The 57671-nt window shown below is 64.1% G+C and carries 49 protein-coding genes (1 of these 49 running past the window's edge); 23 read left to right on the forward strand and 26 right to left on the reverse strand.

Annotated elements, in window-relative coordinates; all coding sequences use genetic code 11:
• Positions 1-396, reverse strand: partial view of a formate dehydrogenase subunit alpha gene (gene fdhF / locus ACFQS4_RS08760; protein WP_497901141.1) — the start only. 1683 nt of this gene lie to the left of the window's left edge; the window shows 396 of its 2079 coding nt (coding positions 1-396); its start codon is at positions 394-396; its stop codon lies beyond the left edge, outside the window.
• Positions 397-540: 144 nt separating this feature from the next.
• Between fdhF and ACFQS4_RS08765 the strand changes: the two genes are divergently transcribed.
• Positions 541-1107, forward strand: coding sequence for an 8-oxoguanine DNA glycosylase OGG fold protein (locus tag ACFQS4_RS08765; RefSeq protein ID WP_497901142.1), 567 nt, complete (start codon positions 541-543; stop codon positions 1105-1107).
• A 74-nt stretch (positions 1108-1181) separates the two neighbouring features.
• Positions 1182-1565, forward strand: a complete 384-nt coding sequence (locus tag ACFQS4_RS08770) for a CBS domain-containing protein (RefSeq protein ID WP_254155716.1) — start codon at positions 1182-1184, stop codon at positions 1563-1565.
• Positions 1566-1604: 39 nt separating this feature from the next.
• On the opposite strand, the gene yqeC is transcribed toward ACFQS4_RS08770, so the two are convergent.
• The 12 genes from yqeC to ACFQS4_RS08830 all read right to left on the reverse strand — a co-directional run bounded on the left by yqeC (position 1605) and on the right by ACFQS4_RS08830 (position 14532).
• A complete protein-coding gene (gene yqeC, locus ACFQS4_RS08775; protein ID WP_497901143.1) occupies positions 1605-2375 on the reverse strand; it encodes a selenium cofactor biosynthesis protein YqeC in 771 nt (256 codons plus the stop codon).
• A gap of 85 nt (positions 2376-2460) precedes the next feature.
• Positions 2461-3483, reverse strand: coding sequence for a 3-oxoacyl-ACP synthase (locus ACFQS4_RS08780; RefSeq protein ID WP_497901144.1), 1023 nt, complete (start codon positions 3481-3483; stop codon positions 2461-2463).
• A 97-nt stretch (positions 3484-3580) separates the two neighbouring features.
• A complete protein-coding gene (locus ACFQS4_RS08785) occupies positions 3581-4912 on the reverse strand; it encodes a branched-chain amino acid ABC transporter permease (RefSeq protein ID WP_497903172.1) in 1332 nt (443 codons plus the stop codon).
• Positions 4913-4940: 28 nt separating this feature from the next.
• Positions 4941-6059 (reverse strand): branched-chain amino acid ABC transporter permease, encoded by a 1119-nt coding sequence (locus ACFQS4_RS08790; RefSeq protein ID WP_497903173.1) that lies wholly within the window; start codon positions 6057-6059, stop codon positions 4941-4943.
• A 77-nt stretch (positions 6060-6136) separates the two neighbouring features.
• Complete coding sequence (locus tag ACFQS4_RS08795) at positions 6137-6835, reverse strand: ABC transporter ATP-binding protein (protein ID WP_497901145.1); 699 nt, start codon at positions 6833-6835, stop codon at positions 6137-6139.
• Complete coding sequence (locus tag ACFQS4_RS08800; RefSeq protein WP_497901146.1) at positions 6832-7767, reverse strand: ABC transporter ATP-binding protein; 936 nt, start codon at positions 7765-7767, stop codon at positions 6832-6834. The genes ACFQS4_RS08795 and ACFQS4_RS08800 overlap by 4 nt, the downstream gene beginning before the upstream one ends.
• A gap of 5 nt (positions 7768-7772) precedes the next feature.
• Positions 7773-9224 carry an ABC transporter substrate-binding protein gene (locus tag ACFQS4_RS08805; protein ID WP_497901147.1) on the reverse strand — a complete coding sequence of 484 codons (1452 nt, stop codon included), beginning with the start codon at positions 9222-9224 and terminating at the stop codon, positions 7773-7775.
• 338 nt (positions 9225-9562) lie between these two features.
• Complete coding sequence (locus ACFQS4_RS08810) at positions 9563-9940, reverse strand: Zn-ribbon domain-containing OB-fold protein (protein WP_497901148.1); 378 nt, start codon at positions 9938-9940, stop codon at positions 9563-9565.
• Entirely contained in the window at positions 9937-11106 is a 1170-nt protein-coding gene (locus tag ACFQS4_RS08815) for a thiolase domain-containing protein (protein WP_497901149.1), read from the reverse strand. Before ACFQS4_RS08815 ends, ACFQS4_RS08810 begins: the two co-directional genes overlap by 4 nt.
• 72 nt (positions 11107-11178) lie before the next feature.
• A complete protein-coding gene (locus ACFQS4_RS08820; protein ID WP_497901150.1) occupies positions 11179-11880 on the reverse strand; it encodes a helix-turn-helix domain-containing protein in 702 nt (233 codons plus the stop codon).
• A gap of 76 nt (positions 11881-11956) precedes the next feature.
• Positions 11957-13660 (reverse strand): AMP-binding protein, encoded by a 1704-nt coding sequence (locus ACFQS4_RS08825; protein WP_497901151.1) that lies wholly within the window; start codon positions 13658-13660, stop codon positions 11957-11959.
• Positions 13657-14532 (reverse strand): alpha/beta fold hydrolase, encoded by an 876-nt coding sequence (locus ACFQS4_RS08830; protein ID WP_497901152.1) that lies wholly within the window; start codon positions 14530-14532, stop codon positions 13657-13659. The genes ACFQS4_RS08825 and ACFQS4_RS08830 overlap by 4 nt, the downstream gene beginning before the upstream one ends.
• 87 nt (positions 14533-14619) lie before the next feature.
• Between ACFQS4_RS08830 and ACFQS4_RS08835 the strand changes: the two genes are divergently transcribed.
• Positions 14620-15018, forward strand: a complete 399-nt coding sequence (locus tag ACFQS4_RS08835) for a MaoC family dehydratase (protein ID WP_497901153.1) — start codon at positions 14620-14622, stop codon at positions 15016-15018.
• A gap of 48 nt (positions 15019-15066) precedes the next feature.
• On the opposite strand, the gene ACFQS4_RS08840 is transcribed toward ACFQS4_RS08835, so the two are convergent.
• The 3 genes from ACFQS4_RS08840 to ACFQS4_RS08850 all read right to left on the reverse strand — a co-directional run bounded on the left by ACFQS4_RS08840 (position 15067) and on the right by ACFQS4_RS08850 (position 17630).
• A complete protein-coding gene (locus tag ACFQS4_RS08840) occupies positions 15067-15993 on the reverse strand; it encodes an RNA-guided pseudouridylation complex pseudouridine synthase subunit Cbf5 (protein WP_497901154.1) in 927 nt (308 codons plus the stop codon).
• On the reverse strand, positions 15993-16568 hold the full coding sequence (gene cmk / locus ACFQS4_RS08845) for a (d)CMP kinase (RefSeq protein WP_497901155.1): 576 nt from the start codon (positions 16566-16568) through the stop codon (positions 15993-15995). Before cmk ends, ACFQS4_RS08840 begins: the two co-directional genes overlap by 1 nt.
• 105 nt (positions 16569-16673) lie before the next feature.
• The gene (locus tag ACFQS4_RS08850) at positions 16674-17630 is read right to left on the reverse strand and encodes a DUF106 domain-containing protein (protein ID WP_497901156.1); all 957 of its coding nucleotides are present in this window, start codon (positions 17628-17630) and stop codon (positions 16674-16676) included.
• A gap of 338 nt (positions 17631-17968) precedes the next feature.
• Between ACFQS4_RS08850 and ACFQS4_RS08855 the strand changes: the two genes are divergently transcribed.
• Positions 17969-20536 (forward strand): vWA domain-containing protein, encoded by a 2568-nt coding sequence (locus tag ACFQS4_RS08855; RefSeq protein ID WP_497901157.1) that lies wholly within the window; start codon positions 17969-17971, stop codon positions 20534-20536.
• Positions 20537-20562: 26 nt separating this feature from the next.
• On the opposite strand, the gene ACFQS4_RS08860 is transcribed toward ACFQS4_RS08855, so the two are convergent.
• On the reverse strand, positions 20563-21198 hold the full coding sequence (locus ACFQS4_RS08860) for an adenylate kinase (protein WP_497901158.1): 636 nt from the start codon (positions 21196-21198) through the stop codon (positions 20563-20565).
• A 59-nt stretch (positions 21199-21257) separates the two neighbouring features.
• Here ACFQS4_RS08860 and ACFQS4_RS08865 point away from each other — a divergent pair, with 59 nt between their 5' ends.
• Positions 21258-21668 (forward strand): DUF7975 family protein, encoded by a 411-nt coding sequence (locus ACFQS4_RS08865; RefSeq protein WP_497901159.1) that lies wholly within the window; start codon positions 21258-21260, stop codon positions 21666-21668.
• A 59-nt stretch (positions 21669-21727) separates the two neighbouring features.
• Here ACFQS4_RS08865 and ACFQS4_RS08870 read toward each other — a convergent pair whose 3' ends face one another.
• Positions 21728-22018 carry an amphi-Trp domain-containing protein gene (locus ACFQS4_RS08870; protein ID WP_497901160.1) on the reverse strand — a complete coding sequence of 97 codons (291 nt, stop codon included), beginning with the start codon at positions 22016-22018 and terminating at the stop codon, positions 21728-21730.
• A 369-nt stretch (positions 22019-22387) separates the two neighbouring features.
• Between ACFQS4_RS08870 and coxB the strand changes: the two genes are divergently transcribed.
• Positions 22388-23383 (forward strand): cytochrome c oxidase subunit II, encoded by a 996-nt coding sequence (gene coxB / locus ACFQS4_RS08875; RefSeq protein WP_497901161.1) that lies wholly within the window; start codon positions 22388-22390, stop codon positions 23381-23383.
• Entirely contained in the window at positions 23383-25869 is a 2487-nt protein-coding gene (locus ACFQS4_RS08880; RefSeq protein ID WP_497901162.1) for a cbb3-type cytochrome c oxidase subunit I, read from the forward strand. The genes coxB and ACFQS4_RS08880 overlap by 1 nt, the downstream gene beginning before the upstream one ends.
• A gap of 196 nt (positions 25870-26065) precedes the next feature.
• On the opposite strand, the gene ACFQS4_RS08885 is transcribed toward ACFQS4_RS08880, so the two are convergent.
• A complete protein-coding gene (locus ACFQS4_RS08885) occupies positions 26066-27355 on the reverse strand; it encodes a DUF7405 family protein (RefSeq protein WP_497901163.1) in 1290 nt (429 codons plus the stop codon).
• An 89-nt stretch (positions 27356-27444) separates the two neighbouring features.
• Here ACFQS4_RS08885 and ACFQS4_RS08890 point away from each other — a divergent pair, with 89 nt between their 5' ends.
• Positions 27445-27891, forward strand: coding sequence for an SRPBCC family protein (locus ACFQS4_RS08890; RefSeq protein WP_497901164.1), 447 nt, complete (start codon positions 27445-27447; stop codon positions 27889-27891).
• Between the two features lie 49 nt (positions 27892-27940).
• On the opposite strand, the gene ACFQS4_RS08895 is transcribed toward ACFQS4_RS08890, so the two are convergent.
• Positions 27941-28612: an HAD family hydrolase gene (locus ACFQS4_RS08895; protein WP_497901165.1), complete on the reverse strand. Its 672-nt coding sequence runs from the start codon at positions 28610-28612 to the stop codon at positions 27941-27943.
• 311 nt (positions 28613-28923) lie between these two features.
• On the opposite strand from ACFQS4_RS08895, the gene ACFQS4_RS08900 reads away from it, so the two are divergent.
• A complete protein-coding gene (locus ACFQS4_RS08900; RefSeq protein WP_497901166.1) occupies positions 28924-29478 on the forward strand; it encodes a DUF6735 family protein in 555 nt (184 codons plus the stop codon).
• A 60-nt stretch (positions 29479-29538) separates the two neighbouring features.
• Here the strand turns inward: ACFQS4_RS08900 and ACFQS4_RS08905 are convergent, their stop codons facing one another.
• Positions 29539-30474: a branched-chain amino acid transaminase gene (locus tag ACFQS4_RS08905; protein ID WP_497901167.1), complete on the reverse strand. Its 936-nt coding sequence runs from the start codon at positions 30472-30474 to the stop codon at positions 29539-29541.
• A 164-nt stretch (positions 30475-30638) separates the two neighbouring features.
• Here ACFQS4_RS08905 and ACFQS4_RS08910 point away from each other — a divergent pair, with 164 nt between their 5' ends.
• The 3 genes from ACFQS4_RS08910 to ACFQS4_RS08920 all read left to right on the forward strand — a co-directional run bounded on the left by ACFQS4_RS08910 (position 30639) and on the right by ACFQS4_RS08920 (position 35264).
• Positions 30639-31628, forward strand: coding sequence for an NAD-dependent epimerase/dehydratase family protein (locus ACFQS4_RS08910; RefSeq protein ID WP_497901168.1), 990 nt, complete (start codon positions 30639-30641; stop codon positions 31626-31628).
• A gap of 87 nt (positions 31629-31715) precedes the next feature.
• On the forward strand, positions 31716-34070 hold the full coding sequence (locus tag ACFQS4_RS08915; protein WP_497901169.1) for a heavy metal translocating P-type ATPase: 2355 nt from the start codon (positions 31716-31718) through the stop codon (positions 34068-34070).
• Between the two features lie 132 nt (positions 34071-34202).
• A complete protein-coding gene (locus ACFQS4_RS08920) occupies positions 34203-35264 on the forward strand; it encodes an NAD(P)-dependent glycerol-1-phosphate dehydrogenase (RefSeq protein WP_254155791.1) in 1062 nt (353 codons plus the stop codon).
• Positions 35265-35289: 25 nt separating this feature from the next.
• Here the strand turns inward: ACFQS4_RS08920 and ACFQS4_RS08925 are convergent, their stop codons facing one another.
• Together ACFQS4_RS08925 and ACFQS4_RS08930 are read right to left on the reverse strand one after the other, a co-directional pair.
• Positions 35290-36342 (reverse strand): lysylphosphatidylglycerol synthase transmembrane domain-containing protein, encoded by a 1053-nt coding sequence (locus tag ACFQS4_RS08925; RefSeq protein ID WP_497901170.1) that lies wholly within the window; start codon positions 36340-36342, stop codon positions 35290-35292.
• A gap of 101 nt (positions 36343-36443) precedes the next feature.
• A complete protein-coding gene (locus ACFQS4_RS08930) occupies positions 36444-38294 on the reverse strand; it encodes a S9 family peptidase (RefSeq protein ID WP_497901171.1) in 1851 nt (616 codons plus the stop codon).
• Between the two features lie 523 nt (positions 38295-38817).
• Here ACFQS4_RS08930 and ACFQS4_RS08935 point away from each other — a divergent pair.
• From ACFQS4_RS08935 to ACFQS4_RS08970, 8 genes are read left to right on the forward strand one after another with little or no spacing between them, the layout of a single operon-like run.
• The gene (locus ACFQS4_RS08935; protein ID WP_497901172.1) at positions 38818-39393 is read left to right on the forward strand and encodes an acyltransferase; all 576 of its coding nucleotides are present in this window, start codon (positions 38818-38820) and stop codon (positions 39391-39393) included.
• Between the two features lie 39 nt (positions 39394-39432).
• Entirely contained in the window at positions 39433-40422 is a 990-nt protein-coding gene (locus tag ACFQS4_RS08940; RefSeq protein WP_497901173.1) for a Gfo/Idh/MocA family oxidoreductase, read from the forward strand.
• Positions 40415-42010 carry a nucleotide sugar dehydrogenase gene (locus tag ACFQS4_RS08945; RefSeq protein ID WP_497901174.1) on the forward strand — a complete coding sequence of 532 codons (1596 nt, stop codon included), beginning with the start codon at positions 40415-40417 and terminating at the stop codon, positions 42008-42010. Before ACFQS4_RS08940 ends, ACFQS4_RS08945 begins: the two co-directional genes overlap by 8 nt.
• A complete protein-coding gene (locus ACFQS4_RS08950; protein WP_497901175.1) occupies positions 42007-43323 on the forward strand; it encodes a nucleotide sugar dehydrogenase in 1317 nt (438 codons plus the stop codon). Before ACFQS4_RS08945 ends, ACFQS4_RS08950 begins: the two co-directional genes overlap by 4 nt.
• Positions 43323-44396 carry a glycosyltransferase family 2 protein gene (locus ACFQS4_RS08955; RefSeq protein ID WP_497901176.1) on the forward strand — a complete coding sequence of 358 codons (1074 nt, stop codon included), beginning with the start codon at positions 43323-43325 and terminating at the stop codon, positions 44394-44396. The genes ACFQS4_RS08950 and ACFQS4_RS08955 overlap by 1 nt, the downstream gene beginning before the upstream one ends.
• Positions 44393-45478, forward strand: a complete 1086-nt coding sequence (locus ACFQS4_RS08960; protein ID WP_497901177.1) for a DUF354 domain-containing protein — start codon at positions 44393-44395, stop codon at positions 45476-45478. The genes ACFQS4_RS08955 and ACFQS4_RS08960 overlap by 4 nt, the downstream gene beginning before the upstream one ends.
• Positions 45475-46539, forward strand: a complete 1065-nt coding sequence (wecB, locus tag ACFQS4_RS08965; protein WP_497901178.1) for a non-hydrolyzing UDP-N-acetylglucosamine 2-epimerase — start codon at positions 45475-45477, stop codon at positions 46537-46539. The genes ACFQS4_RS08960 and wecB overlap by 4 nt, the downstream gene beginning before the upstream one ends.
• Positions 46529-47428, forward strand: coding sequence for a polysaccharide deacetylase family protein (locus ACFQS4_RS08970; RefSeq protein ID WP_497901179.1), 900 nt, complete (start codon positions 46529-46531; stop codon positions 47426-47428). The genes wecB and ACFQS4_RS08970 overlap by 11 nt, the downstream gene beginning before the upstream one ends.
• A gap of 283 nt (positions 47429-47711) precedes the next feature.
• Here ACFQS4_RS08970 and ACFQS4_RS08975 read toward each other — a convergent pair whose 3' ends face one another.
• Complete coding sequence (locus tag ACFQS4_RS08975) at positions 47712-49754, reverse strand: hypothetical protein (RefSeq protein WP_497901180.1); 2043 nt, start codon at positions 49752-49754, stop codon at positions 47712-47714.
• Between the two features lie 304 nt (positions 49755-50058).
• The gene (locus ACFQS4_RS08980; RefSeq protein ID WP_497901181.1) at positions 50059-51024 is read right to left on the reverse strand and encodes a hypothetical protein; all 966 of its coding nucleotides are present in this window, start codon (positions 51022-51024) and stop codon (positions 50059-50061) included.
• A 339-nt stretch (positions 51025-51363) separates the two neighbouring features.
• On the opposite strand from ACFQS4_RS08980, the gene ACFQS4_RS08985 reads away from it, so the two are divergent.
• Both ACFQS4_RS08985 and ACFQS4_RS08990 read left to right on the forward strand, forming a co-directional pair.
• Positions 51364-52599 (forward strand): carboxylate--amine ligase, encoded by a 1236-nt coding sequence (locus ACFQS4_RS08985; protein ID WP_497901182.1) that lies wholly within the window; start codon positions 51364-51366, stop codon positions 52597-52599.
• Positions 52600-52819: 220 nt separating this feature from the next.
• A complete protein-coding gene (locus tag ACFQS4_RS08990; protein WP_497901183.1) occupies positions 52820-54649 on the forward strand; it encodes a putative glycosyltransferase family protein in 1830 nt (609 codons plus the stop codon).
• 70 nt (positions 54650-54719) lie between these two features.
• On the opposite strand, the gene ACFQS4_RS08995 is transcribed toward ACFQS4_RS08990, so the two are convergent.
• A complete protein-coding gene (locus ACFQS4_RS08995) occupies positions 54720-56279 on the reverse strand; it encodes a right-handed parallel beta-helix repeat-containing protein (protein ID WP_497901184.1) in 1560 nt (519 codons plus the stop codon).
• Positions 56280-56587: 308 nt separating this feature from the next.
• On the opposite strand from ACFQS4_RS08995, the gene ACFQS4_RS09000 reads away from it, so the two are divergent.
• Positions 56588-57628, forward strand: a complete 1041-nt coding sequence (locus ACFQS4_RS09000) for a GNAT family N-acetyltransferase (RefSeq protein ID WP_497901185.1) — start codon at positions 56588-56590, stop codon at positions 57626-57628.
• Positions 57629-57671 lie beyond the last annotated feature (43 nt).

The following is a 57671-nucleotide window of genomic DNA, read 5'->3' on the forward strand; positions in this document are numbered from 1 at the left end:
GTCGACGTTGTTCGTCCCGTAGCGTCGGGCGAGTTTCTGGAGCAGGTAGTTCTCCTCGTTCATCACCTTCGAGGAGCCGAAAAAGCCCACCGCGTCGGGGTCGTGTTCCTCGCTGATTCGCTCGAGTTCCGAGACGACCAGGTCCAGGGCCTCCTCCCAGGTCGCTTCGCGGAACTCGCCGTCTTCGCGAATTAGCGGCGTCTTCAATCGATCCTCGTGGTTGACCACCTGCGGCGAGGCCCCGCCCTTGATGCACAGTGCACCCTCGTTCACGGGCGCGTCGAACCACGGCTTCAGAGTGACGTCGCCCGCCTCCTCACCCTCCTGTAAGGTGAGCCCGCAGCCGACGCCGCAGTACGGACAGATCGTCTCGACGCCCTCGTTCTCGGAGCTCATACTGTCGATTGCTACCATTACACGTATCAGTCTTTGGGAGTCTCGAGCGGACAGTCACCGGACGGGATGGATCGCCGAGAATCGCCAAAACCGTTCGCTCGCTCCGGCAACGGTTTTTGTCGGTTCGGACCGTCGGTCGACTCGATGGACGGATCTGAAACTGGGGAACTCGAGCGAGCGGCCGCCGCCTACGAGGAATACGAGCCGTTCGCGACCGTCGAGGACGAGCGTCTCGAGACACTGCCCGCGGCGTTCGCCGACGGCTCGTTCCTCTGGAAAGACGTCGAGTGGGTCGTTCGCTGGTACTCCCGACGCACCCGCTCGAGCGAGCCACACCCGGCGGAGTCGGCGTTTCAAGAGAACGGGTGGGACGACCTCCAGACGGCTGTCGAGACGGCCGTCGATGCCGCGAGAGCGGACGGCGCGAAAGCGGCGCTCGAGTCGTTGACCGCGCTCGAGGGCGTCGACGTGCCCGCCGCCTCGGCGTTTCTGCACTACGCTGACCCCGAACGCTACCTCGTCGTCGACCGGCAGTTGTGGACCACGGTGGCCGAACGCGGCTCGCTCGAGACGCCGCCACCCGACCCGATCGACGTCGAGGATTACCGGCGCTACCTCGAGTGCTGTCGAAACCTCGCTCGCGACCACGATCTCGGACTGGTGTCGCTGTACCGGGCACTCTGGCGACTCGGAAGCGACGGACTGGCGTAACGAGTGCACCGTTCGAGCGGGGAGCCCGAGGCCTCGAGGGAAAACACCATACGTTTCGTGCCCGTCGTACGGGTATGTCGAACGACAGAACGACGGTCGGAGACGTCATGTCCAGTCCACTGGAAACGATTTCGAAGGACGCGACGGTGATGGACGCTGCCCAGCGAATGCGCGACGGGGACATCAGCGCCCTGGTCGTCCCGACCACGCCGCGAGCGATCATTAGCAGTACGGACGTACTCGAGGCAGTCGCGCAGGGACGGAACGTTGCGGAACTGACGGTGGCCGACGTGATGACGACCGACGTCGAGACGGCCACCCCGGATCTCTACATGGAGGAAGTCGCCGCGATGATGACGACGTACGGAATCAAGCACCTCCCGGTCGTCGACGGCGACTACGTCGGGATGGTCTCCTCGACCGACGTGACCGCTCACCTCTCCGAGTCTCCGCGTTGAAACTGGGCTGGATACCCTGCGTGAAACCGGAGCCAGAACTCATTCGAGGACGGTCACCAGCGGCTCCTCGCGGATCATGCTCGTGAGAACGACCGTAGAGACCCGACCCTCGCTCGCCTCGTCGTCCTCGATAATCGCCTCCCCGATGGCTCGAGCGGTCTCGAGGTTGCCGTCGTCGTCGACCATGTTCACGACCGGAACGAAGGCCGCACCCTCGGGAACCCGTTTCAGCCCGCCGTCGGGATGGGTGAGGACGGTCGCGACGTCCGTCGGCGTGATCGGTTCGCCAGCGCTACGGCCGGTTAGTTCGGCCACGCGCTCCGGTCGATGAACGGTCTCGGCGTCGAGGGGTCGCCCGACGGTGTGGCAGCTAGCGATGGCGAGAACGGTGTCTGCGACGGACGGGATCTGGGGTTCGCGTTCGTTCGGCGCCTTGAACAGCCGCGTCCGGGCGCCGTCGGCCTTGACGAGCACGTGGTCGACGCCGTCGACGTCGGCCATCGCGTCGATTTCATCCGGTTCGTAACCTCGATAGCGGTCGCTCCGGTCTCGCTCGGGGACCAGTCCGAGGGGCCAGACTGCTGATTCAGCTTCTTCTCGCAAGTGGTCCTCGAGTTCGCCCACGGGGTCGGGCGTGAGCACCACGTCGGCCACCCGCTCGTCGAAGATTGGAATGCGTACCGTCGCCGTCAGTACGGCGCGCCCGAGGCGGTCGGCGAGCGTGTAGAGCGTCGATTTCTTTCCGCCGGCGCCGACGACGGCCGTGACGCCGGTGTCGGCCTGGAGTGCCCGGACGAGCGCGTCTGTCATAACTGGAGAGTGGACGGATGCGGGCAAAAACCTAGGTAAATGCCGATCATCCGAGCCGCGTAGCGATCACCGGCCCGTGTACCAGTCACCCGAGCCAGGTCAACGCCGTCGCCGCCCAGGTGTAGCCCGTGCCGGCGGCGAGGAAGCAGACCAGGTCGCCTTCCTCGAGCAGCCCCGCCCGACGACCGTCCTCGAGGGCGAGCACCTGGTCGACGCTCTGGACGTGGCCGTAGGCGTCGAGGTAGACGCCGTCGGTCGCCGGATCGAGCCCCAGTTCCTCGAACAGCAGGTCGTGGAACGACCGCTTCATGTGGGTGACGGCGACGAAGTCGAGGTCGTCACGAGCGAACCCGGAACGTTCGAGCGCCGCGTCCGCCACCTCGAGGTAGTTCGGGAGCGAGACGGGTGCCAGCCGTTCTTTCATCCCGTCCGGGTCGGGTACGTCGAGGGTGTGTCGCCCCGCGGCGATGCTCTCCTCGCTGGCGGGCTCGAGCGAGCCGCCCGCGGGCATGATCACGTCCTTCGAGAACGAGCCGTCCGTGAGGGCGGCGCTCTCGTGGACCAGTGCCCGTGCTCGGGACCCGGGATCGGCCTCCAGGACCATCGCGCTGGCCCCGGAGCCGAAGTTGAACATGAACGAGGACTGTTCGTTCTCGTAGTCGACCAGGTCCTCCTCGCGGCTGCCGGCGACGAGCAGGGCGGTCTCGAGGTGGTCGACCTGCAGCTGGGCTCGTACCTGCCGGATCGCGATGGGCGCCCCGGCACAGAGGGTGTAGCTCTCGGTGGCGAACGCGTTCTCCGCGCCCAGCCGTTCGGCGACGTTGGCCGCGGCCGACCAGACGACGTGGTCCTTGAACTCGCTCCCGTGGTAGAGCACGAGGTCGACATCCTCGGGGTCGCGGTCGGCCATCTCGAGGGCGTCCTCCGCGGCAGCCACGCACATGTCCGTGACGTGGTCGTCGTCGGGCGGGCAGACGCGCTTCTCGCGGACGCCCATCTTCTCGACGACGACCGATTCTGGGATCCCGCTCTGGGCAGCGATCTCCTCGCCGGTGACGACCTCGTCGGGGAGGTAGCGGCCGTATCCGGTGAGGCCGACGGTCGTCATCGCGGGTCACCTCGCGTGGGGGAACGGTCGACTCTAGCGCGAGGTCGATCGGAAATCGGGTGGTCGCGATACCGTCGTGGCCTGGTGAAACGTGGAGTCATCGTCGGTAGCGCTCGAGGTGGGCCGGCAGTCGGTTCGCGACGGTCCCACCGAGTCGGTCGCGGATCGACCCGAGCAAGCCGTTGGGGACGAACAGCACGAACAGGACGAAGACGATTCCCAGGTACAGCGGCGCGCGTCCGTCGATCACCGTGTTGATCACGTCGAGGAACGTCACGCCGGCGACGTCCGCGTTCAGGACGCTCTCGGGAAGCCCGCCCCGGAGGTACGGTGCGAGTCCGCTCTGCTGGGAGGAGAGCACGTCCTCGAGCCACTCGAAGGTAAACGCGCCGAAGAGCGGCCCGGCGAGCGTCCCGATGCCGCCGATGATCGTCACGATGAGCGCGTCGGCCGTGACGAGGAAGTAGAACGTCGTGTCGGGGGCGGCGCTGCTCCGGTAGGCCGCGAACAGCGCGCCCGCGATGGCAGCGAAGAAGGCGCTCATGCCGAAGGCGGCCATCTTGTACCAGAAGACGTTGTAGCCGACGGCGCGGGCGCGTTCCTCGTTCTCCCGGATAGCGATCATCACGCGACCGAACGGGGAGTGGACGATCCGCTGCATCGCGAAGTACGAGAGGACGACGATGATCCCGATGGCGTAGTAGGAGGTCATCGTCGCCGAGACGTCGATGCCGGTTCCGAGGACGTTCTCGAAGCTGTCACCAGCGAGCCGTCCGAGCGCGATCGACAGGGAGTCGACGTAGGGGACGCCCACCTCCGGGGTCGGCCCGGCGAGGTTCGGTCCCTGCTGTGGGTTCGAGCCGACGTAGTCCCAGTTGCGCACAAGCTGGTAGAGCACCTGGGCGAACCCGAGGGTGAGCATGGCGAAGTACACCCCCGACAGTCGGAACGAGACCGCGCCGATCAGCAGCGCGAGGACAACGGCGAGCAGGGCGCCCAGCAGCATCGTCACCATGAACGGCGTGCTGTCGGGGAGCCCCGGCACTTTCCCGTTGGCCACGAGGACGATGAAGTACGCCCCGATGCCGTAGAACGCGGCGTGGCCGAACGAGAGGTAACCCGTGTAGCCGCTGACGAAGTCGAAACTCATCGCGAACAACCCCAGGAACAGCATCGCGATCAGGAACGTCGTCGCCGGGAGGAACGCGTCGAAGAACGCGCCCGGATCGATGATCCCGACGCCGACGTCAAGCGCCGGAAATCCGGTCAACGGTCCGTAGACGATGGGGTACACCGCGAAGAACGCGATAACGGCGACGTGGGCCAGGTGATCGCGAAGGTACTGGCGGGGCCAGTCGCTACCGGCGCGACTGTCACCTCGAGGCGGTGTATCGCGCTTTCGATCTGCTCCCTCGTCGTGCTCCTCGATGGCCTCGGTCTCGAGGTCGGACGAGGAGCTAATGGCCGCCCACCTCCTCGACGCCGTACAGTCCCTGCGGGCGGATCACGAGCGCGATCACGAGTAACGTGAACAGCGTGACTTCGGAGAGGCCCGGGAAGGGCACGGTTCCGGAGGTGAATAACCACGTCGTCAGCGAGTCGGCCAGCCCGACGATCAGCGCGGCGACGACCGTCCCCTTGAACGACCCCAGTCCGCCGATGACGACGACGACGAACGCGTATAGCAGGACCTCGAGGTTGAGCAACACGCTCGGGCCGGCGGTCGGGTCCCACATGAGGAAGACGCCGCCGACGGCCGCGAGGCCGGTCCCGAGGCCGAAGACGATAGTGAACGCCCGGCGGACGTCGATCCCGAGGGCCTCGACCATCTCCGAGTCCTCGCTGCCGGCCCGGATGTAGAGGCCGTACAGCGTCCGGGTCAGGAACGCCCAGACGACGACGGCCAGGATCGCGCCGGCGACGATGGCGAACAGGTAGAATCCGCGGATACGGGCGCCAAAGAGCGTCAGTAGGATCTCCGACGGCGCGTCGAGGGCCGACGGAATCGTCGCCTGCGCCCCGGACCACTTCGGCTCGGGCTGGATACCGCGAGCGGTGGCGACGATTCTGGCTACCTCCTCGAGGATGAGCCCCACGCCGAAGGTCAGTAGGATCTGGTACATCGGCGTGCGGTCGTAGATCGGGCGAACGAGGCCAACCTCGAGGGCGGCGCCGACGGCTGTCAACAGCGCGAAGACGATGGCCACGACGACGACGAAGAAGAAGATCCGAGTCGCCGCGCCCGCGCTCGAGGCGACGAGCAGGACCATCAGAACGCCGCCGACGTAGGAGCCGACCATCGCGAACGCGCCGTGGGCGAAGTTGAGCACGCCCATCAGTCCGAACACGAGGGTGAGGCCGATAGCGATGATGAAGTAGATCGACGCCTTGCCGAGACCCTCGATGAGGATGCGAGCGACGGTGTCGAGCCCCTCGAGCGGGGCGACAGCGGCAACAGAGGCGACCGTTCCGAGCCACTCGAGCGCGAACGAGGGCTCGAGGAGTCCGAGGACGCTGGGGCCGGTTCCGGTCTCGAGCAGTCCGACGACACCGGGACCGAACCCGACCTCGAGCATCGCCAGGAGCGAGACGAACAGCGCGTTCGTGCCGAGCGGGAGGGACGAGAACGAACCAATCGTGCCGAACGTACTGATCATGCCGAGAGATACCTCCGTATCTGTTCGTCGTCGGCGGTGACGCCCTCCGTCGAACCCGACTCGACGACCGTACCGTGATCGAGCAGGTAGAAGCGATCGGCGAGGTCCATCGCCAGCGGGAAGTTCTGCTCGACCAGCACCATCGTGGTGTCCGCGGAGACGTCGCGCAGGGCCTCGACGACCTGGTCGACGATCAGCGGGGCTAACCCCTCACTCGGCTCGTCGACCAGGAGGAGATCGTTTCCGCCGACGATGCCCCTGGCGATGGCCAGCATCTGCTGTTGCCCGCCGCTCAGGTTCCGGGCTTCCTTCTCGCGGAAGCGCTCGAGGTCCGGGAACAGGTCGAACATCTCGTCTCGCAGCACGTCGAAGTCGCCCTCCGGGCCGACAGCGACCCGCAGGTTCTCCTCGACGCTGAGGTAGCCGAACATCCGTCGCTCCTCGGGTACCCAGCCGATGCCGCGGGAGGCGACCTCGTGCGTCGGGAGGTCGGTGACGTCCTCGCCCGCGTAGCGAACCGTTCCCTCTCGCGGCGGCGTCAACTGGAGGATCGTCCGCAGAGTCGTCGTCTTCCCGACGCCGTTGCGGCCGATCAGAGCGACGACCTCGCCCTCTTCGACGTGGAGGTCCACGCCCTGGAGGATGTGGCTCTCGCCGTAGTACGTGTGGACGCCTTCGAGCTCGAGCAGGCTCACGACGCCACCCCCGTCGACGACCCGGTCCCGTCGTCGGTTCGGGAGGATCCGGCGTCGCTACCACTGTCACTGCCGCCGTCACCGTCGCCGTCGCCGTCGTAGCCCCCCAGATACGCCCGCTGGACGGCCTCGCTCTCGCGAACCGTCTCGGGCTCGCCGTCGGCGATCAACTCGCCGCGGTTGAGCACTGCGATGCGATCGCTGATCCCCATGACGACGTCCATGTTGTGCTCGATTAGCATGACCGCGTGATCGGCGGCGACGTCCTCGATAATCGCCGTGACCTGGTCGACATCTTCGCTCGAGACGCCCGCGGTCGGTTCGTCGAGCAACAGCACGTCCGGGTCGCCGGCCAGTGCGATGCCAATCTCGAGGTTGCGCTTCTCGCCGTGGCTCAGGTTCTGGGCGGTCCGGTCGGCTTCCGCAGCGAGGCCAACCCGCTCGAGGATGGCCTCGGCTTCGGCGTAGTGGTCGTCGAAGGCGCCGACGTTGCGCCAGAACCGCCAGGAGTCGTTGCCGCGGTGGGCCTGGACGGCCACGCGGACGTTCTCGAGGACCGAAACGGTCGGGAAGACGTTCGTGATCTGGTAGGACCGGTGCAGGCCGAGTAGCGCCGTCTCGTGGGGCGGGGCGTCGGTGATGTCGACCCACTGTCTGGACTCGTCACTGGTTGTTGCGGTCGACCCGGTGTCGATTGCAGTCGATTCAGCGGCGGCGGCGCGACGAGCGCCGTCGCTACCGCTCGGGGCGAACTCGACCGTCCCCTGCGTCGGCTCGAGCACGCCCGTCAGCAGGTTGAAAAACGTCGTCTTCCCGGCCCCGTTCGGACCGATCACCGAGCAGAGTTCGCCGGCCTCGAGGCTGAAGTCAACGCCGTCGACGGCGGTGATGCCGCCGAACTCCTTCGTCAAATTGGTCGTCCGGAGCACCATGACGATCAGTTCAGCGAACAGCTAGCCTCGTCGGCCGGGATCATGACCTCGTCGGCCGGGATGGTCTCGACCGGCTCGCCCGGCATCACGGCGGCGTCCCAGTACTCGGAGACGTCGTCGCTGGTCGGGACCGGCCAGGCGACAGTCATCGCCGAGGCGGCCTGGTTGTTGTGCTCCTGGAAGGTGTACGCGCCCTCGCCCTTCGGCGTGTCCGTCACCGTCATGCCGCGCATCGCGTCGGCGATGTCGCCGCTGTCGACCGATCCGGTCTCGTCGATAGCCTGGACGAGCGCCGAGCCGCTGACGAAGGTGCCCGCGCTGAACAGGTCGGGCATGAGGCCGTACGCCTCGGTGTGCATATCGATGAAAGCGTCGTTGATCTCGTTGTCGTACTGGTTCCAGTGGTAGCGGGTCGTGAACGGTCCGAGCCCGGACGCCTGGATGTCCTCGGCCGTGAAGTCCTCGCCGAGGGTCGCCTCGACGGCTTGACCCGTGATCTGGGTCGTTACGAGCTCCGCAAACCCGCCGAAGGCCTGGATCTCGTCGTACGCCATCGCCGTTGGGAGAAACTCTGGCAGCGTGATAAAGGTGAACCCGCCGACGACGCCGTCTGCGCCCTGGTCGAGGGCTTCGTCGAACAGTCCCTCGAACTCGCTGTACCCCGGCTCGACGAACCGCGGCTCGAGTACCTCGACGCCCTCGCTCTCGAGCACTTCGGTGTAGTTGTTCGCGACGCCTTCGCCGAAGGCACCCTCTGCGGCGAAGATGGCGACCGTCGAGACGTCACCCTGTTGGGCGACGTATCGACCGCCCGCGCGGGCGTCCATCCCCGTGTGTTCGCTCGCCCGGAAGAGCAACTCGTGACAGTGCTCGCTCGAGGCGGTGATGTCCGCGTCCGCGGACGGTCCCGCGATGTACGGAATCCCGGCCTCGTCGAGGATGTTCGCCGAGAGCCGGCGCGCGGAGTCGGAACTCGAGGCGCCAAAGAGGAGGTCGACCTCCTCGTCTAGCACGAGGCTTTCGGCGGCCTCCTGTGCCGTGTCCGGGACGAATCCGGTGTCCTCGACGATGAACTCGAAGGTTGGGCCGTCGTCGGGGTCGAGGGTGTGAGTTCCCGTCGTCATTTCGGTGACGGGGTCGATGTCGTACTTGTAGGCGATGCCCGAGTAGAAGCCCATGAGGCTGATCTGGCCGTAGTACTCGAGGTCGCCGGAGACAGGTTGTAAGGCGCCGATGCGGATCGTCTCGTCGGAGACCTGCTGGCTGCCGTTCCCGTCGCCGTTGCCATTGCCGTTCCCGTCGCTATCGCCGTTTCCACCATTACCGCCGTTGCCACCGTTCCCGCCGTTGCCGTTTCCGTTCTCGTCCGCGATACACCCTGCCAGTCCGGCCGATCCGAGCGCGGCGAGCGCACCCGTTCGCCGGAGCACGTCCCGCCGGTTGGTACCTCGTGCCATACTAGCTCACTAGATGGATTCCCCCTCCTAAGCAGGGACGGTTGATATACGAACCTCGAGGCGTCGACGGTCGTCTCGAACGTGTGTATTCGCTATAGAATGTGTACTAAAACAATATAATAGATATAGTGGTATCGGCTGTTTACCCGTGGCCAGCACCCCCACGTCACACAGCTTTTCGAGGTTGACGGCCTCGGAGTGGTCCGCAAAGTCGAAAGTGCCGAACGGTTGGCCGCCTCGAGCGGCGGCGCGTCTCGCCAATTCGGTCTCCAGGCCTCGGTCCCAATCCCTGGCGACTCGAGCACGTTCGGAACTCGAGGCAGGCCCTCGGAGGCAGTTCAGCCGAAAACAGGTACCGGCTCGTCGACCTCGAGCACGTCCGAGAACACGACGGTGTCGCCGATCTCGGCGTCACAGTCGCCCTCGAGACGGGCGGTCACGCGGGCGGTGCCCTCGGTGCCGAGGTCGATTACCGCGACGCGGTAGCTGCCCTCGAAGGCTGCCGGGGCGACGGCGATGGTCGTTACGGTATACACCGTTCCCTCCGTCGGCAGTTCGACCGTCTCGATCTCGCGGGAGCCACACTCGTTGCAGGCGGCCTTCGGCGCCGCCGTCTCGTTGCCGCAGGCGCCACAGCGCTGGCCCAGGAGCCGACCGTCGCGGAGCGCCTCGGTCCACTCGGCGTGGGTCAGGGGGTTGGGGAGTGCGTCGCTCATGCGTCCACCTCCAGGATGGAGACAATCGTGGTTCCGGCGTCGCCACCCAGGTTGTGTGCGAGCCCGCGACGGGCGCCCTCGACCTGGCGCTCGCCGGCCTCCCCGCGGAGGTGTTCGGTGAGTTCGACCAGCTGTGCGACCCCGGTGGCGCCGATGGGGTGGCCTTTCGCTTTGAGGCCGCCGCTCGGGTTGACTGGGATGCGACCGCCGAGCGCGGTTTCCCCGTCCGCGGCGGCCGGGCCGCCCTCGCCGTCCTCGAAGAAGCCGAGCGCCTCGATGGCCAGCACCTCCGCGCCGGTAAAGCAGTCGTGGAGTTCGACCACGTCGACGTCGTCGGGGCCGACGCCGGCCTGTTCGTAGGCCTGGCTCGCGGCATCTCGAGCCGACTGCGTCGCCGTGAAGTCGGCTTTGTCCGCGAGCGGAATCGTGTCCGTGGCGTGGCCGACACCGGAGACGGCGACGGACTCGCTCGAGAGGTCGGCCGCTGCCTCCTCGTTGGCGACGACGACCGCCGCTGCGCCGTCGGAGAACGGACAGCAGTCGAACAGGTGGAACGGCGAGGCGACGATCGGGCTCTCGAGGACCTCCTCAACCGTCGTCTCCGAGCCGAACTGCGCGCGCGGGTTGTAGGTTCCATGGTGGTGGTTCTTGACCGCGACGGCGGCGAGGTCCTCCTCGGTTGTCCCGTACTCGTGCATGTGCCGCGTCGTCAGCAGGCCGAAGACGCCGGGGAAGGAGAGTCCGGTCGGCTGTTCGTACTGGCGGTGAGAGGCGGAGGCGAAGACGGACGTCATTTCGGGCGTGTCGAGGCCCGTCGTCGGGGTGCAGCGTTCGACGCCGCCGACGAGGACGACGTCGTGCTGGCCGGCCTCGACCGCGCGGACGGCGTGTTTGAACGCGTTCGAGGAGGTCGCACAGGCGTCCTCGTAGCGCTGGCAGGGGATGCCCGCCAGGCCGATGTGACTCGCCAGCGTCGGCGCGAGGTGGGTGTCCCGCTCGGTTTGCCCGCCCATGGCGTTCCCGAGGTAGAACGACTCGATGGCGGGCGCGTCGACACCCGCGTCGTCCATCGCGTCGAACGCCGCGCTCGAGAAGAGTTCCGGAAGCGGCCGGTCGTGGACGCCGAAGTTGGTCATGCCAACCCCGACGATACGTGCCTGGTGCATACGCGAACGGAAGTGGTCCGTGTTCAAAAACAATGTGGAATTCCCGTCTCGTCGTCGGATCCGCGAGCGCCGCTACTCGAGGTCCTCGAGGGCGTCGACGACCCGTCGGAGGACCTTTCGCTCCGCGCGGCGGACGTTCTTCGAGACGGCCGTGTCGGAGACGTCGAACTCGTTGGCGAGCATCTGCAGAGTCGCTCCCCGGGGCTGGTCGAAGTAGCCCTTCTCTGCCGCGACCGTGAGCGTCTGGCGCTCGACGTCCGAGAGCGACCGACAGCCCTCGATCAGGTTACTCGCCGCGTCGGCGTTGTCGAGCACGTCGAAGAGGTCGGGCAGGTCGAGGGCGTCCTCGGTGAGGACGTCGAACTCGTTGTTGCGCTCGAGGTCGGCGAGGGCGTCGTCGGCCGTCCGGGACTCGTCGAAGCCGACCTCCCAGCGCTCGCTACCGTCCTCGATGTGGAACGGGCCGGTGATGTAGCCGCCGTTGTCTCGGATGACGCGCATCGCGTTCGTCTCGTCGATGACGGTTCGCAGGAGCGCCGTCCCCTCGTGTTTCTTGAAGAGCGTGCACTCGTACATGTTGTCGTGGGCCTGCAGCGTCGACAGGCCGGACTCGAGCGTCGACCGGTCCTCACCTTCGACCATCATCCGCGTCTCGAGTTCGCGTCGCTGGCCGTCGAACTCCCACTGAACGGCGGTGAACGACACGTCGTGATCGTCGGTCGTGTCGATGAACGGGCAGTCGTACTGCTCCATGTCCAGGGTGAGGTCGATCATTGACACGTATTGTTAGTTGAACGCCATAACCTTACCCGTCGATTTCGGGACGGAGAGCGGGTGAACAAAGCGCGAGTCACGGTTCGACCTCCGCTCCGTCGTCGGTCTCGTTGCGATTCTCGTCGCCTCTCGTTCCCTCGCTTCGATCCCCGGCGCCCTCGGCGCCCTCGTTCCGCCTCCCCTCGTCCTCGTCGCCCCCGAATCGATCCTCGAGCGCCGTCCGATCGATCTTCGACGGGCCGCTCATCGGCATCTCGTCGACGAACGCGAGGTACTTGGGAATCTTGAACCGCGCGAGTTTCCCCGAGAGGAACACCTCGAGGTCCTCCAGCGCCAGCGCGTCCCCGGGGGTGGCCGCGTTTGTCCGAGCTTCGTCGGTCAGTTCGACAACGGCCTTCCCGACCGTCCCCCACTGATCGTCGGGGACGCCGACGACGATCGCTTCCGCTACCGCGTCGTGATCGGCGATTACGTCCTCGACCTCGGGCGGGTAGACGTTCTCGCCCCCGCTGATGAACATGTTCTTCTTCCGGCCCTCGATGTGGTAGAATCCATCTTCGTCGACTCGGGCGAGGTCGCCGGTGGATACCCACCGGTCCCGGTCGGCCTCGTTCCCGAACGTCTCCCTGGTCGCCTCGGGGTTGCGCCAGTAGCCCGCCGACCCGTGCGGACCGCGCAACTCGAGTTCGCTGATCTCTCCGGTCTCGACCTCGCGTCCGTTTTCGTCGACGATCCGGGCGTCGGCGTGGAGGACCGGTTTGCCCACGCTCGCGACCTTCCCGGGGTCGTACTCGTCGGGCATCGCGAAGTTATTCGGGCCGATTTCGGTGAGGCCGTATCCCTGAGACATGTCGACGCCGCGGTCGCGCCATGCCTGCACGATGGCGTCTCTGCAGGGGCCACCGCCGCTCTTGACGAACCGCAGGCTCGAGAGGTCAGTCTGCCCCCAGTCGTCGTGGGTCGCCATCGACCGCAACACGGCGGGGACGGCCACGAGAACCGTCGCCTCGTGGGTTTCGACCTGCTCGAGGACGCGCCGGGGATCGACCTCGCGGTCGATGACCAGCGTGCCGCCCATGTGCATCAGCGGCAGAGTGATGACGTTCCAGCCACCAGTGTGGAAGTTCGGGAACACCATCGGCGTCACGTCGTCTGGCCGGAGCCCCCACGCAGTGATCGTGTTCGTGGAGTTCCAGTACAGCGAGCCGTGCGTGACCGTCGTCTCCTTCGGCGTCCCCGTCGATCCGCCGGTGTGGAGCAGGAGGTGCGGATCCGAGAGGGCTCGGTCGCGGCTCTCAACGGGGCCGTCGTCCGTCGGTAGCCTGTCGCGATAGACGTCCCACCCGCCGGCCGGTTCGTCGGTCTCGATCTCGAGCACCGCTGGATCCACGCTCGAGCGAGCCATCGCGTGCTCGAGGCGCTCGACGAACGGCGACTCGATGACGAGCAGGTTCGGGTCGACGAGTTCCAGCAGTTCGGCCAGTTCCGGCGGTGCGAGTCGGTAGGACAGCGGTGCGAGTACGCCACCGGTTTTGCCAGTCCCGAAGAACAGGTCGAAGACCTCGAGGCGATTTCGAGAGACGAGGGCGACCCGGGATCCCTCGCACACGTCGTAATCCTCGAGCAGCCGAGCCGTGCGATTCGCCCGCGATTCGAGGTCCGCGTACGTTGCTCGCGTGTCGTCGGTAGCGTCGACGATCGCCGTCCGGTCGGGCGAGAGCGACGCCCGCCTGGCGGTCCAGTCGCCGACCCAGCCGTAGTCGTCGTCGCTCCAGTTCACTCGCGATCACCGGCTTCGAGTGCGGTTTCTCCTTCAAGCTTGCCTCCCGTTTTGAGACTTGTCCTGATCGGGTTCGCCTCGAGGAAGTCGACCACCCGGTCGTTCACCCAGTCGGACCGCTCAACGAAGAAGAGGTGATGACCGCCGTCACAGACCTCGAGTCGGGCCTGCGGGATCAGGTTCTCGAGCAGACGGCCGTTCTCGACGGGGACGACCCGGTCGTCACTCCCGTGGAGGATCACTACTGGGACCTCGAGCGCCGACACCTCGTCCGCCGCGTCGAACTCGGCCACGCCCGCCGCCTGGGCCTTCCTGGCCGCGTCGCTCGCGTCGCTCTCGAGGCGCCAGTCGATAATGTCCTCGACTACGTTGGGATTTTCCTCGAAGAACGTCTCCGAAACTGCGGGGGCCATTCGATGACGAATCCGCTCGCGCTCGTCGACATCGTCGGGAACGGCGAACATCGCCGCCTGCGTCTCCTCGGGCACCGGAACTGCCTCCGGGCCGCCGGGGGTGGTACAGAGCAAAGAGAGGGTTACCGCGCGGTCGTACTCGAGGGCGTAGCGCTGGGCGATCATCCCGCCCATGCTCGCCCCGACCAGGTGGGCGCGGTCGACGCCCGCGTCCGCGAGCACGGCCTCAAGGTCGTCCGCCATCTCTTCGATCGTGTACGGTCCCTCGGGGGCGTCGGAGTCGCCCGTTCCCCGGTTATCCCACAGGATCGTCCGATACTCGTCGGCCAGTGCGTCGCGCTGCCAGCGCCACATCCACCGGCCGTAGCCGAGTCCCTCGACGAAGACGACGGGTTCCCCGTCCGGGTCGCCGCCAACCTCGTAGGCGAGTTCCACGTCGCCGTTGGTCGCTCGAGTCATGCTAGCCTAGTTTCCCTCCGCGCTCAAGTACACCGACGTTCGAGTATCAACCCGCGACTACACGCGGGTCGCGACGAAAGAACAGGTATGTCGACTGCCAGTCCCGGTGACCGAAGCGAGGTCAGCCAGCGAATCACGACCGACCACATCGAGCGCTTCGCCGATCTCACCGGCGACGAGAACCCGCTTCACCTCGACCCCGAGTACGCCGCAGAGGGCCTCTTCGACGGCCCCGTCGCCCACGGCATGCTCGTGGCGGGTCTCATTTCGAGTGCCCTCGCCTCCCTCCCTGGCGAAGTCGTCTACCTCTCCCAGGACCTCTCGTTCGAGGCGCCAGTCTATCCCGGCCAGACCGTCACCGCGACGGCCGAAGTGCTCGAGGACCTGGGCGACGATCGCTACCGCGTCGAGACGATCGCCCGCGTCGAGGACGACGTGGTCGTCTCGGGCGAAGCCACGGTACTCTCACTCGCTCACGAGGGGTGACTGGCGTTCATAGCCCGTTCGCGGTTTGATAGGGAGACGCTTTGAGGACTACACGAGCACGCGCTCGAGCGAGACCACGGTTCCCGAGTCGGCCCCGTGATCGCCGACGAGCCGACCTAGACAGACTGCCGCACCATTGGGTGTATAACAGGCCACGAGCGGGGCACCACCGCCTCGGTTCGCGGCATCTGCGGCGCCGTCGTCGACCTCGAGTACTCCGGGCGCGTACACCGGCGCCCCGGTGGCGACCGACTCGGCGGCACTGGGGGCAATGGTGACTCGAGGGACGTCCGCGAGAATACGCTCGGCCGGTTCGACCACGTCCAGGAGCGGGTCGGGATCGTCGTCCTCGAGCCAGAACGCGAGCGCGTCGAGGAAGTCCCGGGCCGAGTGAAGCGTTCGGTCGTCGAACGGCGTCGTCGCCGTCCGACGAAGGTGGCCCATGTGCCCGCCCGTCCCTAGCGCGAGACCGAGGTCGTGACAGAGTTTGCGGACGTAGGTGCCGCTCTCACAACGGATTCGCAGGAGGACCTGCCGGTCGCTCGTTTCGAGCACCTCGAGATCGTAAATCTCGCGCACGCGAACCCGCCGCGAGACGGCGCTCTTTCGCGGCGGCTTTTGGTAGATCGGCCCCTCGAACTCTTCGACGACGGACTCGGCGTCGTGGGGGACCGGGGCGTGACACTCGAGGACGGCCACGTACTCCTTGTGGCCCTCGAGGAACACCGGCGCCAGCCGGGTCGCGTGGCCGAGCATGATCGGCAGACAGCCCGTGACCTTCGGGTCGAGCGTGCCAGCGTGGGATGCCCGATCGATTGGCTCTGCGTCGGCCGCTTCGAGGGTCTCGGCGACGGCGTCGCGCAGCCAGCCGCTGACCTGGTGGGAGGACGGCCCCGGCGGCTTGTCGAGATTGACGACGCCGAACTGAAGGAGCGCCGCTGGCGACCGTTCCTCGGGGGGACCGCGACGGATCATCAGAACTCGTAGTCGACGTCGACGGGCGTTTTCCCCTCGTCGGCGGCCGGATCGTACGCCTCGACGGCCGTCACGAGCGTGTCGGCGACGGCCTCGGGGCTCCAGCGCGCGGTGCTTATCGAGAGGTCGTAGATGCTCAGGTCGCCGAACTCGATCCCGTAGTACTTGCGGTATCGTCCAACCTCGCTGGCTTCCCGTGCGCGCGTCTCTTCCGTCGCCCGTTCCGGGGATTTGTCCTCGCGGTCGGCGATCCGCTCTCCCCTGATCGCCAGCGGCGCGTCGAGCCAGAACTTGAGGTCGGCCTGTTCGGCTGCCAGCCAGCCGGCTAGTCGCGACTCGAGGACGACGTCGTCGCGCTCGACGGCGATCTCGCGCAGTCGTCGGTCGAGGTCGCGGTCGATTTCGTCGTTCTCCTCGGCGAGTTTGTTGAACTCGAGGGGGGTGTAGCCGCGTTCGTCCGCGAGTTGACGGAAGATATCGCCACCGCTGACGTGCTCGAGGCCGAACTCTTCGGCCAGTAACGCCGCATTCGTCGTCTTTCCTCCGCCCGGCGGTCCGGAGACGGTCAGCAACATACTCGAAGTGCGCGGGGCCACCTCAAAGGGGTTTTGAATCGCTCGAGGCGGGCCGAGGCAAACCGGGAGCCTGTGACCGGTGTCGAACCGTGAAAACCGACTCGCTCAACTCGTGTCGGGGGACATGTCGATGTTGAGCGCCTTGCGCAACAGCTGGACGAAACCCATCGAGCACAGGAAGTACCAGACGATCCACGCGCGCATGGGGCCGATGACGCCCTCCTGCCACTCGACTTCGCCGACCATCGGCATGACCACGGTTTGCTCGATGGTCTGGGGGCCGGTGCCGTGGATCCGGTAGTACATCCACAGGAACAGCGGAATCGTAAAGAGCATGATCCAGACCATCGGTCGGAACTGCTCTTTGAACATCCCGAGGTTGTCGGCCATCGCTTCCATCTGCTCTTCTTGTACCTGCTGGAGCTCGTTGTCGAGTTTCTCGATCTCGGCTTCGCTCGCGCCCCGCTTCTCGGCTTCTTTCTTGCGATCCTGGACCTCGGAGCGCTTGTCCTGCATGGCCTTCATGCGCTCTTGGTACTTCCCCATCCGCTCCATGTTCATCAGGTTCGCCTGCAGGAGCGTCGAGTACAGACCCGTCATGATCGCGATGGCGAGGATCACGGTGTAAAAGGGCATGCTCGTCGCCAGGGGCCCGAGGGCGACGTCGAGTACGCTGCCGACGGTGTCCCTGACGGAGGTGATCCAGTAGCCGAACATGAACAACAGCGCGGTCACCCCCGCAATCTTGTCCCACTGCGACCACTTCGATTCTTCGGCGTCGATCTCGGGCAGGTCCTCGGAGAGGCCGCCGTCCTCGCCGTCGCCGTCGAGGGCGTCGTCGAACGCCGACCGATCGGCGATCTCGAACCCGTCCTGGCCGTCGACGAGGATCCCCTTCTCGATGAGTCGGCCCCACTGGCCACTCGACAGGTCGTCGCGGACGTCCGCCCACTCGACCTCGCCGCCGTTCTCGTCGGCCTTCCGGCGGATCGCCTCGAGGGCCTCCTCGAACGACGAGTCCTCGCGGACGAGGGCGCCTATTTTCTCCGCTGTGCGCGTCATCTGTTTTGGGCTAGGTCACCTTCGGTATACAAGTGTTTATCTTCGGTGGCGAGGCGGTCGTGGACGATAGGTCTCGGTTCGCTCGAGCGCTGCCGACCCACGGGCGATGAGACGTTTGTCGATGTATCGATGAGCAGCGCCTGCACCGCTTCAACGTCTCCTATCCACCCACGGGGGAGTTTCAAGCCGTCCTATCCGATCCGAAGGCAGTGGTCGAGACAACGGCCTGTCTGCCGATTTCGGGAACCTGGACTCTCGGGAGGGGGTATCCACCGGCAATATCTGGTGGTTTTTTATAATGTGTCTTTCTTGAATACAGAAATATGATTGGTGCATATATGGCTGGTGGGACAGCCGACCGGGGAGACGCCCCACTCGTTGGCATCGTTTTGCTATTTGGGATGGTATTCGTCGGGGCCGCGTTGGTTGCGGTGACCGGAATGGTCGCTATAGACACGCTTGAGGGGGATCTCGACGACGAGCGAACCGAACAGACGTTCGCCACGTTCGACCACGAACTGACGACGTTGCTGCACTCGAGTTCGGATTCGGCGGCGGTCACGATTCCCGGTGGGGAGGACGGGACCTACCGGCTGACCGATTCCGGAACAGCGTCGCTGACGGCGGCCAATCGATTCCAACAGTCGTGCACGGTGCTCGACGACGTCACGCTCGGCACGCTCGAGTACGAATCCGATGGGAAGCGACTCGCCAAACAGGCGGGAGGAACCTGGAGACACACCGACGACGGAACCGTGATACAGTCGAAACCAGACCTTCGGTACGTCGCCGACAGTCGCGGGACGCAGTACCTCGAGTTCTCCGTCTCGGATCTTCAGGGGGACGTCGGAGTCGGTGAGCACTCGATGACGGCGACGCGGAGCAAAACGGGGACGAGCGACTGTGTATCTGATCTGGGATTCGTCAGGTACGTCCACCTCGAGATCACGGACGAGACCTACCACGACGGCTGGTACGACTTCCTGAGCGAGGAGTTCGAAGCGACCGACGTGGAAGATGCCGCAGTCGAGGACTGCTCGCTCGAGAACGCGGGCGACGAGAACGTCATCTGTCACGACGAATCGACGGGGACGGTGTCAGTTCTCGCCACGGTCGACGTCGATCGGCCCATCGACGACTATCTCGGCGTCGATCCCACGATTTACGGCGGCCTCTACGTGTCGGACGAGACGGTCCAGTTAGGGACCCACGAATCTCTCACCGTCGACTCCTACGATGGACGCGTAGCATCGTACGCCGATTCGGGTAACGTAACTGACGACCTCTTCGTTGCGAATGTCGATAAGCTCTGGGTACAACAGGCCGAAATTACCGGGTTTCCGGTGGTGAACGGCGACATCCAGATCCAGCCCGAGGCGGACGTCTCACCGGCCGCGTTGTACGTCGGGGAGGATCGCTCACCGGCGAGCGTCGACGTTCCGACCGCGAAGTTGGCGGACGGGTTCGATTCCATCGAACCGATCGACGACGAGATTACGCGCACGACGACGCTGCTCGAAAACGAGACGAAACTCGAGGGGGACACAGACGATGATATCGACGCCGGAGCGTACTCCGTCGATGGCGATTTCACTCGTGAAGGCATCGAATTCGACACGACCAGTGGCGACGTCTACGTCGCTGTCGACGGCGATGTCTCTCTCGAGGACGTCACCGTTGTCGGCCCGGGACAGGTCAGTATCTATGCCGGCGGTTCTGCAATCAATCTCGAGTCCGTGACGGTCCCGGACGACCGGGCGTCACAGCTCTGGGTGTACGGGACGAGTGAAACCGACGTCGCTGTCGCAGGCACGGTCCAGGGCGTCGTCTACGCGCCAGGTGCGGGTTCCCTCGAGGTTGAACACGGGACCGACATCTACGGCGCCATCGTGACCGGGACGTTCGAAGGGATCGGCGAACCGGGGAACGCCGACGGCGGTTCCGACCTCGAGGTACACTTCGATCGATCACTTCGTACCGACGTCCCGATTCCAGAGGAGAACCGGACGCTCGAGTTCGAAAACGTGACGACTAGGAACCCGATCGACGTCGGGTTCGTCCTGGATCGATCGGGCTCGATGGGGCCGCATACGGTGTGGGAGGTGTACGGTGGAGGATCATGGCAGGAGCCGGTTCACACTGGCGAAATCGTCGTCGGGAGTCCGGTGAAGGTCAAACGGGCGGATGGAGGAGTTGAGCAGTTCTCTTGGTACGAACGGACGACAGTCGAGGAGGGAGACACGATCCGGTCCGTCGAGTCCCCCAACCAGGCGTGGGTTGGACACGATCATCCAGGATACGACCCCGACGGCCTTCGTGTCGACGCTACGCAATCGTTCATCGGTGAACTGAATGCATCAGACGCGCTGGAACCCCACCGACGTGATCGAGCAGCCGTAATCGAGTTCAACAGCGGTTCCCACCAAGTTCACGGCCTGTCAACTGACCTCGAGGCAGTCAACGACAGCGTCGAAAACAACATCGGTGGCGGCACCAATATGGCTGCCGGACTCGAGGCCGGCGTCAACGAACTCGAGGCTAACCCGCGAGATGCCGACCGCATCCTCGTCTTGTTGAGTGATGGTTTTAATGACCCTTCCGAACACGACGACGATACGCTCGAGGCGGCCGAAAACGCCGCCAATACGGGCATTTCGATTTACTCAATCGGGCTTGGAGATGGGGCAGACGAAGAATTATTGAAAGAGGTTGCCCAGACGACTGGCGGAGAGTATAGACACGCCAACAATGCGGACGACCTCGAAGACGTCTTCGATGGGATCGCGGAGGAAGTCGTCCAGGCCGATACGAGATTCGAGGTCCACGCCGACTACTCCGCCGTCGGCGGATCGAACGACTACGCCATCGCCGTCGATCACTGGAACGTTGAGATTGCAGAAGACTAGCAACTGACCGCTCGAGTCGACCGCCGTTATGCGTTCGCTTCGATCGTCGCCTTCACGCCCTCCCACACCTCGTCGGGCGCCTGCTCGCCGTCGACGCGCTCGAGCGACCCCTCTTTTTCATAATACTCGAGCACGGGCTCGGTGTTCTCTTGATACACCCGAAGCCGCTCGCGAACCGTCTCCTCGGTGTCGTCCTCGCGCTGCTCGAGTCGCTCCTCGACCTCCGGATCCTCCGGCGGGTTGTACTCCACGTGGTAGATGTCGCCCGTCTCAGGATCCATCCGGCGGCCCGTCAGCCGGTGAACGAGTTCCTCCTCGCTCACGTCGAGCGCCAGAACGACGTCCAGGTCGGTCATGTCCTCGAGTGCTTCGACCTGCTCGAGGTTGCGTGGGTAGCCGTCGAGGATGAATCCGTCGGCCGACGAGAGCGCCTCGTCGACGATGGCGTTGACGACCTCGTCGGGAACGAGTTCGCCCTGGTCCATGTACTCGGCCGGGGTATCGTACTCGAGGTCGAGGTGGGAGATGTCCATCTGCTTGTTCGACCGAAGGGCGTCGCCCGTGGTGATGTGTTCGACGTCGAAGTGCTCCACGATCTTTGCGCTCTGGGTCCCTTTCCCCGCCCCGGGGGCACCGAGGATGAGAATCCGTGGCTGTGCCATACCCCGTCCTTCTGCCCCAGCGCATAAAGGCTTAAAGAATGGCGCACAATCGTCCGGGTATGACGCGATTTTCGGCTGCCGACCCGCAGGAACGGCGACGCCTGATCGTCGACGCCATCGTCGCCCACCGCGAGCGGGCAAGTCCGTTCCTGACGATCGAAGTGGACGAAGCCGTCCTCGAGCGCGAGGACGCCCCGGATCCCGACCTGGGCGTGCCCTGGATCCAGTTCGCCGATGGAGTCGTGAGCCTCGACTGCACGGACGGCGAACTCGAGCGGTTGAAAACCCTCCTCTCTGAGTACCCGGCGTTCAAAATCGACGATTTGACGCGGCCGGACGACGCCGACGGAACGAATGTACGCGTGAGCGCGAAGGCCGACCCCAACCGGATCGCCCAGTTCTGCGAGCACGTTTTGCGTGCGGTCTTCGAGTGTCCAGAGGATGCGACGATCTGGATCGCCGCCGTGTGACGAACGCGGCGCTCGAGGGCGAGTGATCGGGTGCTGAGGCAACTCCGAGCGTCCTGGAATTAGGAAATCGTCAGGGAGCCGTCACCGTCTCCGTTCTCGTCGGCTCCTTCCTCCCACTCGAGTTCGAACTCGACGCTGAACTCGGCTGGACCGCCCGACTGCGAGGTTTCCCGCTCGGCCTTGACCTCGAACGTCGGCCGTCCCGGTGGTTGCATCGTGACCGAGTTGCCCCCGCTCTCGAGGACGAGGTCGTCACCGCTTTCCAGGCGATCGGCGACAGCTCGGAGGTAATCGGCGATTTCGTCCCTCGTCAGCGATTGCTCGAACGAAAAGAGCACTTCTTCTGGCATACACTTCCTTGGGTGCCTGGGGGTATAAATCGCACGTAGCAACTGGGTGTGCCTTCGTCTCTATTGGCCGACGTCCGATAATCGGGCATTGCTCGAGCACACCCGAACATGTTTCCGCCAACGATCATCTACGGCGACAGTGTCCGTCCGCAAGAACGATAGACAGAAGGTACCCGAGTCAATCGGTCTACGCAAGGGCACATGGGGGTTCCCAGGAGACTCTGCAGGCGGCCACAACGTGTCCCGCTGTCGTCGGACTACGGTCGCTGTCGGGCGTTTCCAAATAGATAAGTGCACGCGGCAATGAGCCCCCACTAAGAGACCCGTATAATTGAGGTGAACACAATCTCCACTCCACTCCAGACGCAGATGACGCGTGTCGACATCTTCCAGGAGCTCTTCCTCGTGTTCCTGGGATTAGGGACGATCGTCGGCATCATCGTCGTAGCGTACGTCCTGTACAATGCGTACAAATACCGTGACGACGGAGAGCGCCACCCGGACGAGGACCTGCCGACGCTCGGAGAACTTCCGACTGGCGGAGCCGGCGGGAAGAAACTCTTCGTGTCGTTCTTCCTGAGCGCGCTCATCGTCATCTCGCTCACGCTCTGGTCGTACGGCATGCTGATCGACGTCGAAAGCGGACCTGAGAGCCCCGGCGAGGACGCCCTCGAGGTCGACGTAGAGGGCCAGACCTTTAGCTGGTCGTTCTACTACGAGAACGGCGTCGAATCGAACGGCGAACTCGTCGTTCCCGCGGATACACCAGTCTGGGTCGATGTGACGTCAGTAGACGTGTGGCACTCGTTCGGCATCTCTTCACAACGGGTGAAGGCCGACGCAATTCCGGGCGAGATCGACCAGACGTGGTTCCAGGCCGACGAAGAGGGTGAGTACCTGATCGAGTGCTTCGAACTCTGCGGACCCGGCCACTCCAATATGAAGGGGACCCTCAACGTCACGAGCCAGGAAACGTACGACCAGTGGGTCCAGGATCAACTCACGCTCACGCTGACGCTCGAGGACGGCGAGGGTGAGACGGTAAACGACACCGAAAACGTCGAGGTCACGGTGCAGGACCCCGACGGCGAAACGGTCGGAACCTACACTGGCGAGGACTTCGACGACGAGGGCGCCCTCGAAATCGGCGTCGAACAGGGTGACACCTACACCGTGATCGTCGAGTCGACCGACGGCTCCTTCGAGACCACGGAGGACGACTTCGAAATCGTCGACGGGCCCGAAGAATCGCTCCAGCTCGGCGGGTCCGACGGTGGCAACGGCGGGGACGAATCCAGCAGTGACGGAGATGAAAATGGAAACGGAAATGGAAACGAAACCGACGACAGCGGAGGTGAGAACTGATGTCCGATGACTTCCCCCCGATGACGTCCGTCAAGCGGTGGCTGGTCACGACGAACCACAAAGACGTCGGGATTCTCTACATGGCGACGGCCCTGTTCTTCTTGCTCTTCGGAGGGTTGATGGCGCTCCTGTTCCGAGCCCACCTCTGGCAGAGCGGCGGTGCCGGTCTCCTCTCCGACAGTTCCTACAACCAGGCGGTGACCGCACACGGACTGTTGATGGTGTTCTGGTTCCTCTCGCCCATCGCCTCGGGCTTTGCGAACTACTTCGTCCCGCTTCAGATCGGGGCAAAAGACCTCGCGTTCCCCCGTTTGAACGCCCTGAGCTATTGGTTCTACCTGTTCTCGGGTGCGATGTTCATGATCTCGTTCTTCCAGGGCGGGACGTTCGAGGGCGGCTGGACGATGTACGCGCCGCTGAACGTGCCGACGTACACCCCCGCCGTGGAGGCAACCACCGGCGGAACGGCGACGATTCTCGCGCTGATGCTGTTCGTGATGTCGATCACGCTGGGGACGGTCAACTTCCTCACGACGATCCACCGCTCGCGCGCGGAAGGCCTCGGCCTGTGGAACATGCCGTTGTTCACCTGGTCGTGGCTCCTGACCGTCTGGATGATGCTGTTCGCGTTCGCGGCCCTGCTCGCCGCGTTGCTGTTGCTCGGGATCGATCGCATCTTCCTGACCCAGTACTTCGCGACGGACCAGGGCTCGAGTCTACTCTGGGCCCACGTCTTCTGGTTCTTCGGCCACCCCGAGGTGTACATCGTCTTCTTCCCCGCACTGGGGATCATGTTCGAGACCTTCCAGACCTTCTGTGGTCGGCGTCTCGTGGGCCGGAAGTGGGTCATCATCGCGATGGTCCTCGTCGCGGTGCAGTCCTTCCTGGTCTGGATGCACCACATGTTCCTGACGACGATCAACCTCGAGATCAAGACGCTGTTCATGGCCACGACCATCGGGATCTCGCTGCCGTTCGACCTGATGGTCTTCGCGCTCATCTACACGATGGTCAAGGGCCGGGTGCGGTTCACCACGCCGTTCCTGTTTAGCCTGGGTGCGCTCTTGCTGTTCATCCTCGGCGGCATTACCGGGGTGTTCCTCGGGGCCGTCGTACTCGACTACGAGTTCCGTGGCACCTACTGGGTCGTCGCTCACTTCCACTACGTGATGGTCTCGGGCGTGACCGCGCTGGTCGCCGGTATCTACTACTGGTGGCCGAAGATCAGCGGGAAGATGTACAACGAGACCCTCGGAAAGATCCACTTCGCGATCTACTTCTTCGGGTTCAACCTGCTCTACTTCCCGATGTTCCTCGCCTGGGAGACCCCACGACGCGTCTTCCACTTCGGTGAGGGGCTGGAGATCTACCACCAGCTCGCGACGATCGGCGCGTTCATCTTCGGCGCGTCGTTCCTGCTCATGTTCTACATCCTGGGAAAGAGCCTGGTCTCCGGTCCGGACGCGCCGGACAACCCGTGGGAGTTCTCCCGCACGGCCGAGTGGGCGATTCCGTCCCCGCCGCCGCTCGAGAACTGGTCCGGCCGACCGAGTTACGCGAGCGGACGGCTTGAGTTCGTCGACGACTCGAGCGCCGCGACTGACGGCGGGACCGTCGCCGTCCCCGAGTCGGGTCAGGGTCACGCGACGCCGGCAACGACCCAGCACGCTCACGAGGAAGAACACGCCGACCACGCCAGCATCTGGCCGTTCGGCGTCGGACTCTCGCTGGCCGTCTTCTTCCTCGGACTGGCGGGGTTGACGCCGTACGTCGCCGAATTCGCTGCAGCGAACGGGGCCGACGTCTCCGCTCAGGAGCCAAGCATGCTCTCTCCGGCGCTGATCGTACTCGGCGTGGGGATGCTCGGCTACACACTCTGGAACTTCGGCATTGAGCAGTTCAACGCCCCGGTGATGAACGTCGCCGAGCGCTGGCCGTTCGAGGGCGTCAACAACACGAAACTCGGCGTCTGGTTCTTCCTGGCGTCGGACGTGGTCGTCTTCGGAGCGGCCATCAGCGCGTTCGTGTTCATGCGCATCCACATGGGGTGGTCTGCCTGGGAGTTCGACTCGATCCCCATGGCCGGACTCGTCAACACCTACATCCTACTGACCTCGAGTTTCACGGTCATCCTGGCGCTGGTGATGGCCGAACGCGGGAACAAAAAGGGGCTGCTCGCGACGATGAGCGCGACGGTCCTGCTCGGGTTGACGTTCATGGGTGTCAAGGGCTGGGAGTGGGCCCACAAGTTCGCGGAGGACCACTACTGGTTCAGCAGCCTCGAGTACTCGATCTACTACGTCACGACGGGCCTGCACGCCCTGCACGTGATCCTGGGGCTGCTCGTCGCCGGCTTTATGATCTACCGCGTGGCCACGGTCGACGCCTATCTCGAGGATCACCGGCCAGTCGAGTACTTCGGGCTCTACTGGCACTTCGTCGACATCGTCTGGGTGTTCCTGTTCCCGCTGTTCTACCTGATGTAGGCGGCGGGCGGGAGCCCCGACTGTTCTGTTTTCGCGTTCCAGACTGTTTTCGAGAGTCCGCTTCAGTTTCGTCTCTAGTTATTCTCGAGCGGAGCGTTCCACAGTCGGCCCGAGCGAAGCCGTCTCGAGAGACTCTGTGACGTGACTCGAGAGGTTGGACCGTCTGGTCTTTGCTACCGTCGTCGATCGTGAGTCCCTACTCGGGTCGCGGCGTGGGTAACGCCCGGTGCCGGCGCGGCGGAACCAGGTAGTTCGCTCGCCGCCGAACGGTCATGTACTGGAGGATGCCATTGTTCGTCCGCGCGCCGATCGCCGACTGCTCGGCGACGTCGGTCCCGTTCATCGCTTCGCGCGTCTTCACGAAGTCCTCGATGCGACGCTGGTGGGAGAGAAAGTGCAGGCTCGCCTCGTCGTCGTCCGTCGAGTTGAAGTCCCGGCGAAGGATGATCGGCTCGTCGTTCTCGCGGGCGCGGGCGGACTTCTGAGAGTGGCCCACGGTCCCGTACTCGCGGGCGTCCTCGAGTGTGTGCGCCGGGCACTCGCCCAGCTGGCTCGAGTCCCCGAGGTTGTCGCCCGTGCCCTCGATTTTCCCCTTCTCAGCGTGGGCCGGGCAGAACATCTTTCGTTCGCGGATCGTTCGGCTGTCCTGTTCGTACCACTGGTCGAGCGAGAGGCGAATGCGAGAGAGGTGCGTCGTGGTGCCCTCGGCGAACGGCCCCTCCTGGATCGTCACGCGGTCCTCGGAGGCCTGGTTCTTCTTGAACCCGGATTTGAAGCCCATGAACATTGGAGCGTCCTCGGACACGGGTTCGCTGCCGGGAATCCCGCGAACGCCGTCCTGGTTTTCGGCGGGTAATCCGGCGCCCGTGAACCCGGTTCGTCGTTCCTCGACCTCGAGAATGCCCTCGAGCGTGGCCTCGACGTCGACGCCGTTGATCGACTCGAGTTCGCCGGTGAGCGCTTCCTCGGCGCTCAACACGACCGACCCGCGGTCACTGGCGAGGTGGACCATGGCGTCGTAGCTGTCGAACTCGGGCGTCTCGATGGGTGCGAGCGCCCTCGGCTCGGGGAGGTCGACGTGCTCTGGCAGGGCCTCGTCGAACCGGTCGAAGTAGGCGGGGCCGTAGCCGACGGTGAACAGCAAGCCCTCGTTGCTCCGGGCGTACGCTCGCTCGAGGGTTTCGAACGCCGTCTCGACCTGCTCGCGCTCTTCGTCGGTCGGGCCGTCGCCGACGTACGAGAAGTGGAGGGCGACGTGGTGTTCGGGGACGAGCGGGTTGCCGTGCTCGTCGGTCCGCTGGGCGGCCGTCCAGGCGTGCTGGCGCTCGGGGAGGTCCTCGAGGCCGCCGGCATCGACGCCTCGAGGCGGAGCGTCCGCATCCCCACTCTCTCGATCCAGGCAGGCGGAGAGGGCGCTCGCGCCGCCGATGGCGACGGCGCTGCGGACGAAGGATCGGCGCGAAATGGTGCGCGACGAACGCGTCATATTCGGCTCTCGGGACTGCGCGGTAATGGGGGTTGTGGTGGGTCGCGTGACCGACAGGTGCTTTGCCATTCGCCACGTTCGCTGTTACCATGGAACAACTCGAGGTGTTCGAGACGATCGACGCCCCACCGGAGACCGTCTGGCAGGTCCTCCTCGAGTTCGACGCCTATCCCGAGTGGAACCCGTTTCTCCGCTCCGTCGAGGGACTCCCCGTCGAAGGGGAGCGGCTGACGATCCGCGTCCGGTTGCCGGGTGGCCGGACCAGAACGATTCGAACGACGGTGCTCATCGTCGAGACGAACCGTCGGATCGTCTGGCTCGGCCGGCTGGGAGTCCCGTTCGCCTTCGATGGCTACCACGAGTTCCACCTCGAACCGATCGATGGCGGGCGACGAACGCGGCTGCTCCAGCGGGAGACGTTTCGAGGAGCGCTGGTACCGGTACTATTCCACCGACGTCGAATCGAACGGGGCTTTCGCGCGATGAACCGGGCGCTCAGGAATCGAGCGGAGCGCCGGGTTCGGGCGACCGCCTGAAGGTTGCTTCGAGGGGATCGACGCGCCGAAATCGAAACCTGGTGACGGGTCAGGACGACGGCTCGAGCCCCGACAGTGCCTTCAGGGACGTGATCTCGTGGGTAGGCTCGCCGTCGTAGCCGAACTCGGTGAACGCGTAGTCCTCGCGGTGGGATCGGCGGATGAACGCCGAGTCGATCTCGAGGGCCTCTGCGACCGCGACGTCGACCCAGCTGTCACCGACGTACAGTGGGTTCGCACACGCCAGGTCGTCGATCGCTCGCTCGAGGTAGTACGGCGTGGGCTTCTTCCGTCTGATGCCGTCGACGGTCGGCTCGCGACCGTAGTACGGGTCGAACGCCTTGAGTTCGAAGTGATCGACGATGTTCTCGATGGTCTCGTGCTGGTTGTTGCTCACGATGGCCATCGGGGCGTCGAGCGTCTCGAGCGTCGACACGTCGTCGTAGAGCGTTTTGTTCCCATTCAGGAGTTCCTCGTGCTGGACCTCGATCGCCGCCCGTTCGCGGGCTGCCCAGAGTGACTCCGGCTCGAGGTCGTACCGATCGGTGACGGCTTCGAGTTCGTCGATCGTCGGGGAGATCAGGGTCTCGAGGTCGTCCTGGGCGGGGTCGTCGATGCCGTGGCGTTTGAACGCGATGGTCATCGCTCGCGTGAGCGCTTCGTAGCTGGTCGGGGTCGTCAACACGCCGTCGTTGTCGAAGACGACTGCGTCGTATGCCATTCAGCGGAGATAGGGGGCGAGAGGGTTTTGGCCTTACGCCCGGTGGGCTGTGGGATCGGCAAATCGTCGGCTCGTGAGATCGCTGGACCGTCGATTGGCTGGGTCGTTGGGTCGTCGGGTCGGCGGGCTGTTGGATCGGCGGGCCGTCCACTCTTCGAGTCGTCGATCACCCGCTGACGACCCGCGAGTTCAAGTACCAGTCCGCGGCCAGAAGGGGGTGATGCACTCCCGTTCGCGTATCCGAGTCGTCCGTCGGGTCGCTGCTCGTTCCTGTCGACGGCCGATCCAGCGGCACCGACCGAGGTGGCACGATGGGGCATAGAGCGCTCGTCGCCTACCGTCGCCCCGACCGACTCTACGACCTCCGGTACAGTCACTGGGGCGGCGACGAACTCAGCGTCCTCGAGTCCCTCTCCGTCGACGCGCCGTTCGCAGGCGGGCGAATCGACTCCGACCTCCTCGCCGACTCCGTCGCCCTGGACAGCGTCCTCACCGACTACCTCGATCCCTGCGGGTACGAGGCACTGATTCTGGTCTCACCCGAGTACGAGATTCGCGCCTACCGCGTCTGCTGGCTCGAGTGGGGCGACGGCCGCGAGCAGGGACGGGGCGCGCTCGTCGCCGTCGAACCGGGCGAGCGCGACCTCGCCGTCCGGACCTGGTTTCGCGCCACGAAGACCGTCCTCGCCGACGTCATCGAGATGGGTGTCCTCTCGCGGCGGGCCGCCCAGTCGTACCTCGAGGCCAGGATTGCCGAGGACGAGAACGGCTACTTCTATACGTACGGAGACGCCGCCGATGTCGATGTGGACGACGGACCGCCGGATGCGTTCGACGCGTTTCTCGGGAGCGAGGGGCTCGAGTGAGTGTCTCGAGCGAACGACTCGGGACGTGCGAACCGCACAACTCGAAAAACTGAGTGCGATTTACGCCTCGACGTAGTCGAACCACTCCTCGTACTCGTCGGTCCGGCGCTCGACGACGTCGAAGAACGTCTGCTGGATCTCCTCGGTGATCGGCCCGCGGGTCCCCTCGCCAATCGTGACGTTGTCGACGCGCTTGATCGGGGTCACTTCCGCGGCGGAGCCAGTGAAGAAGAGTTCGTCGGCCGTGTTGAGTTCGCCTCGCGAGATGGAGACGGTGTCGTGGACGGTGTAGCCCAGGTCGCGGGCGATCTGGATGACCGCGTTGCGGGTGATGCCGTCGAGGATCGACTCGGAGAGGCCGGGCGTGAAGATCTCGCCGTCGCGCACGAGGAAGATGTTCTCGCCGGGGCCCTCCGCGACGTTGCCCTCCTTGTTGAGGACGATGGCCTCGGCGAACCCGTTTCGGCGGGCCTCCTCGCCGGCCAGCAGGCTGTTGACGTACAATCCCGTCGTCTTGGCGTTCGTCGGAATCTGGCTCGAGGCGTGCTTTCGCCAGGAGGAGACTTTCACATCGATGCCGTTCTCGATGGCGTCCTCGCCGAGGTAGGCGCCCCAGGGCCAGGCGGCGATGGTCGTCTTCGTCGGACAGTCCCCAGGGCTGACGCCGAGACTCTCGTAGCCGTAGTAGACGAGCGGACGGATGTAACACGACGAGAGGTCCTGGCGGCGGATGAGTTCCTTCGTGGCTTCCGTCAGTTCCTCGTGGGAGTGACCGATTTCCATCTCGTAGGGCTTGCAGGACTGGAAGAGGCGGTCGACGTGTTCCTCCCAGCGAAAGAGTGCGGGCCCGTTCTCGGTGTCGTAACAGCGCGCCCCCTCGAAGACGCCGGTCCCATAGTGGAGTCCGTGCGTGAGGACGTGGGTCTGTGCGTCCTCCCAGTCGACGAACTCGCCGTCCATCCAGATCGTGTCGACGTCCATCTCGTCAAATCCCATACCCAGGGGGACGAAGCCCTTCGTAATGAACGTTGGCGATTGCTCCTGCGTCGGCCTCGAGCGTGAGTCGATTGCACTCGAGTAACTCACACGTGTGACGGCCAGCCGAGCGTCTCCCTCGCCGCCTCCGCCACCGTTTTGACCCTCTCGAGCGAGCGTCCGGTATGGACACCGCACTCGTCATCGGCGGCACCCGATTTATTGGCCGCCACCTCGTCACCAACCTCCTCGCACACGACTACGACGTCACCCTCTTCAACCGCGGGAATCACGACGACCCCTTCGCCGAGGACGACTGGGTCGACCACGTCCAGGGCGACCGGACGAACGATTCGGCACTTGAGGCCGCCGCGGCCGACGTCGAACCGGACGCCGTCTTCGACTGTGTGGCCTACTACCCGCGGGACGTACGCGCGGCGACCGAAATCTTCGCCGACGTCGACGCCTACGTCTACATCTCGAGCGGGGACGCCTACGGCCGCGAGGAAATTCCCAAGCGGGAGGACGAGACGCCGATGCGACCCTGCAGCCCCGACCAGGCGACCGACGAGTCGGACGACACGTATGGCAACCGGAAGGCCGAGGGTGACCGCGCGGTCGTCGCCGCGGCCGACCGCGGGGTCAATGCCATGTCCGTCCGGCCTTGCATCGTGTACGGCCCCCACGACTACACCGAGCGGATGGACTTCTGGCTCGACCGCGTCCTGGAGTGCGACCGCGTGATCGTCCCCGGCGACGGCACCAACGTCTGGCACCGCGCCTACGTCGAGGACGTCGCTAGCGCCCTCCGGACCGTCGCCGAGCGTGGTGAGCTGGGCGAGTTCTACAACGTCGGCGACCGCCGGATCGTCACGCTCGAGGAGATGGTCGACTTGATCGCCGACACCGCAGGCAGGGACGTCGAGGTCGTCCACGCCGGCCCGCGCGAACTCGAGGCCGGCGGCCTCTCGACGGACGACTACGTCCTCTACCGCGACTACCCACACGTCCTCTCGACCGCGAAACTCGCCGAGCTCGGCTGGGAGTCGACCCCGCTCGAGGAGGCGATGGCGAAGACGCTCGAGGAACACGAGGCGAGCGACCGGGACGGGAGCGAGTACGATCCGGGGAGGGACGCCGAAGAACGGGTTCTTGGGATTCTCGATACGCTCTGAGACGTTCGGTTCGGATTCAGCTCTGTATGCGCCGCCTCGAGCGAGACGTACCTTCTTCACTCGTGGTACCGTGTAACGAGGTGCCAGATGGACGATCACAGAGACGCCGACGGTGAGGGAACCGACGGCAGCCACGACCACGGTCACGGCCACGACCACGACCACGACGTGGCCGAGGATCGGGAAACCAACGCCGACGGTCGGTCGGAGCCCCGCGTGGAACAGTCCGTGCTCGAGGAGACGGCCGAAGACGTCGCCGAGGCGAGACGGGAGGTTGACGAGCGGCATGAACGCGGGGCAGGACACGGCGGCCACGACGGCCACGGAGGCGACGGCCACGACCACGGTGATATGCACGAGGGCCACGAGCAGATGTTCCGCCGCCGATTCTTCGTCTCGACAATCCTCTCGATCCCCGTTCTCCTGTACAGCGAGATGCTACAGGAGTGGCTCGGATTTTCGGTCCCGGCGTTCCCCGGCAGCGAGTGGATCAGCCCGGTCTTCGCGGTGATCGTCTTCGCCTACGGTGGCGTTCCCTTCCTGCGAATGGCCGTCCCCGAACTCGAGGACCGATCGCCAGGGATGATGACGCTCATCTCGATGGCGATCACCGTCGCGTTCGTCTACAGCCTGGCGAGCGTCGTCTTCCCCACCCAGTCGGCGTTCTTCTGGGAGCTGGTGACGCTGATCGACATCATGTTGCTCGGTCACTGGATCGAGATGCGGTCGGTCCGACGGGCCTCGAGCGCGCTCGACGAGTTGGCGAAACTCCTCCCGGATACCGCAGAACGCATAACCGGGGGCGGTGAAACTGAAGAGGTCCCCGTCAGCGACCTGTCGGAGGGCGACCTCGTACTCGTCCGCCCCGGGGCGAACGTTCCCGCCGACGGCGTCGTCGAGGAGGGCGACTCGGACGTGAACGAGTCGATGATCACTGGCGAGTCGAAACCCGTTTCGAAGGACCCGAGCGACGAGGTGATCGGCGGCACAATCAACGGCGACGGGAGCCTCCGCGTTCGGATCAGCGCGACGGGCGAGGAGACGACGCTGGCGGGGATCATGCGTCTCGTGGAGGAAGCCCAGCAGAGCGAGTCCCGAACGCAGATGCTCGCCGACAGGGCAGCGGGCTGGTTGTTCTACGTCGCTCTCGCTTCAGCCGCAGTGACCGCCGTCGCCTGGACCGCTGCCATCCAGTTCAACGCCACGGTCATCGAGCGCGTGGTGACCGTCCTGGTGATCGCCTGTCCGCACGCTCTCGGGCTCGCCATTCCACTCGTCGTCGCGATCAACACGTCCCTCGCTGCGCGCAACGGGATGTTAATCCGGGACCGGATCGCCATGGAACGGGCGCGGGATCTGGATACGATCGTCTTCGACAAAACCGGGACGCTCACAGCGGGCGAACAGGGCGTCGTCGACGTCGCGACAGTCGACCGCGTGGACGAGGATGAGGCGTTCGCGCTGGCCGCCGCCGTCGAGAGCGATTCAGAGCACATGATCGCCCAGGCGATGCGCGAGGCCGCGGCCGACCGCGGTCTGAAGCCGCCGAACGTCTCGGACTTCGAGGCGCTCAAGGGCCGTGGGGTGCGGGCGACCGTCGACGGCGACGTGATCTCCGTCGGCGGTCCAAACCTCCTCTCTCATCTCGAGGCCGAGGTTCCTCCGGAACTGGCGGCGTTCGCAGAACGGTCCGGAGAAAACGCACGAACGGTCGTCTACCTCGTTCGCGAGGGCGAGCGTGACGGCGACTCGAGCGCCCAGGCGAACACAGAGGCAGGTGCCGATCAGGAGGCAGGTATCGACCAGGCGAGGCCGATCGCTGCCTTCGCCCTCGCGGACGTGATCCGCGAGGAGAGTTACCGGGTCGTCGACGCGCTCCACGACCTCGGCATCGAGGTGGCGATGCTGACCGGCGACAGCGAAGACGTCGCCGCGGCCGTCGCAGACGAACTCGGCATCGAGACGGTCTTCGCCGAGGTGCTGCCCGAGGACAAAGACGAGAAGGTGACCGAACTGCAGGACCAAGACAACCTGGTGGCGATGGTCGGCGACGGCGTCAACGACGCCCCAGCACTGACCCGCGCCGACGTCGGGATCGCGATCGGATCGGGAACCGACGTCGCCGTCCAGTCGGCGGACATCGTTCTCGTGCAGAACAACCCGATGGACGTGGCCCGGCTCGTCAAACTGAGCCGCGCGAGTTACCGGAAGATGCAGGAGAACCTCGTCTGGGCGGCGGGCTACAACGTCTTCGCGATTCCGCTCGCGGCCGGCGTTCTCGCGCCGATTGGGATCCTTCTCTCCCCTGCCATCGGCGCCCTGCTCATGTCACTCAGCACCGTGATCGTCGCGATTAACGCACAATTACTTCGACGAGTGGATCTTTCGATTCCGCAGTTATCCGGTTTGTCCCCGCCGCAAAAAGCACAACCCGCGAGATGAGTCTAGCCGGTCTCGTCCGACGTACCATCGAGAGACGATTCGAACGCTCTCCTCGAGGTCCCTCGCCTCGAGAGGCTAGCACCGCTCGATCGACGGGAACGCCTTTATATCGTTCCCCGCCTCCTCTCACCTATGTTCGAGAAGTCGACGTGGATCCGCCTCCCGCGGAACGTCGTCGTCGGCCACGACGTCCTCGCCGAGACCGTGAGCGTCGTCGACGACCTTCACCTCGAGGGGCGGCCGCTGCTCGTCACGAGCCCAACGCCGCGGAAACTCGCGGCCGAACCGATCGCCGCCGACTTCGAGGAGCGCGGTATCGAACCCGCCATCGTCACCGTCGAGGAGGCGAGTTTCGAGGCCGTAGAGTCGGTCATCGACGCTGCCGAGGAGGTGGATGCCTCGTACCTGATCGGCGTCGGCGGCGGGAAGGCCATCGACATCGCCAAGATGGCCACCGACCACCTCGACACCGGCTTCCTCTCGGTGCCGACGGCCGCGAGTCACGACGGCATCGTCAGCAACCGCGGTTCGGTCCCGGACGGGAACACGCGCCACAGCGTCGCCGCCGAACCGCCGCTCGCCGTGGTCGCCGACACCGGGATTCTGGCGAACGCACCCTGGGAACTGACGACCGCGGGCTGTGCCGACATCATCTCGAACTACACCGCGGTGATGGACTGGCGGCTAGCCCACCGACTCAAGAACGTCGAGTACTCCGAGTACGCGGCCGCCCTCGCGGAGATGACCGCCGAAATTCTCGTCGGCAACGCCGACATGATCCGCCCCGGCCTCGAGGAGTCCGCCTGGATCGTCACCAAGGCGCTCATGTCCTCGGGGGTGGCGATGTCCATCGCGAGTTCCTCCCGGCCGGCCAGCGGCGCCGAGCACCTCTTCTCTCACCAACTGGATCGTCTCGCGCCCGGCGCAGCCCTCCACGGCCACCAGGTCGGCGTCGGGTCGATCATGACGGCTTACCTGCACGAGGGCGAGTCGGGCATCTGGACGGAGATTCGAGACGCGCTGGCGAGCATCGACGCGCCGACCACGGCCGCCGATCTCGGCATCGACGACGAAACCGTGATCGAGGCGCTGACGACCTGCCACGCCATCCGCGACCGGTACACGATTCTGGGCGACGGGATGGACGAGCGGGCCGCTCGAGAGGTTGCGGTGAAGACGGGCGTTATCGGCTGAATTGATGTCGTCGGCTGAACGGGCGTCATCCGTCGACGCGAACCAGCCCAACGCCGGTGGCTGACACGTACGTCGCGCCGATTCCCCCGAGACCGACGTGCACCCAGTAGGTACACAGCCGGTAGAGCAGCGCAGCGGCCGTCGCGACGTCGCCCGAGACGGCGGTCGTCGCGACCAGTAGCCCGGCCAGAAACATCTCGACGCCGCCCATCCCGCCCGGAAGCGGAACCACCGCCGCCACCGTCGACAGCGGTACACAGAGGAGCGCGACCGCGAACGGGACGTCGACACCGAGGGCGATCAGCGAGAGGAACAGGGCGAGGGCGTTGAAGATCCAGCTCGCCAGAGCGACCGTCACCGCGCCCAGCAGGACCGACCGATCCGCCGCGATGTCGTCGATCGTCGAGAGGAACCCACGGACGCGAGTTCGAACGGCGGCGCGCTCGATGCCGGGCACTCTGGCCAGCGCCCCCTCGAGCCGAGCGGTAATCTCGAACAGGATGGTCCGCGCGACGCCGTCGCGTGTGACGGAGACGGCCGAGGCGGCGACGAGAACGGCTGCGAACAGTGCCCCCAGGAGGCCGGTCCTGAGACGGTTCGACGGGAGCGACCCGGCGGTCACGCTCGAGGCGACGTCGACGGAACCGTTCGCAGCGACCCCGATGAGTCCAACAATGGCCACGACGACGGACGTGAGGAAGACGAGTACCTCGGCCACGCTGACGACGGCGGCGTTGTCCTCGAACGGTGAATCGGACGATCCCGCGAGCAGGTACGCGGTCACGGCGACGCCGACGGACTGTCCCCACGGCACGACGCTCCGGGAGAAGTACCCCGCCAGGAACGCGCCGACGAAGTCGGTCCCATGGGCCGATCCCTCGATCGGATCGAGCAGTCGGTAGACGATTAGGGCGCGGAGCGCGAGCATTGTCGCTCCGGCGACCGCACCACCGGCGACGAGGATCGGATTGGCGCGACGGATACTCGAGACCACGGCCTCCCAGCCGGCACTGTAGACCAGTATTCCCGTGACCAGGAGTGCGACGGCGAAGCCGGCGACCACCCGTAATCGGCGCATCTGCCGGGAGCAACGACACTCGTTGACTTGAACGTACTGTCGGGGAACGGAACGTTCACCGTTCGGTATTCGGCGCGACCGTCTTCGTCGACGAATCGCGATCAGACGTGCTCTTCAAGGAACTCGGCGATCGCCGAGTAGGCCTCGATGCGGTTCTCGAGCTTGCTGAAGCCGTGACCCTCGTCCTCGAAGATAAGCTTGCGGACGGGGACGCCCTGCTCGCGGGCCTCCTCGACGATCTGTTCGGCCTCGCCGACGGGCACGCGGGGGTCGTTCGCGCCGTGGAGGACGAACAGCGGGGCCTCGATGGTATCGACGGTGTTGATCGGAGAGATCGACTCGAGGAACTTGCGATCCTCGGCCAGCGAGCCGTACTCGGCCTCGCGGAGTTTCCGGCGCCAGTCGCCCGTGTTCTCGAGGAAGGTCACGAAGTTGGCGATGCCGACGACGTCGACGCCGGCGGCCCAGAGCTCCGGATACTCGGTGAGCGAGGCCAGCACCATGAACCCGCCGTAGGAGCCGCCCATGGCGACGACGCGGTCGGGGTCGATCGCTTCGTGGCCGGCAAGCCACTCGACGCAGGCGGCGACGTCGGCGACGGAGTCCATCCGTTTTTCGACGTCGTCCAGGCTTGCGTACTCGCTCCCGTATCCCGAAGAGCCCCGGACGTTTGGTTCGAAGTAGGCGTACCCCCGGTTCAGGAAGTACTGCTTGACGCTCGAGAACGAGGGCCGGCGCTGGCTCTCGGGGCCGCCGTGGATGTCGACGATGACGGGGTAGCCGTCGTCGGCGGTTCCGTTCCCATCCCCAGCGCCCTCGAGCGCCCCCGCCGACCCCGCCGGGAGCGTCAGGAATCCGGGCACCTCGAGGCCATCGAAGCTCTCGACGTGAACGAGTTCCGAGGACCGGAAGGTCTTGGGCGGGATTCCTGCCGTGGGGGCGAGCGTCCACTGCTCGCTCTCGCCGGATTCGACGTCGACGACGAAGACGTTCGCGTTTACCGCATCGCCAGTCGTCGAGCAGGCGAAGACCTCGGCGTCCGGGCCGAAGCTCACGCCGCCCGAGAGCCCGCCCGGCAGGTCGGGTTCGGGGAACATCTCGAACGCCGCCGGATCGTCGCCCGTGAGTTCGCCCGCGGTGAGTTCGGTGTAGCCCTCGACGTTTCGCGAGTAGACGAATCGGCCGGTCTCGTCGTCCATGGCGAGGCCGTCGACGTTCCATCCATCTCCCTCGACCATCGTTTCGACCTCGATACCCTCGAGGTCGAGGTAGGCGAGCGCGAGCGTGTCGGTCTCCTCGTCGGTCACGAGGTAGAGTCCCTCGCCGTCGGGCGCCCAGGAGGCGCTCTGGTAGCGGACGTCGCCCTCGTGGGGCGTGAGGTGGGTCATCGTTCCGGTCTCGAGCTCGAGGCTGTAGAGGTCCTGGTCGAAGTTCGAGTAGGCTTGCGAGATCAGCAGACGGGAGTCGTCGGGGCTCCAGCCGCCGACGGTGAGCCAGCCGTCGCCCTCGGTGACGAGTTCGGCGTCGTCGCCGACGTCCGCTCGGCCCTGGACGTACACGTCGAAGACGCTCTCCTCGCGGCGGTTCGAGGTGAAGGCGAATTGTTCGCCGTCGTGGCTCCACCCGCCCCAGCGGTGTTTCGCCTCCGGCATCCCGGTCAGGTTCGCCACTTCGCCCGTCTCGGCGTCGAGTCGGTACAGTTGCGCGCGCTCGTTGCCGCCCTCGTCCATCCCGAACGCCAGTTCCGGGCGTTCGGGCGACCAGGAGGCGAACGTCACTCGCTCGTCGTAGAACGTTCGCTGTTCGGGCCACGTCTGTGCCTCCTCGAGCGTCCAGACCTGGGGCGTCCCGGTGGTGTTCATCAGAAACGCCAGTCGGTCGCCCGCCGGGCCGAGGGAGGCGCCGTAGGCGCTTCGAATGTTGAGATAGCGCTCGATGTCGTACGTTCCCATGGCTCACCAGTCTCGATTCGAAATGGTAACGGTTTCGACTCGGTCCCTCGAGTGCCGAAATGGATCCGCGTGCTCCGTCCCGTCCAATTCCGGCATTGTGTCCTCCACGAAACCGGTCAGTCGATGCTTTCCAGGAGAAGGGCCTTCGAACTGAGCCATCGACACTCGGTCCCAGCGGGATAAATTCTCATTACTGGGGTCACGACCGTTCACTCGCGGTTCCGGTGTTTCAGCGCTGAATGGGGAGAGGCGAACAGTGTTCTTCGATATGAGTGAAACGGTGAGGATAGAAACCGTTACTTGCATTCGAGATGCGGTGAGACGGTGACCGTCGCTGGCGGCGGTGTTCACCCGTTTATGTGAATCGACGAGGGTGTGAAATCGTCGGCCGGCGACGACGTCGTTCCCGACGAGCGGAGCCCGTCGCTCCGCGACCTACACGGCGGTTGCAGGGCTCGGGCCGTGAATTAACGGCTGAAACGGTCGCGGTCCCTTTTGAGAGCATGCGTCCATCCGATTTACGATGAGAGACAACGAGTTACTGCTCGGCTCGACCGATACGCCGTCGATCGGCTACGCCTACGACGACGGGACACAGCCGCCGGTCATCGGCGACGATCCGACGATCAGGGCGGGGACGATCGTCTACGACGACGTCGTGATCGGCGACCGATTCAGTACGGGTCACTTCGCACTGATTCGCGAGGGAACCCGAATCGGCGACGACGTGCTCGTCGGGACGAACGCGACCATAGACGGGACGTCGACCGTCGGTTCGAACGTGAGCATGCAGACCGGCGTCTACGTACCTGCAGAGACCACCATCGAGGATCACGTTTTTCTCGGTCCGAACGCCGTCTTGACGAACGATCCCTATCCACTCCGTCGGGAGGCCGACCTCGAGGGCCCGACCCTCGAGGCTAACGTCTCGATCGGGGCGAATGTGACCATCCTCCCCGGCGTGACCGTCGGGCGAGGCTCGTTCGTCGCCGCGGGTGCGGTCGTCTCGGCGGACATCCCCGAGGAGACGCTGGCTGTCGGCGTTCCGGCGAGACACGAACCGCTTCCGGCGGCGCTTCAAGGGGGGAACGCTGCATGATCGCCATCGTCGGGTTCGCCAGGGAGGTGAGCGTCGCGTATGCAAACTGAACGACGGATAGACGTCGGCGTAATCGGCGTCGGCTCGATGGGGAGACAGCACGCGCGAGTCTACGCGGGACTGTCAGAGGTGAATCTGGTCGGCGTCTTCGACGTCGACGACGAACGCGCCGCTCGCGTCGCCGACGAACACGGCGCGACCGCGATGGACCTGGAGTCGCTCCTCGCGTCGGTCGACGCCGCTTCGATTGCCGTCCCGACCGTGCATCACTACGACGTCGCCGTGCAGTGTCTGGAGGCGGGCGTCGCGATGCTCGTCGAGAAACCCCTCGTCACGAATCTCGAAGAGGGGCGACGGCTCCGTTCGAGAGCGAACCGCGCCGACGTGCCGGTACAGGTCGGTCACGTCGAGCGGTTCAACCCGGCCGTGGTGACGCTTCGTAAAATCGTCGAGGATCTCTCGATCATCAGTATACACGCAGAACGGCTCGGGCCACCACCGAACCGGCGAATCGACGACAGCGCCGTCCTCGACCTGATGATCCACGACATCGACGTCGTGCTCTCGTTGCTCGACGAGTCGCCGACGGGCGTCAAGAGCACCGGCGTAAACGACAATCGCCACGCATCGGCGCTGCTCGAGTTCGACTCCGGGATCATGGCGTCGCTCACCGCCAGCCGACTCACACAGCGAAAAGTGCGTCGACTCACCGTGACCGCCAGGGAGTGTCTCGTCGAACTCGATTACATCGCCCAGTCGATCGCGATTCACCGCAACTCGGTCCCCAAGTACGCCGAACGCGACGGCAACGTTCGATTCCAGCACGAAAGCGTCGTCGAACGGCCGCACGTGCCGAACGAGGAACCGCTACGGAACGAACTCGAGGCCTTCGTCCAGGCCGTCGCGTCGAACGAGACGCCGGCCGTGACCATCGACGATGGACTGGCTGCGCTCGAGTTGACCCACCAGATCGAAGCCCAGGCCATGGGCGACCGATCGGACCTCGGAGTGAGGGTGGCAGATGACTGATCGACGATCGATCGCCGAGGGCGACGGACTCGAGGTCGCCGATACTGACAGATCTGAGGCCGCCGATACCGACGGAGGGACGGTCGATGGGACCGATAGACTCGAGGTCACCGAGGCCGACGGCGGAACAGTCGACCGTGCAGACGACCGAGACTCGTCGACAGAGTCCACAGCGGCGAACACCCGACCGTACGGAACCGGCCGCTCGAGCGAACGACTGCGTCGCGCGTTCGTCTCGGGGTCGATCCCCGTCGCCGTCTACGGACTCGGAAAGATGGGACTCCCCCTCGCTGCAGTGTTCGCCGAGACGACCGGCACCGTCCTCGGCGTCGATATCGACCCCTACGTCGTGGCGACGATTCAGGCCGGAGACTGTCACGTCAAACGGGAACCCGGCCTGGACGAGCTGGTCGCCGAACGAGTGTCCACCGGTGCGCTCGAGGCGACGACGAACCCCCGCGAGGCTGCGAGGCGATGCTCGGTACACGTCGTCATCGTGCCGACGCCCATCACGGACGAGCGAGCGCCCGACCTCTCGATCCTCGACGCCGCGATCGAGGCGATCGGAACCGGACTGGACCCGGGCGACCTGGTACTCGTCGAGTGTACCGTTCCACCCCGGACGACCAGCGATCGGGTGCTTCCGGCGCTCGAGGCGGCGTCGGGACTCTCCCGCGGGACGTTCGGCGTGGCCTTTTGCCCCGAACGGACGTCGTCGGGACGGGCGCTCGAGGACATCCGCGGCGCGTACCCGAAGGTCGTCGGCGGCGTCGACGCGGAGAGCACCGCGTCCGCGCGAGCGATCTACGAGACCATCAACGACGAGGGCGTGATTGCGGTCTCCGACGCGACCACTGCCGAGTGCGTCAAGGTCTTCGAGGGACTGTACCGAGACGTCAACATCGCGCTCGCGAACGAACTCGCGACGTTCACCGACGAATTCGGCGTGAGCGTCAGGGAGGCGATCGACGTCGCGAACACCCAGCCCTTCTGTGACATCCACGAACCGGGACCCGGCGTCGGTGGCCACTGCATCCCGTTCTATCCGTACTTCGTGATCCACCCCTTCGAGACCGACGCCCCGCTGCTCGAGACCGCTCGCGCGGTCAACGACTCGATGCCGGCGTTCACGGTCGCAAAACTGCGCGACGGTCTCGAGGACGAGGGGACGGCGCTGTCGGACGCGACGGTACTGGTGCTCGGGCTCACGTATCGACCCAGCGTCGAAGAGATCAGGGCCTCGCCGTCGATCGACATCGCCGCCGAACTCTCCGCGGCCGGCGCGACGGTCTACGGCGTCGACCCGATGCTCGAGTCGGACGACCTCGAGGCATTTGACTTAGAAGGGGTGGAGCTCGAGGCGGCGTACGACCTCCCGATCGACGGCGTGATTCTGGTCACACCGCACGAGGAGTTCGACGAGATTCGGTGGGCTGACCTGGGAACGGACCGTGAAAACGAACTCAGTGATCGTAGAGACCACCGTCCGGTCGTCGTCGACGGTCGCGGAACCGTCGCTGGCCCGATCGATTCGCGGGTATACGAAATCGGTGGCGGGGTTCGCGAGGAGCGGGGGTGGGATTCGTGAGCAATACCGCGAACGCGAGCACTGCTTTCACTCCATCTGCCAACCGGATCTGCGTCGTCGGACTCGGCTACGTCGGACTCCCACTCGCTTGTGAGTTCGACAGCGTCGGGTACGACGTCCGCGGCTACGACGTCGATACGGACAAGATTCGAACGCTCGAACGCGGAATCGATCCGACGGGCGACGTTAGCGATCGATCGATCGCCGAGAGTTCGATACAGTTTACGACCGACCCGAGCGTGATATCGACGGCCGATTACGTCGTCGTCGCGGTGCCGACCCCGGTCGACGAACTCGAGAAACCGGACCTCAGCCTGGTCGAACGGGCGGGGGAGACGGTCGGCGAACACCTCACCGCGGGGACGACCGTCGTCCTCGAGTCGACGGTGTATCCGGGGGCGACTCGCGAGCTATTCGTTCCGGCGCTCGAGCGAGGCTCGAGTATGACGGCAGGCGAGGAATTCGGCGTCGGCTATTCGCCCGAACGAATCGTCCCGGGCGACGACGACCACGGTCTGCGCAACGTCGTCAAGATCGTGAGCGGATTGACCGAAGGGGCGCGGGCGAATCTCGTCGACCTCTACGGATCGATCGTCGACGCGGGCGTCCACGAGGCGCCGACGATCGAAACCGCCGAAGCCGCGAAGTGCGTCGAGAATACGCAGCGCGACGTCAACATCGCGCTGGTGAACGAACTCGCGGTGGCGTGTACGCACCTTGGGATCGACACACAGGCCGTGCTCGACGCGGCGAAGACGAAGTGGAACTTTCACGACTACCGACCCGGCCTCGTCGGCGGCCACTGTATTCCGGTCGATCCGTTCTACCTCGTCTACGAGAGCGAACGAAACGGGTTCAAGCTCGAACTCGTTCGATCCGCACGCGAGATCAACGATTACGTTCCAACCCACGTCGGAGAGATGACTGTAAAGACCCTGAACGACGCCGAGAACGTGCTCAAGCACAGTACCGTCTTGATCCTCGGACTGACGTACAAGCCGAACGTGGCGGATCTCAGATCGTCGATCGGCGGTGTGATTGACTACCTCCGAGAGTACGGCGTCTCCGTCGTCGGGTACGACCCGCACGCGGCCGACGCCGAGATCCGAGAGCGCTTCGGCATCGACGTCGTTCCCGAACCGTCCGGGGATGGATTCGATGCCATCGTGATCGGAACGCCCCACGACGCCTTCGGTGAACTCGACATCGGAGGGCTACTCGCCGAGATGAACGAGAACCCCGTCCTCGTCGACGTCGACGGGATGTTCGAGGACCGGGCGAGCGAACACGATTGTCGCTACTGGAGGTTGTAATGTACCGGGATCACTCCGTCGCCGCCGTCGTTCCGGCGTACAACGAGGAACGATTCATCGGCGACGTGGTCAGGGAGATGCCTTCGTTCGTCGACCGACTGTACGTCGTGAACGACTGTTCCACGGACGGCACGTGGGAGGCAATTCTCGAGGCAGCACAGTCGGACGCACGCCGCCGGATCGACCGGGAGGGGGCGGTTGCGGACCGGGTCGAACGAATTCGACCCGACGGTGGAGAGAACCCCGCGCTTGCAGCGAGAGCAACCGTTCACGAGCCGATCGGTCGCGTCGTCCCGATCGATCACCGTGAGAATCGCGGTGCCGGCGGCGCGATCAAGACCGGTTATCTGGCGGCGCGGGCCGGACGACTCGACATCGTCGTCACCGTCGACGGCGACGGTCAGATGGATCTCGACGCGATGCCGAAGCTCCTCGACCCGATCGTCGACGGAGTCGCGGACTACGCGAAGGGGAATCGACTGCTCGCACCCGATCACCAGCGATCGATGCCGCGGTTCCGACTGTTTGGCAACGCGCTCCTCTCATTGCTGACGAAAATCGCATCGGGATACTGGAAGCTGAGCGACCCCCAGAACGGTTACACCGCCATCTCGAGGGACGCACTGGAGGCGGTCGACCTCGAGTCGATGTACGAGTACTACGGCTATTGCAACGACCTCCTCGTGAAGCTGAACGCCAGAAGTACCCGTGTCGCCGACGTTTCGATTCCCGCGGTCTACGGCGACGAGAAGTCGAGCATCGTCTACTCGACGTACGTCCGGAACGTCTCGGGAATGCTCCTTCGAAACTTCCTCTGGCGGCTCGAAACTCGGTACCTTCGATTCGATTTCCACCCGGTCGTCCTATTCTACCTCTTCGGTGCGGGCACGTCCGCGCTCGGATCACTCGGCGTGCTCTGGTCGTTCCTCTCCCGTGGTCGATCCGGAGAATCGCTGTTCATTCGCATCCTCGCGAGCACTCAGCTGTTTCTCGTCGGCTGGCTGTTCCTGCTGTTCGCGATGGTGTTCGACATGCAGGAAAACGAAGACCGTGAGGTGGTGATCCACGAATGACGGCGACCGTCCTGTTCGACGTCGGCCATCCGGCACACGTTCACCTGTTCAAACACGCTATTCGAGAACTCGAGGAGCTCGGCCACGACACGCACGTGTTCTCCCGGGAAAAGGATCTCACGGTCACGCTCCTCGACCGGTACGGGATCGACCACACTCCACTCTCACAGAAGCGATCGAACGTGGCCGGACTGTTTCTCGAACTCATCGAGCGCGAGATTCGAACCCTCCGGGCTATGCGGCGAGTCGATCCGGACGTAGTCGTCAGTTCACCGATGCCGCCGGCTGCCCACGCCGCACGAGTTACCGGGACGCCGATGATCGTCTTCGACGACAGCGAGGTCGCCACGTTGCAGGCACGGCTGACGCATCCGTTTGCGACCAAGATCTGTACGCCGGTAAACTACGGTCGTGACCTCGGTGCGAAACAGGAGCGGTACGCGGGGTATCACGAGCTGGCGTACCTCCATCCGAATCGGTTCGAACCAGATCCCGACCGACTCAGGGCCGTCGGCGTTGATCCGCACGAGCACTACTCGGTCTGTCGATTCGTCTCCTGGAGCGCCAACCACGACACCGGCAACCGCGGGTTCTCCCCCGAGGGAAAACGCGAACTGCTTTCGATCCTCTCCGAGGAGGGACGGACGTACGTCACCAGCGAGGATCCGCTTTCGCCGGAATTCGAGCCCTATCGTCTCCCTGTCCCGCCGGAATTGATTCACGACCTGCTCTACTACGCCGATCTCTACGTCGGCGACTCCCAGACGATGGCGACGGAGGCGGCCATCCTGGGGACGCCGGCGATTCGATCGAACTCGTTCGTCGGTGACGGCGACATGAGCAACTTCGTGGAACTCGAGTCCACGTACGGCCTCCTCTCCTCTCTATCCGACGAACGGGAGACGCTGGCGCTCGCTCGCGACCTCTCGACCGATCCCGACGCCAAGGCGCGTTGGAGGCAAAAACGACGGCGACTCCTCGACGACAAGATCGACGTCACTGCCTATCTCCTCGATACCATCCTCGAGACGGCAGGCGAACCGCGTCGGAAACCCGGCCTCGAGACGGAGGCTGGTCGATGAAGGTACTCACCGTCGTCGGCGCTCGTCCGCAGTTCGTGAAGGCGTCGGCTGTTTCGCGTGCGCTGAACGCGTCGGGCCACGACGAGAAACTCGTCCACACCGGTCAACACTACGACGAAGAACTCTCGGACGTCTTCTTCGAGGAACTCGAGATTCCCGACCCCGCCTACGAACTTGGAGTCGGTTCGGCGTCTCACGGCGCGCAGACGGCCGCGATGATCGACGGCATCGAACCAGTCGTCGCAGAGGTCGAACCGGACGTAATCGTCCTCTATGGTGACACGAACTCGACGCTCGCCGGAGCGATCGTCGGTTCGAAGGTTGACGCGACGGTCGCTCACGTCGAGGCCGGTCTGCGGAGTTTCACCGACATGCCCGAGGAAGTGAACCGACGACTGACGGATCACGCGGCAGACCTGCTGTTCGCGCCAACGGCCGGAGCGGTTGCAAATCTCGCCGCTGAAGGCCTCGAAGAGGGCGTCTACCGGAGCGGCGACGTTATGTACGACGTGCTCTTGCGGGTCGTCAACCGCTCTACTGGACGATCGACGATCCTCGAGCGACTCGAGGTGATGCCTGGAAACTACGTCCTGGCGACCGTCCACCGCGAGCGAAACACGGACGATCCGGTCCGGCTGCGATCGATCGTCGACGCTCTCTCGACATCGTCGCTGCCGGTCATATTCCCGGCACACCCCCGAACGATCGACCGACTCGAGCGCAACGATCTCCTCGAGCGAGCGAGACGCGAACTGCACCTCACCGAGCCGGTTGGATACCTCGATTTCATCCGGTTACTCGACGAGGCCGATCGCGTCGTCACCGACTCGGGCGGGGTCCAGAAGGAGGCGTTCTTCCTCGATACTCCCTGTATCACACTTCGTGAGGAGACCGAGTGGGCTGAGACGGTCGAGTGCGGCTGGAACGAACTCGTCGGCACGGATCGACGAGCGATCGAGCGTGCCCTGGTACGGGAACGCTCGCTTGAGGACAAGCCGTCGCCGTACGGCGACGGGCGAGCGGCCAAATCCATCGTCGAGGTGCTCGAGCGTGCTCGATGACCACGCGTTCGCGGTCTGTCTCACCCACGACGTCGACCGTCCGTACAAAACGTACCAGGCGCCGTATTACGCTCTCGTGAACCGCGACCCGTCGCAACTGCGGTCGCTGCTCTCGAGGGGTCGACCGTACTGGCAGTTCGAGGAGATCATGGCCCTCGAGGACGATCTCGGCGTCAGGTCGACGTTCTTCTTTCTGAACGAGCAGAACCTGTTCCGCGATAAATCGCCGCGAGAGTGGCTGCGACCGGCGAACTGGAAACACTTCGTGGGTCGATACGAGATCACGGATCCGGCTATCGCCGACGTTATTCGCGAACTCGATGCCGGCGGGTGGGAAGTCGGATTACACGGTTCATACGAGTCTCCCGACGATCCGGTTCGGTTGAGAGAGGAGAAGTCGCAGTTGGAACGAATCCTGGGTCACGAAATCACCGGTGGGAGGCAGCACTATCTCCGACTGACCCGGCCGGACACGTGGGAGATTCACCGGGAACTCGGGTTACGGTACGACGCCAGTCTCGGTTCGACAGACGAGGTCGGCTTTCGCCACGGGTACGGTCTTTTGCGCCCCTTCGACGACGAGTTCGCGGTCTTCCCGCTCACCGCGATGGAAGTCGCGCTCCTGGGGCCGGAAACGGACCTCGAGTCGGCCCGGGAACGAGGCTACGAACTGCTCCGTGAGGCCGAGCGAAACGACGCCGTCGCCACGCTGCTGTGGCACCCGAGATTTTTCAACGAGGACGAATTCGGCGGGTATCGCCAGTTGTACGTCGACCTCGTCGAGTACGCCCAGGAACGCAACGCCTGGGTCGGCTCCTGTACGGAGTTTCTCCGGCGCGTCGACGAATCGAACGAATTGGAACGAAAGCCAGTTCGAGAGCGCCCGTAGCCTCCCAAATGGGACGCACGAAAGACAAACATTTACCTTGAAACCATCGATCTGGCTGGGCTCTACGTAATCTCTCTGACCTGAACGTTCCCGGGTGCGATCGTACCCGTCGATCTCGAGGGAGCGATATACGAACTCGCCGAAATCGAACGACGACGCTCGAAACGAAGGTTACTGCCGGTGACTGCGGAGGTCGTCGGGATCGCTACCGATCCACGGTGAGCCGTTCCGACCGGCATCGGCCGTGATACCGACCAAATTCGATGTTCCGGATGGTCGTCTCCTAGAGGTCGTCGACGGCGACTTCCTCGCCGTTCCATTCGAGCCAGAAGGCGGGGTCGGCGTCGGAATCGGCGTTCTCGGCCTCGAAGGTGACGATGTCACCCTCGACGGCGAAGCCGTCTCCCCAGCCGTTGCCCGTCAAACCCTCGACCTCGTAGTACCCGGTCTCGTAGTAGGTGATGGTATCGTTGTCGTTCGCCGAGACAGGGTTTCCGGAGGGCGACGTCTCGAGGTCGGCGACGGTGACGGGACCGTTGGCGACGAATCGATAGCGCACCCGATCTGCTCCCGGTTCGGTCAGGATTGCGAACTCGGCCGGTTCTGGATCGGTGTCTTCGCTCCCACCGGTTAGATCGGCGACGGTGACTTCTTCGCCGTTCCACTCGAGCCAGAAGGCGGGGTCGGCGTCGGAATCGGCGTTCTCGGCTTCGAAGGTGACGATGTCACCCTCGAGGACGAAGCCGTCACCCCAGCCGTTGCCCGTCAAACCCTCGACCTCGTAGGTGCCATCCTCGCGCTCGGTGATCGTGTCGTTGCCGTTCGCCGAGACGGAATTGCCGGAGGGCGAGGTGCCGAGGTCGGCGGTCGAGACGGGGCCGTCGGCGACGAACCGGTAACGGACGCGGTCGGCACCGGGTTCCGTCAGGATCGCCAGTTCGTTCTCGCTCTTGGAATCGTCTTCTGTTCCTTCTTCATCGTCACCGACCAGGTCGGCGACGGCGACTTCTTCGCCGTTCCACTCGAGCCAGAAGGCGGGGTCGGCATCGGAATCGGCGTTTTCGGCCTCGAAAGCGACAATTTCGCCGTCTATGGCGAAACCATCGCCCCAGCCGTTGCCCGTCAATCCCTCAACCCTGTAGGTGCCGTCCTCGCGCTCAGTGATCGTGTCGTTGCCGTTTGCCGAGACGGAATTGCCAGAGGGCGAGGTGCCAAGGTCGGCAGTCGAGACGGGGCCGTCGGCGACGAACCGGTAACTGACGCGATCGGCACCGGCTTCTGTCAGGATTGCCAGTTCGTTTTGGTCCCCGGTATCGTCTGTCTCCTCCCCTTCGTCTCCACCGTCACCGCTCTCTCCACCGTCGTAGTTCAGCCAGTCTTCGCGGGTTCCGTTGACCAGCATCACGTGGTCGTCGAAATAAATCGTGTGCGGATCGTTGTCCTGGTAGAGGTCGTACCCGAGTGGTCCCGCGTATTCGATCCCGTTTCCGTCGGCGGACCGCCACGCGAGGTTCTCCCGCTCGTAGGCGAGTTCGTCGTTCACCCACGCACGGAAGACGCCGTCGTTGTTCATCGACCCGCTCGAAGTGTACGTATTCAGCTTCTGGTAGGTTTCGACCTTCACCCACTCGTTCATCGGCATCTGGACCCGGTTGCCGTACTCGATGTACGGGGTCGTGCTGTCGGTGAGTCGCGCGTCGTAAGAGTAGACGAAGAACGTGTACGTGTCGGGGTGGTCGTGGTTCTCCCGACGGGTGAAACCGACCCGGACCGACCATCCGTCTTCGCCCGTGAACGGCGGTGGCGTGGCGAAGTTCCCGCTGTCCTGGTCTTGCTCGCTCCGTAACCCGGCCCAGAAGATCCGCATCGTGTTGTTCTCCGAGAGCCACATCCCGTTCGGGTGGACGTAGAACCGCTGGTACAGCTCGTCGACGTCCGCCCCGTAATGGTCGTCGAACGGGTACACCGTGTTCGCGCTCATCTGGTCGCCGTCGAGGTAGTGTGCGCAACTCGTCTCTCCCGTTCGAGAGGTGCTCGACGTGATGTCGGGGCTCGTACTCGAGCGCTGGTTCCACACGTCGTAGACGTCACCCAGGCCGTTGTACGATGACGACGGATCGTAGTACTGGTCGTAATCGATCTCGATCAGATCCTGGTCGTGAGAATCGGCCGCGGCGGTGCCCGAACTCAGGAGTGCCCCACCGGCGATCGCGGTCGAACCGAGTACCTTGAGATACGTTCTCCGTTCGATGTCGTTCGCCGTCCCGTTCTCTTTGCCGTTTTCCAGTGTGCTATCGATTGCTCGTTTCGAGCGCTCACGTGCCATGCAACTTGACTAGCCAACTATGCTGACCTCAACGCTCTCATGAACATATCGGAACTTTATACGTCGATGAGTTACTGTCAGGTTGTCTGTAGTGTCCTCGTCCAACCACGGAAAACGATACCCGTACTCGAGATACACGAACCGATTAAAGGGGGTATTCAGTACCGTTAGACTCGATTCACGGATCAGATAGTAGTAATCGCCTGCGGATCAGAGCGGTCGCTCGAGTGAAAAGATCGACACGTATACGCCCGTTCGCCAGTTCTCATCGGCGCGCAATCGAATCGAACGCCGCCTGTGGACGTCAGGACTTCGTAGGCGACACGATATTTTCGGGAATTCCGCCGACGACGATGTGATGATCGTCGAAGTAAACGGTCTCACCGTTCTGATTTGACCCCCACCAGTAGCCGTAGGGGCCGGCCTCCTCGATACCCTGTCCTGGAACGCTGGTCCAGCGGTAGTCGGTTCGCTCGAACGCCAGTTCGCCGTTCACCCAGACGCGGATTTCGCCGTCGGCGTTCGCCTGACCGCCCTCTACCGTATTCAGTACCTGGTGACACCGGATGTCGTTCCACTCGTTCATTCGAACGTCCGTCTCGGTGACGTTCAATTCGGGGACCGGGTTTACCTGATCCATGTGGTAGACGTAGACGAAGAGCGGGTACTCGTCGGGATGGTTGTGAGATCCACGTCGGGCGTACCCCAGTCGGACCGACCACCCGTCCTTGCCGTTCGGGATATCTTCCTGGCTCGTCCCACCCGACGACGTCGGTCCGTTCCGAAGTCCTGCCCAGAAGAACCGGAAGGTCCCCCTGTCCGCCAGTGTCATCCCGTTCGGGTGGAATCGAAATCGCTGGTACGTCTCGTCTACGACGCCGCCGTGATTGGCGTCGAACGAGTAGACCGTATTGGCAGTCATCTGGTTCCCCTGGAAGTGGTGTGCGAGACACCGGTCCCCGGTTCCTGGCTGATCGACCGCAATCTCCGGATCGGCTCCCGAGCGGTGATTCCACACGCGGTAGACGTCTTCCAGACCGTTGTACCTCGACGAGGCATCGTAGCTCTCGCCGTAATCGATGTCGATGAACTCGAGGTCGGTCGCCTCTGAACCGTCCACCTCCCCTCGAACTGCGCTCGAGAACAACGCTCCCGTCGCCGTTGCCCCGAGCAGTGAGAGATACGAGCGTCGGCCGAGCGTGCCCCGTTTCGTTCGCCGCGTATCGCCACGGGGCTCGTCGCCGGAAACATCAGATTGCTTGCCTCGCATACAAAAACGATGAAGTAACCTCCGGTTATCAACCTTGTCGTGTGAAAATCGTACATTTATCTCATAAATAAGGACAAGAACTTCTATTTCGAAAGACATTCGAGCTCAGAGACTATACTGGCAGTCCGAAGAGGTGAACCGACCGATCTGGCCTTCGGAGCGGACCCTGGAAGAGCGACGTTCGCGTATTCGGTTCGTGATCGTGACGGTTTTGCTTGTTGCTACGCCGGTCAATCACGCAGTCAGTGAAGCGACTCGAACGGGAAAACAGGCGTTACCGAACGCAATGATCGAGTACCACCGGTTGGCTTTTCACGGAGGGTGGTGGTTACGAACCCTATGTGTGCCGATCCGACGGTCCTCCTCCTCGATGGGGATTACCCGACCGCGCTGACCGTCGCGAAGGAACTCTCCGAGGATCTCAGTGTGACGATCGTCGGCGTCGGAACGACCCGATACAGCCGACTGCTCCGGTCGAGATACTGCGACGAGAGAATCATCGCCCCTCCACCGGAGAGCGAGGGATACGCCGACGCCCTCGAGTCGGCGGTTCAGACCTATCGCCCGGACTTCGTCTTGCCGGTCGGGTACCAATCAACGGTTGCAATCGACCGACTTCGGTCGACCCTTCCTTCCTCTGTTTCCACCTCTCTCCCCTCGAGCGAGTCGCTCCGTACCGGTGCCGACAAGTCCGCCGTCCTCGACCGTGCGGCCCGTCTCGGGATCGACGTTCCGGCGGAGTACTCGAGCGTCGTCGAGCGAATCGACGCGAACGGGCGGCCGAGGGGTGCACTCGACCAACTAAACTTTCCCGTCTTTCTCAAGGCCAGACACGAATCCGGCGGTGGCGAGACGACGGCTCGAGTCGACGACCCTGCTCGCTTTTGGCGGACTTACGACCGCATTGCGGCGGTCGCTCCGGGCGGGGACGTACTCGTCCAGGAGCTAATCGAGGGGACGGGGTCGACCTACGGAGTCGGCGTTCTCTGTTCGGACAACGATGTCGTGCTCAGGTTCAGTCACGAGGAACTTCGGTCCGTTCCTCGATGGGGTGGAAGTGGGACGCATCTTCGAACCTACCGAAACCCCTCTCTCGAGGCGCAGGCGACGGACTTGTTACAGGATCTGGGGTGGCACGGAATCGCACTCGTCGAGTTCAAGCGCCGTCCCAATGGGTCGTTCGTGCTCATGGAGGTGAACCCGAAGTTCTGGGCGTCGTACGCGCTGGCTAGCGAACGTGGCTACCGATTCGCCTCGACAATGGTCGCATCCGCTCTCGACCTGGACGTCGATCTCCCCGTCAGGACTATCGGAACGGTCGACGAGATGGTATTCCCGCTTCGGGAACTCCAGTACTGCGTTCGGCAACCGACCCGGAACGAAATCTCGACCGCTCTCAGGACGGTACTGACCCCAGGGGCGAAGTGGAGTCTCGACTGGACCGATCCCGTCGCCTGGCTGATGCCACCTGTCGCCGCGATGGAACGAGTCCCCGACGTAGAGGCTCGACTCGAGGCCGCTGTCGAGTCCGTAACTGGCCGTCGATCGCGGAACGCAGGGGAGGATCGACGATGACAGGCTTCGGTGGGACATGGACCGACGATGACGGGTCTCAGCGAGCCGATCGTGGACCCTGCACTGGCCGCTCCAACGAGGACGTCAGCCGGGTCGCACGTCTCGAGCGTGCCTCTATCGGGGTAATCGTCCGGAACTGGAAGCGGTTTTCGAACGTGCCTCGAGAAGAATCCCCCAGCCAACGATCGCTGAGAGGCGGCCAGGAGGAGCGTGATGATACATGAGGACGATGTTCGACCACGCCTACCTCGTATCGAAGGTTCTTCTGATTCCCCTCGCCGTCCTGGGCGTCGCTGGTCCATTCGTCGTCGGTCGTGTGAACCTCTCGATCTTGGGACTCTACCTGGCTCTGCCGATGACGCTGGCCGTCGTCGTACTGTGGCGCGGAGGGAAGCGTCACTACCGAGAGCCGGTCGAATGGATCGCCGTCGACTGGCGAGTGTTCTCCATCGGTTTTCACCTCGCCGTCTCGAGCCTCGTCGTCTCGCTTGCGATTTACGACGTCCGTCCTCTCGCGTTCTTCGTCGGACTCGCCGTCCTGTACGGACTGATCATCGTGTTGATCTGGTTGCCCAGCCTCGGTTCCGGTCGCACGCCGATCTGTCTGTACCACATGGTCGTCGCCTTCGCGCTCACCGTGTTCAGCGTGACGTTGAAGTACGACTTTTTTATCGGGAACACGGATTTGATCGTCCACGTCTCGCTGATCGATTCGCTCGTCGAAAGCGGTGCGCCAGTGTCGTTGGAACTGTACGAACCGTTCCAGCTGTGGCACGTGTACGCGGCGACGACGCACCAGTTGTTGGGCGGTTACCTGACGACCCACCGAACGGTGTACGTGCTCAGCGGGGTACTGTTTGGTGCCGGCATCCTCGCAGCGTACGGATTCGGACGGCGGGTCACGCTGAACGAACGAGTAGCGCTCCTGACCGCGCTGTTCACGATATTCCATCCGTTTTACACCTTCTACGGAATGTACTCGATTCCACGGAGCGTCACCTCGATCGTCTTTCTCGCGCTCCTCGTCACCCTTCTCGGCCGGACGGCCCCCGGCATGCGCCTCGCTGGCCTGGTGTTTCTCGTCGCGATCGTCGTCTACCACCCCGTCTCTATCCCGTTCGTGTTCATCATCATGACCATCGTCTACGCGGTCGAACGAATCGTCAGGCGCTCGTCTGCGGTCGGGGCCCAACCGCCGACCGTCGACTCCTTCACGATGGTAACCACGGGGCTGGTGACGCTCACCTACTGGCTGTACGCGGCCGAACCCCTGGTCGAAACGATTATCGGAGCACTGACGAGCGCCGCGTCGGGTTCTCGAACCGAACCGCCACCGCAGGGGGTCGTCGCCAGCCCGTGGGCGGAGGTCGCAAACTACGTCCCGTACTCGTTTTTCATCTTCTTCATGCTCCTCGGCGCTTTGCTGTGGCTCCGGGACGACACGCGCGAGTGGATCGCCACCGGCGTCATCGGCATTTCCGCGCTGCTACTCGTGCCCCTCTCCGTCCCGGGGCCCACACTCCTCCTCGAGGGCCTCGCCGGGATCAACATTAATCGGTTCGTCCACTACACGTACATGCTCTTCGCGCTGACGGGGGCCATCGGCGCGTATCGGCTGTTCTCTCGAGGCGGATTCAAATACTTCGTCGTTCTCGTGCTTGTGCTATCGCTCTTCGGCTTCACCGCGGTCTCGAACGACTTTGTCGCGAGGGACAACCCCGCCGTCGAACGGCCGTTCTATACCTACTACCTGACCGAGCAGGAACGCCAGTCGTACGAGGATATCGACGCGATGTACGACGGGCTGATCGAAACCGATAGGCCGTCGTGTCGATACGTGGGCGAAATGCTCGACGCCGAGTGCGTCGTGGTCGACGCCGGTGCGGAGAACGCGATGTTCGAGGAAGCAGAGAGCGTACTGTTACGAGACGGCGAACTCGAGCGCCGTCCGTTGCAGTTCACGGCGTACGTCGACGACGAGATACCGGTCGAGAACCTGGGTGAGCGTAACCGCGTGTACGACTCCGGTTCAGTCACGTTCTACCGGTAGTGCGGCTCTCTCGTCTCGTAGAGGGCTAAAGCGCCTCCTTCTTGCCTCGAGGCACGACGACGCTGGCCGCTCACTCGACCATCCAGGAGTACCAGTCCCCGTTTCGATAGATTGAGAGTCGCTCCTCGCCTGAATCCGCGTCCGTCCAGGCGACGACGGTGCCCTCACGCCCGTGTTCGTGCCAGTCGCCATCGTCGGCCGGATTCGACGATCCGTTGTCACCGAGTCCATTGACGACCGTTCGAACGTCCGTCGAAATCTCCCCCTGGACGTTGTCGACGGCAACGTCCGGGACGTCGACCTCCAGTACGACATCTTGGCGGTCGGTCTCGAGGGTGACGTCACGGACGACCCCACCCCTGCCCGATTCGAAACGAATCGGGCGCACGGACTCGTATCGACCGCCGATCACGCGACAGTTCTGCGCGCCCCCATTGAACCGTACCGGAATCACGTCGCCGGTGAGCGTACAGGAGCAGTCGAGAAACGCCGTTTCATCCCTGGCGACGATGATCGCGTCCTCCGTAGCACTGGAGTCCTTCTCGCCGAAGAACGTACAGTCTCGAAACGTTACCAGGCCGTCGCCGCCTTCGCCGTTCTCGTTGACGACCGCGATCCGTCGGTCCGCGTCCGATCCCAACCGGGAGCCGGTTATCGTCACCGACCTGCCGGAAGACGCGACCTCGAGTACCGACCGCGACCCCTCGGCGTCGTTGTACCCGTAGCAGTTCTCGAGACGGCAGTCACCGTCTCGAAGCCAGTAGCCGCGGGCGTCGGACAACTCGGAATCGCGAACCCAGACGGCGCTGTCGCGAACGACACCACCGATTCGAATGTTCGAGATGTCGTTGTCGATAGCTGTACAGTTCTCGACGACGACCGACCCGTTCGAACAGTAGAATCCGTTGTCGGCGCAGTTTCGGGCCAGGCTGTGCGTGATCGTTGCGACCGCGTTGTCGGTCGCCTCGACGTACACGCCGGCACCTGGCCCTCCGTTGACGACGCAATCGTAGATCTGTCCGCGACAGTCTTCCATCCCGATCAGTTCGATCATGCGACGCCCGCTCGTCGGCCTGCCCACCGTCATGATATGCTCGAAAATCACGTCTCCGGTCGCGTACGAGACGACGGCCGAGCCTGCGACGCCGTCCTCGTCCTCGACGTTCCGGAAATCGAACTCGAAGCCGCCGATGTATACGTTGTGTCCACTGTACGACCGGGACGGACCAAGCGCGAACACCTTGGAATCGTAGACACCAGCCCCTTCGAACGTCGAGGACGGTTCGATCGTTGCGTTGTAGCCGAGCAACCCGAAGTCTCGAAACGAGTCGTGCTCGAATCCAGCGTCCATCCGGTACGTCCCGGGTGGAAAGAGTACGAGGAGTTCGTCGCCGCCTTCCTCGGCGAGAATTTCCTCCAGAACTGGCGTGACGTCGTCTTCGCCGGTTGGGTCCGCTCCATAGTTGACTACGTCGACGTGTCGCCAGTGATCCGCGAGCGTCGCCTCGGTGGCGTCGGGAGCCGGTACGTTCCCGTCCTCGTCTATATCTGCACCCTGGCTGGACAACATGTAGCCAGTGATTGTCGGTGGGAGGCCACCAACTGCCGTCAGGTACTTCCGGCGGTCCATACGTGGCGAGAGACCACGTGTGGAGGGATACCAATTTCTCAGAAGCATGCCTATATGAACAGTTCAATTTGATATTTCGCCTAAGTATCCGTCGCTGGCAGCATTCTCTGGCAAGAGTGCCAGCTGGATTTACGAACGGACGAACGGCAAGTGGCCGCCACCTGAACCAGGGCTACGGGGATAGAGACACGCCTCCGACGCTGGAGTAATATCGCGTTCCAGTCCCGTACCAGTAGGATAACAAAGGCCATCTCGGACGCACGTACCGACAGTTCGGCCAGTGACGTCCGGTCTCGAGGAACCTAGAGATGAGTATCAGAATATCGGTATTGAACCCCGCCGATCGAGAATCGTGGAACGAATACGTCGACCGGTCGCCGCAAGGATCGGTCTTCCATCGGTACGACGCGCTCAGAACACAGGCGACGTACTCGAACGCCAGACTGTACCCGCTCGTCGGATACAAGGGCCAGGAACCGGTCGGGATCTTTCCCATCTTCGAGAGCCACAAGGGTCCGGTTACGTTCGCGTTCTCCCCACCGCACGGGTTACACGTCCCTATTCTCGGGCCTGCATTGCTCAACATGGGTCAACTCAAGCAACGCAAACGAGAGAAGCGACACAGTCGGTTCATCGACGGGTGTCTCGAGTGGATCGACCGCGAACTCGAGCCCAGGTACACCTCGATTCGAACGTCCTGGCGGTACGACGACGTCCGACCGTTCAAGTGGAACGAGTTCGACGTCCACCCGAGTTACACCTACGTCGTCGACCTCGAGACCGACGAGGAGACATTGATCCGTCGATTCAGTCGAACGACGCGTCGAACCATCCGAAACCATCTCGACGACGAGTACACCGTGGCAGTCGGCGGCGTCGACGAGGCCAGGTGGATCATGGAGCAGGTGGTCAGCCGATTCGAAGAGCAAGGGAAGGCCGCGACGATGTCGCCGTCGTTCGTAGCCGAACTCTACGAACGGCTTCCCGACGGTGTCGTGAATCCGTACGTGCTTTCCGTCGACGGAGACCCCGTCACCGGTACGATTCTCCTCGTGGACGGGGAGACGGCTCACCGATGGCAAGGTGGAACGAAGCCCGGGACGTCTCTTCCAGCGAACGAACTCCTTGAGTGGCGGATGCTCACCGATGCGATGGAACGAGGCGTCCGCGATTACGAACTCGTCGACGCTAACATCCCACGAATTAACGGGTGGAAGTCGAAGTACAATCCGAACGTCCGGACGTACTATACGATGTACCGATCCGGTCGGGGAATGGCCGCCGCCGTTCAGCTGTATCTCAGGCTTCGGGATCGAAACGAACTCGTCACGAAACTCGCACCAGGCTGAGAAAACGGTTCTCGAGTGAGCCGCTCAATTCGAGCCGCAAATT

Source organism: Saliphagus sp. GCM10025317 (assembly GCF_042663665.1).
Classification (GTDB): domain Archaea; phylum Halobacteriota; class Halobacteria; order Halobacteriales; family Natrialbaceae; genus Natronosalvus.

Bases quoted from the DNA above. Each gene is read 5' to 3' on its own strand.
- ACFQS4_RS08765 (WP_497901142.1), top strand. From the start codon at position 541: ATGGACGGATCTGAAACTGGGGAACTCGAGCGAGCGGCCGCCGCCTAC.
- ACFQS4_RS08770 (WP_254155716.1), top strand. From the start codon at position 1,182: ATGTCGAACGACAGAACGACGGTCGGAGACGTCATGTCCAGTCCACTG.
- yqeC (WP_497901143.1), bottom strand. From the start codon at position 2,375: ATGACAGACGCGCTCGTCCGGGCACTCCAGGCCGACACCGGCGTCACG.
- ACFQS4_RS08780 (WP_497901144.1), bottom strand. From the start codon at position 3,483: ATGACGACCGTCGGCCTCACCGGATACGGCCGCTACCTCCCCGACGAG.
- ACFQS4_RS08790 (WP_497903173.1), bottom strand. From the start codon at position 6,059: ATGCTCGAGGTCGGGTTCGGTCCCGGTGTCGTCGGACTGCTCGAGACC.
- ACFQS4_RS08800 (WP_497901146.1), bottom strand. From the start codon at position 7,767: ATGGTGCTCCGGACGACCAATTTGACGAAGGAGTTCGGCGGCATCACC.
- ACFQS4_RS08805 (WP_497901147.1), bottom strand. From the start codon at position 9,224: ATGGCACGAGGTACCAACCGGCGGGACGTGCTCCGGCGAACGGGTGCG.
- ACFQS4_RS08810 (WP_497901148.1), bottom strand. From the start codon at position 9,940: ATGAGCGACGCACTCCCCAACCCCCTGACCCACGCCGAGTGGACCGAG.
- ACFQS4_RS08815 (WP_497901149.1), bottom strand. From the start codon at position 11,106: ATGCACCAGGCACGTATCGTCGGGGTTGGCATGACCAACTTCGGCGTC.
- ACFQS4_RS08820 (WP_497901150.1), bottom strand. From the start codon at position 11,880: ATGATCGACCTCACCCTGGACATGGAGCAGTACGACTGCCCGTTCATC.
- ACFQS4_RS08830 (WP_497901152.1), bottom strand. From the start codon at position 14,532: ATGACTCGAGCGACCAACGGCGACGTGGAACTCGCCTACGAGGTTGGC.
- ACFQS4_RS08835 (WP_497901153.1), top strand. From the start codon at position 14,620: ATGTCGACTGCCAGTCCCGGTGACCGAAGCGAGGTCAGCCAGCGAATC.
- ACFQS4_RS08840 (WP_497901154.1), bottom strand. From the start codon at position 15,993: ATGATCCGTCGCGGTCCCCCCGAGGAACGGTCGCCAGCGGCGCTCCTT.
- cmk (WP_497901155.1), bottom strand. From the start codon at position 16,568: ATGTTGCTGACCGTCTCCGGACCGCCGGGCGGAGGAAAGACGACGAAT.
- ACFQS4_RS08850 (WP_497901156.1), bottom strand. From the start codon at position 17,630: ATGACGCGCACAGCGGAGAAAATAGGCGCCCTCGTCCGCGAGGACTCG.
- ACFQS4_RS08855 (WP_497901157.1), top strand. From the start codon at position 17,969: ATGGCTGGTGGGACAGCCGACCGGGGAGACGCCCCACTCGTTGGCATC.
- ACFQS4_RS08860 (WP_497901158.1), bottom strand. From the start codon at position 21,198: ATGGCACAGCCACGGATTCTCATCCTCGGTGCCCCCGGGGCGGGGAAA.
- ACFQS4_RS08865 (WP_497901159.1), top strand. From the start codon at position 21,258: ATGACGCGATTTTCGGCTGCCGACCCGCAGGAACGGCGACGCCTGATC.
- ACFQS4_RS08870 (WP_497901160.1), bottom strand. From the start codon at position 22,018: ATGCCAGAAGAAGTGCTCTTTTCGTTCGAGCAATCGCTGACGAGGGAC.
- coxB (WP_497901161.1), top strand. From the start codon at position 22,388: ATGACGCGTGTCGACATCTTCCAGGAGCTCTTCCTCGTGTTCCTGGGA.
- ACFQS4_RS08880 (WP_497901162.1), top strand. From the start codon at position 23,383: ATGTCCGATGACTTCCCCCCGATGACGTCCGTCAAGCGGTGGCTGGTC.
- ACFQS4_RS08885 (WP_497901163.1), bottom strand. From the start codon at position 27,355: ATGACGCGTTCGTCGCGCACCATTTCGCGCCGATCCTTCGTCCGCAGC.
- ACFQS4_RS08890 (WP_497901164.1), top strand. From the start codon at position 27,445: ATGGAACAACTCGAGGTGTTCGAGACGATCGACGCCCCACCGGAGACC.
- ACFQS4_RS08895 (WP_497901165.1), bottom strand. From the start codon at position 28,612: ATGGCATACGACGCAGTCGTCTTCGACAACGACGGCGTGTTGACGACC.
- ACFQS4_RS08900 (WP_497901166.1), top strand. From the start codon at position 28,924: ATGGGGCATAGAGCGCTCGTCGCCTACCGTCGCCCCGACCGACTCTAC.
- ACFQS4_RS08905 (WP_497901167.1), bottom strand. From the start codon at position 30,474: ATGGGATTTGACGAGATGGACGTCGACACGATCTGGATGGACGGCGAG.
- ACFQS4_RS08910 (WP_497901168.1), top strand. From the start codon at position 30,639: ATGGACACCGCACTCGTCATCGGCGGCACCCGATTTATTGGCCGCCAC.
- ACFQS4_RS08915 (WP_497901169.1), top strand. From the start codon at position 31,716: ATGGACGATCACAGAGACGCCGACGGTGAGGGAACCGACGGCAGCCAC.
- ACFQS4_RS08920 (WP_254155791.1), top strand. From the start codon at position 34,203: ATGTTCGAGAAGTCGACGTGGATCCGCCTCCCGCGGAACGTCGTCGTC.
- ACFQS4_RS08925 (WP_497901170.1), bottom strand. From the start codon at position 36,342: ATGCGCCGATTACGGGTGGTCGCCGGCTTCGCCGTCGCACTCCTGGTC.
- ACFQS4_RS08930 (WP_497901171.1), bottom strand. From the start codon at position 38,294: ATGGGAACGTACGACATCGAGCGCTATCTCAACATTCGAAGCGCCTAC.
- ACFQS4_RS08935 (WP_497901172.1), top strand. From the start codon at position 38,818: ATGAGAGACAACGAGTTACTGCTCGGCTCGACCGATACGCCGTCGATC.
- ACFQS4_RS08940 (WP_497901173.1), top strand. From the start codon at position 39,433: ATGCAAACTGAACGACGGATAGACGTCGGCGTAATCGGCGTCGGCTCG.
- ACFQS4_RS08945 (WP_497901174.1), top strand. From the start codon at position 40,415: ATGACTGATCGACGATCGATCGCCGAGGGCGACGGACTCGAGGTCGCC.
- ACFQS4_RS08955 (WP_497901176.1), top strand. From the start codon at position 43,323: ATGTACCGGGATCACTCCGTCGCCGCCGTCGTTCCGGCGTACAACGAG.
- ACFQS4_RS08960 (WP_497901177.1), top strand. From the start codon at position 44,393: ATGACGGCGACCGTCCTGTTCGACGTCGGCCATCCGGCACACGTTCAC.
- wecB (WP_497901178.1), top strand. From the start codon at position 45,475: ATGAAGGTACTCACCGTCGTCGGCGCTCGTCCGCAGTTCGTGAAGGCG.
- ACFQS4_RS08975 (WP_497901180.1), bottom strand. From the start codon at position 49,754: ATGGCACGTGAGCGCTCGAAACGAGCAATCGATAGCACACTGGAAAAC.
- ACFQS4_RS08980 (WP_497901181.1), bottom strand. From the start codon at position 51,024: ATGCGAGGCAAGCAATCTGATGTTTCCGGCGACGAGCCCCGTGGCGAT.
- ACFQS4_RS08985 (WP_497901182.1), top strand. From the start codon at position 51,364: ATGTGTGCCGATCCGACGGTCCTCCTCCTCGATGGGGATTACCCGACC.
- ACFQS4_RS08990 (WP_497901183.1), top strand. From the start codon at position 52,820: ATGAGGACGATGTTCGACCACGCCTACCTCGTATCGAAGGTTCTTCTG.
- ACFQS4_RS08995 (WP_497901184.1), bottom strand. From the start codon at position 56,279: ATGGACCGCCGGAAGTACCTGACGGCAGTTGGTGGCCTCCCACCGACA.
- ACFQS4_RS09000 (WP_497901185.1), top strand. From the start codon at position 56,588: ATGAGTATCAGAATATCGGTATTGAACCCCGCCGATCGAGAATCGTGG.